The sequence below is a fragment of the Micromonospora sp. NPDC049257 genome (assembly GCF_040678915.1).
In the GTDB taxonomy this organism is placed as follows: domain Bacteria; phylum Actinomycetota; class Actinomycetes; order Mycobacteriales; family Micromonosporaceae; genus Micromonospora; species Micromonospora antibiotica.
The window spans coordinates 237,291-294,961 of record NZ_JBFAQU010000002.1 but is presented as its reverse complement, the minus strand read 5'-3'; the positions used below and the strand labels follow the sequence as shown (position 1 = coordinate 294,961).

At 74.5% G+C, this 57,671-nt stretch carries 50 protein-coding genes (2 of these 50 cut by a window edge); 26 read left to right on the top strand and 24 right to left on the bottom strand.

All coding sequences use genetic code 11. The features are described from left to right. Both AB0K25_RS05255 and AB0K25_RS05250 read left to right on the top strand, forming a co-directional pair. Positions 1-1,196: the 3' portion of an NAD(P)-binding domain-containing protein gene (locus AB0K25_RS05255; RefSeq protein ID WP_208568695.1), read on the top strand. Its footprint begins 211 nt before the window's first position; the window shows 1,196 of its 1,407 coding nt (coding positions 212-1,407); its start codon lies off the left edge, out of view; its stop codon occupies positions 1,194-1,196. Further along, positions 1,193-2,020, top strand: coding sequence for an alpha/beta fold hydrolase (locus AB0K25_RS05250; RefSeq protein ID WP_357535344.1), 828 nt, complete (start codon positions 1,193-1,195; stop codon positions 2,018-2,020). The genes AB0K25_RS05255 and AB0K25_RS05250 overlap by 4 nt, the downstream gene beginning before the upstream one ends. Before the next feature lie 70 nt (positions 2,021-2,090). Here AB0K25_RS05250 and AB0K25_RS05245 read toward each other — a convergent pair whose 3' ends face one another. The 4 genes from AB0K25_RS05245 to AB0K25_RS05230 form a co-directional block, all read right to left on the bottom strand. Beyond that, positions 2,091-3,509 carry a trehalose-6-phosphate synthase gene (locus tag AB0K25_RS05245; protein WP_219464005.1) on the bottom strand — a complete coding sequence of 473 codons (1,419 nt, stop codon included), beginning with the start codon at positions 3,507-3,509 and terminating at the stop codon, positions 2,091-2,093. A 195-nt stretch (positions 3,510-3,704) separates the two neighbouring features. Then, positions 3,705-4,547 (bottom strand): DUF308 domain-containing protein, encoded by an 843-nt coding sequence (locus AB0K25_RS05240; protein ID WP_219464004.1) that lies wholly within the window; start codon positions 4,545-4,547, stop codon positions 3,705-3,707. A gap of 542 nt (positions 4,548-5,089) precedes the next feature. Further along, on the bottom strand, positions 5,090-8,755 hold the full coding sequence (locus AB0K25_RS05235; protein WP_357535744.1) for an adenylate/guanylate cyclase domain-containing protein: 3,666 nt from the start codon (positions 8,753-8,755) through the stop codon (positions 5,090-5,092). 533 nt (positions 8,756-9,288) lie between these two features. Continuing rightward, on the bottom strand, positions 9,289-9,981 hold the full coding sequence (locus tag AB0K25_RS05230; protein ID WP_208568691.1) for a Crp/Fnr family transcriptional regulator: 693 nt from the start codon (positions 9,979-9,981) through the stop codon (positions 9,289-9,291). A 319-nt stretch (positions 9,982-10,300) separates the two neighbouring features. Between AB0K25_RS05230 and AB0K25_RS05225 the strand changes: the two genes are divergently transcribed. From AB0K25_RS05225 to AB0K25_RS05205, 5 genes are all read left to right on the top strand, one after another. After that, positions 10,301-10,804 carry a polyadenylate-specific 3'-exoribonuclease AS gene (locus tag AB0K25_RS05225; RefSeq protein WP_208568690.1) on the top strand — a complete coding sequence of 168 codons (504 nt, stop codon included), beginning with the start codon at positions 10,301-10,303 and terminating at the stop codon, positions 10,802-10,804. 147 nt (positions 10,805-10,951) lie between these two features. Next, on the top strand, positions 10,952-11,455 hold the full coding sequence (locus tag AB0K25_RS05220) for a pyridoxamine 5'-phosphate oxidase family protein (RefSeq protein WP_363818554.1): 504 nt from the start codon (positions 10,952-10,954) through the stop codon (positions 11,453-11,455). Positions 11,456-11,633: 178 nt separating this feature from the next. Continuing rightward, on the top strand, positions 11,634-12,662 hold the full coding sequence (locus AB0K25_RS05215) for a 6-phosphofructokinase (RefSeq protein WP_219464001.1): 1,029 nt from the start codon (positions 11,634-11,636) through the stop codon (positions 12,660-12,662). 78 nt (positions 12,663-12,740) lie between these two features. After that, positions 12,741-13,559 (top strand): pyrroline-5-carboxylate reductase, encoded by an 819-nt coding sequence (gene proC / locus AB0K25_RS05210; protein WP_219464000.1) that lies wholly within the window; start codon positions 12,741-12,743, stop codon positions 13,557-13,559. A 12-nt stretch (positions 13,560-13,571) separates the two neighbouring features. Then, positions 13,572-14,222, top strand: a complete 651-nt coding sequence (locus AB0K25_RS05205; protein WP_308290860.1) for a DUF2203 family protein — start codon at positions 13,572-13,574, stop codon at positions 14,220-14,222. A 170-nt stretch (positions 14,223-14,392) separates the two neighbouring features. On the opposite strand, the gene AB0K25_RS05200 is transcribed toward AB0K25_RS05205, so the two are convergent. Together AB0K25_RS05200 and AB0K25_RS05195 are read right to left on the bottom strand one after the other, a co-directional pair. Then, on the bottom strand, positions 14,393-15,094 hold the full coding sequence (locus AB0K25_RS05200; RefSeq protein WP_363818549.1) for a class F sortase: 702 nt from the start codon (positions 15,092-15,094) through the stop codon (positions 14,393-14,395). Continuing rightward, positions 15,091-15,954, bottom strand: coding sequence for a DUF4397 domain-containing protein (locus tag AB0K25_RS05195; RefSeq protein ID WP_357535338.1), 864 nt, complete (start codon positions 15,952-15,954; stop codon positions 15,091-15,093). Before AB0K25_RS05195 ends, AB0K25_RS05200 begins: the two co-directional genes overlap by 4 nt. A gap of 197 nt (positions 15,955-16,151) precedes the next feature. On the opposite strand from AB0K25_RS05195, the gene AB0K25_RS05190 reads away from it, so the two are divergent. Together AB0K25_RS05190 and AB0K25_RS05185 are read left to right on the top strand one after the other, a co-directional pair. Next, positions 16,152-16,646 (top strand): GNAT family N-acetyltransferase, encoded by a 495-nt coding sequence (locus AB0K25_RS05190; RefSeq protein ID WP_308290859.1) that lies wholly within the window; start codon positions 16,152-16,154, stop codon positions 16,644-16,646. Positions 16,647-16,649: 3 nt separating this feature from the next. Continuing rightward, a complete protein-coding gene (locus AB0K25_RS05185) occupies positions 16,650-17,198 on the top strand; it encodes a GNAT family protein (RefSeq protein WP_219463997.1) in 549 nt (182 codons plus the stop codon). 80 nt (positions 17,199-17,278) lie between these two features. On the opposite strand, the gene AB0K25_RS05180 is transcribed toward AB0K25_RS05185, so the two are convergent. Then, the gene (locus tag AB0K25_RS05180) at positions 17,279-17,971 is read right to left on the bottom strand and encodes an NADPH-dependent F420 reductase (protein WP_219463996.1); all 693 of its coding nucleotides are present in this window, start codon (positions 17,969-17,971) and stop codon (positions 17,279-17,281) included. Positions 17,972-18,198: 227 nt separating this feature from the next. On the opposite strand from AB0K25_RS05180, the gene AB0K25_RS05175 reads away from it, so the two are divergent. Then, positions 18,199-19,002 carry an SGNH/GDSL hydrolase family protein gene (locus AB0K25_RS05175; RefSeq protein WP_219463995.1) on the top strand — a complete coding sequence of 268 codons (804 nt, stop codon included), beginning with the start codon at positions 18,199-18,201 and terminating at the stop codon, positions 19,000-19,002. Between the two features lie 762 nt (positions 19,003-19,764). Here AB0K25_RS05175 and AB0K25_RS05170 read toward each other — a convergent pair. Further along, positions 19,765-20,253: a glutathione peroxidase gene (locus AB0K25_RS05170; RefSeq protein WP_219463994.1), complete on the bottom strand. Its 489-nt coding sequence runs from the start codon at positions 20,251-20,253 to the stop codon at positions 19,765-19,767. Between the two features lie 210 nt (positions 20,254-20,463). Between AB0K25_RS05170 and AB0K25_RS05165 the strand changes: the two genes are divergently transcribed. The 4 genes from AB0K25_RS05165 (at position 20,464) to AB0K25_RS05150 (ending at position 25,433) form a co-directional block, all read left to right on the top strand. After that, positions 20,464-22,098: a glycosyl hydrolase family 18 protein gene (locus AB0K25_RS05165; protein ID WP_357535332.1), complete on the top strand. Its 1,635-nt coding sequence runs from the start codon at positions 20,464-20,466 to the stop codon at positions 22,096-22,098. Positions 22,099-22,383: 285 nt separating this feature from the next. Continuing rightward, positions 22,384-22,860 carry a hypothetical protein gene (locus AB0K25_RS05160; RefSeq protein WP_219463993.1) on the top strand — a complete coding sequence of 159 codons (477 nt, stop codon included), beginning with the start codon at positions 22,384-22,386 and terminating at the stop codon, positions 22,858-22,860. A 67-nt stretch (positions 22,861-22,927) separates the two neighbouring features. After that, complete coding sequence (locus AB0K25_RS05155; protein ID WP_208568678.1) at positions 22,928-24,334, top strand: class II 3-deoxy-7-phosphoheptulonate synthase; 1,407 nt, start codon at positions 22,928-22,930, stop codon at positions 24,332-24,334. A gap of 79 nt (positions 24,335-24,413) precedes the next feature. Then, positions 24,414-25,433, top strand: a complete 1,020-nt coding sequence (locus tag AB0K25_RS05150; protein ID WP_219470231.1) for a GntG family PLP-dependent aldolase — start codon at positions 24,414-24,416, stop codon at positions 25,431-25,433. Positions 25,434-25,606: 173 nt separating this feature from the next. Here AB0K25_RS05150 and AB0K25_RS05145 read toward each other — a convergent pair whose 3' ends face one another. Beyond that, entirely contained in the window at positions 25,607-26,470 is an 864-nt protein-coding gene (locus tag AB0K25_RS05145; protein ID WP_219463991.1) for a deoxyribonuclease IV, read from the bottom strand. After that, positions 26,467-28,455 (bottom strand): PASTA domain-containing protein, encoded by a 1,989-nt coding sequence (locus AB0K25_RS05140; RefSeq protein WP_357535329.1) that lies wholly within the window; start codon positions 28,453-28,455, stop codon positions 26,467-26,469. Before AB0K25_RS05140 ends, AB0K25_RS05145 begins: the two co-directional genes overlap by 4 nt. Positions 28,456-28,598: 143 nt before the next feature. Between AB0K25_RS05140 and AB0K25_RS05135 the strand changes: the two genes are divergently transcribed. Continuing rightward, a complete protein-coding gene (locus tag AB0K25_RS05135) occupies positions 28,599-28,988 on the top strand; it encodes an Rv2175c family DNA-binding protein (RefSeq protein ID WP_208568675.1) in 390 nt (129 codons plus the stop codon). A 224-nt stretch (positions 28,989-29,212) separates the two neighbouring features. Here AB0K25_RS05135 and AB0K25_RS05130 read toward each other — a convergent pair whose 3' ends face one another. Both AB0K25_RS05130 and AB0K25_RS05125 read right to left on the bottom strand, forming a co-directional pair. Beyond that, a complete protein-coding gene (locus AB0K25_RS05130; protein WP_363818540.1) occupies positions 29,213-30,295 on the bottom strand; it encodes a polyprenyl synthetase family protein in 1,083 nt (360 codons plus the stop codon). Between the two features lie 34 nt (positions 30,296-30,329). After that, positions 30,330-30,974: a hypothetical protein gene (locus AB0K25_RS05125; RefSeq protein ID WP_357535327.1), complete on the bottom strand. Its 645-nt coding sequence runs from the start codon at positions 30,972-30,974 to the stop codon at positions 30,330-30,332. A 284-nt stretch (positions 30,975-31,258) separates the two neighbouring features. On the opposite strand from AB0K25_RS05125, the gene metF reads away from it, so the two are divergent. Together metF and AB0K25_RS05115 are read left to right on the top strand one after the other, a co-directional pair. Next, the gene (gene metF, locus AB0K25_RS05120; RefSeq protein ID WP_219463984.1) at positions 31,259-32,176 is read left to right on the top strand and encodes a methylenetetrahydrofolate reductase [NAD(P)H]; all 918 of its coding nucleotides are present in this window, start codon (positions 31,259-31,261) and stop codon (positions 32,174-32,176) included. A gap of 44 nt (positions 32,177-32,220) precedes the next feature. After that, positions 32,221-32,910 (top strand): CDP-alcohol phosphatidyltransferase family protein, encoded by a 690-nt coding sequence (locus AB0K25_RS05115; RefSeq protein ID WP_208569760.1) that lies wholly within the window; start codon positions 32,221-32,223, stop codon positions 32,908-32,910. 35 nt (positions 32,911-32,945) lie between these two features. Here the strand turns inward: AB0K25_RS05115 and crtI are convergent, their stop codons facing one another. The 9 genes from crtI to AB0K25_RS05070 form a co-directional block, all read right to left on the bottom strand. Then, on the bottom strand, positions 32,946-34,433 hold the full coding sequence (gene crtI / locus AB0K25_RS05110; protein WP_219463981.1) for a phytoene desaturase family protein: 1,488 nt from the start codon (positions 34,431-34,433) through the stop codon (positions 32,946-32,948). A gap of 10 nt (positions 34,434-34,443) precedes the next feature. Continuing rightward, entirely contained in the window at positions 34,444-35,568 is a 1,125-nt protein-coding gene (locus AB0K25_RS05105) for a glycosyltransferase family A protein (RefSeq protein ID WP_357535742.1), read from the bottom strand. 100 nt (positions 35,569-35,668) lie between these two features. Further along, the gene (locus AB0K25_RS05100) at positions 35,669-36,565 is read right to left on the bottom strand and encodes a carotenoid biosynthesis protein (RefSeq protein ID WP_363818535.1); all 897 of its coding nucleotides are present in this window, start codon (positions 36,563-36,565) and stop codon (positions 35,669-35,671) included. Next, positions 36,562-37,131, bottom strand: a complete 570-nt coding sequence (locus AB0K25_RS05095; RefSeq protein WP_219463979.1) for a GNAT family N-acetyltransferase — start codon at positions 37,129-37,131, stop codon at positions 36,562-36,564. Before AB0K25_RS05095 ends, AB0K25_RS05100 begins: the two co-directional genes overlap by 4 nt. Positions 37,132-37,141: 10 nt before the next feature. After that, a complete protein-coding gene (locus tag AB0K25_RS05090) occupies positions 37,142-37,861 on the bottom strand; it encodes a monooxygenase (protein ID WP_219463978.1) in 720 nt (239 codons plus the stop codon). Next, the gene (locus AB0K25_RS05085; RefSeq protein WP_363818531.1) at positions 37,858-38,346 is read right to left on the bottom strand and encodes a YbaK/EbsC family protein; all 489 of its coding nucleotides are present in this window, start codon (positions 38,344-38,346) and stop codon (positions 37,858-37,860) included. Before AB0K25_RS05085 ends, AB0K25_RS05090 begins: the two co-directional genes overlap by 4 nt. Positions 38,347-38,405: 59 nt before the next feature. Beyond that, positions 38,406-39,230, bottom strand: a complete 825-nt coding sequence (locus AB0K25_RS05080) for an FAD:protein FMN transferase (RefSeq protein ID WP_363818528.1) — start codon at positions 39,228-39,230, stop codon at positions 38,406-38,408. Continuing rightward, entirely contained in the window at positions 39,227-39,727 is a 501-nt protein-coding gene (locus AB0K25_RS05075) for an FMN-binding protein (protein WP_363818525.1), read from the bottom strand. The genes AB0K25_RS05080 and AB0K25_RS05075 overlap by 4 nt, the downstream gene beginning before the upstream one ends. A 19-nt stretch (positions 39,728-39,746) precedes the next feature. Continuing rightward, entirely contained in the window at positions 39,747-41,144 is a 1,398-nt protein-coding gene (locus AB0K25_RS05070) for a ferredoxin reductase family protein (protein WP_219463973.1), read from the bottom strand. A 501-nt stretch (positions 41,145-41,645) separates the two neighbouring features. Between AB0K25_RS05070 and AB0K25_RS05065 the strand changes: the two genes are divergently transcribed. The 9 genes from AB0K25_RS05065 (at position 41,646) to AB0K25_RS05025 (ending at position 52,817) form a co-directional block, all read left to right on the top strand. Beyond that, positions 41,646-42,095: an SAV_6107 family HEPN domain-containing protein gene (locus AB0K25_RS05065; RefSeq protein ID WP_219463972.1), complete on the top strand. Its 450-nt coding sequence runs from the start codon at positions 41,646-41,648 to the stop codon at positions 42,093-42,095. 146 nt (positions 42,096-42,241) lie between these two features. Then, entirely contained in the window at positions 42,242-42,979 is a 738-nt protein-coding gene (locus AB0K25_RS05060) for a hypothetical protein (protein ID WP_363818521.1), read from the top strand. Next, positions 42,976-44,763 (top strand): DNA polymerase Y family protein, encoded by a 1,788-nt coding sequence (locus AB0K25_RS05055; protein WP_363818518.1) that lies wholly within the window; start codon positions 42,976-42,978, stop codon positions 44,761-44,763. The genes AB0K25_RS05060 and AB0K25_RS05055 overlap by 4 nt, the downstream gene beginning before the upstream one ends. A gap of 445 nt (positions 44,764-45,208) precedes the next feature. After that, complete coding sequence (locus tag AB0K25_RS05050) at positions 45,209-48,691, top strand: error-prone DNA polymerase (protein WP_363818841.1); 3,483 nt, start codon at positions 45,209-45,211, stop codon at positions 48,689-48,691. A gap of 92 nt (positions 48,692-48,783) precedes the next feature. Then, entirely contained in the window at positions 48,784-48,963 is a 180-nt protein-coding gene (locus AB0K25_RS05045) for a hypothetical protein (RefSeq protein ID WP_067301863.1), read from the top strand. A gap of 42 nt (positions 48,964-49,005) precedes the next feature. After that, entirely contained in the window at positions 49,006-49,776 is a 771-nt protein-coding gene (locus AB0K25_RS05040) for a methyltransferase domain-containing protein (protein ID WP_208569749.1), read from the top strand. Beyond that, complete coding sequence (locus tag AB0K25_RS05035; RefSeq protein WP_363818514.1) at positions 49,773-51,002, top strand: nucleotide pyrophosphatase/phosphodiesterase family protein; 1,230 nt, start codon at positions 49,773-49,775, stop codon at positions 51,000-51,002. The genes AB0K25_RS05040 and AB0K25_RS05035 overlap by 4 nt, the downstream gene beginning before the upstream one ends. A gap of 41 nt (positions 51,003-51,043) precedes the next feature. Then, on the top strand, positions 51,044-52,306 hold the full coding sequence (locus AB0K25_RS05030; RefSeq protein ID WP_219463963.1) for a DNA polymerase IV: 1,263 nt from the start codon (positions 51,044-51,046) through the stop codon (positions 52,304-52,306). A gap of 115 nt (positions 52,307-52,421) precedes the next feature. Next, complete coding sequence (locus tag AB0K25_RS05025; protein WP_067301847.1) at positions 52,422-52,817, top strand: DUF3040 domain-containing protein; 396 nt, start codon at positions 52,422-52,424, stop codon at positions 52,815-52,817. 249 nt (positions 52,818-53,066) lie between these two features. Here the strand turns inward: AB0K25_RS05025 and AB0K25_RS05020 are convergent, their stop codons facing one another. The 3 genes in view from AB0K25_RS05020 to AB0K25_RS05010 are tightly spaced (at most 28 nt apart) and all read right to left on the bottom strand, a layout consistent with a single transcriptional unit that may run on beyond the window. Further along, a complete protein-coding gene (locus AB0K25_RS05020; protein ID WP_363818510.1) occupies positions 53,067-55,541 on the bottom strand; it encodes a DUF3488 and transglutaminase-like domain-containing protein in 2,475 nt (824 codons plus the stop codon). Between the two features lie 28 nt (positions 55,542-55,569). Next, on the bottom strand, positions 55,570-56,868 hold the full coding sequence (locus AB0K25_RS05015; RefSeq protein ID WP_357535305.1) for a DUF58 domain-containing protein: 1,299 nt from the start codon (positions 56,866-56,868) through the stop codon (positions 55,570-55,572). Position 56,869: 1 nt separating this feature from the next. Continuing rightward, positions 56,870-57,671 carry the 3' portion of a MoxR family ATPase gene (locus AB0K25_RS05010; protein ID WP_091237553.1) on the bottom strand. It continues 257 nt past the right edge of the window, so only the last 802 of its 1,059 coding nucleotides appear in the window; its start codon lies off the right edge, out of view — the gene reads right to left on this strand; the stop codon is at positions 56,870-56,872.

Genomic DNA, 57,671 nt, shown 5'->3' with positions numbered 1-57,671 from the left:
GGCGGCACGACCGCAGCCCGGTGTACGCCAGCACCCACCTCATCTCGTCGCGGCCGTTCACCCAGTTCCCCGACTTCCCCATGCCGGACTCCTGGCCGGACTACCCGCACCACGGTCAGGTGCTGTCCTACTTCGAGCGGTACGCTGACCACTTCGACCTGCGCCGGCACATCTGGTTCGGCACCGAGGTGGTCCGGGTGGAGCCGGTCGACGGTGACCGGTGGGACGTCACCACCCGCAGCACCGGCGGGTACGGCCCCGAACGCACCTCCCGGTACGCCGCCGTGCTGGTCGCCAACGGGCACAACTGGTCACCGAAGCTGCCCCGCTACGAGGGGCTGGAGGAGTTCCGGGGCGAGGTCATGCACGCCTCGTCCTACAAGGACCCCGCCCAGCTGCGCGGCAAGCGGGTGCTGGTGGTCGGGGCCGGAAACACCGGCTGTGACCTGGCCGTCGAGGCCGCCCAGCAGGCGTCCCGCTGCTGGCACTCCACCCGCCGCGGCTACTGGTACGCCCCCAAGTACGTCCTCGGCCGCCCCGCCGACCAGGTCAACGACGCGCTGCTGTCGTGGCGGGTGCCGCTGCGGCTGCGGCAGTGGCTCTACCACCGGACCCTGCGGCTGACCGTCGGCGACCTGACCCGGTTCGGGCTGCCGAAGCCCGACCACCGGGTCTACGAGACGCACCCGATCGCCAACAGCCAACTGGTCTACTACGTCGGCCACGGCGAGATCACCCCGGTCCCGGAGGTGGCCCGGTTCCATCCCGGCGGGGTGAGCCTCACCGACGGCCGGGAGATCGACCCCGAGCTGGTCGTCTTCGCCACCGGTTACCTGCCCCGCTTCGAGTTCCTCGACCCGCAGATCCTCGGCGACGCCGACGGCTCCGGCCGGCCCCGGCTCTGGCTGCACGCCTTCCCGCCGGGCCACCCGACCCTGGCGGTGGCCGGGCTGTTGCAGCCCGACTCGGGCCTGTTCACCCTGGCGCACTGGCAGACGGTGCTCTTCGCCCGATCGCTGCGGTTGCGTCGGGACCGGCCGCAGCGGGCCGCCGCGTTCGCGTCCCGGGTGGCGGCCGGCGCGGGGGAGCGGTACGCCGGGAGGGTCAAGGACAGCAGCCGGCACTGGTTCGAGGTGGGCCACGTCGACTACCTGCGCGCGGTGCAGCGCGCCCTCGACGACTTGGAGGGCAAGTGAGCGGGACGACCGAGGAGCGGGTACGGATCCTGCGGGGCCGGGAGTGGGCGCACCCGGTCCGTCCGGCCCGCCGGGAGGTGCTCAGCGCCGTGCCCGAGCTGGACGAGGGACGCCCGCCGCTGCTGTTCGTCCCGGGGTTCGGGCACGGGGCCTGGGCGTTCGCCGAGCACTGGCTGGAGCACGCCGCGTCGCGCGGTTTTCCCGCGTACGCGGTGAGCCTGCGCGGGCACGGCGGCAGCGAACCTGCGCCGGGGGCGACGCTGCGGGCGTACACCCATGATGTGGTCCAGGCGGCGGCGGAGCTGCCACGGCAGGCGGTGCTGGTGGGGCACGGCGCCGGGGCGTTGGTGGTGTCGCACGCGTTGGCGCGGTATCCGGCCCGGGCCGCGGTGCTGGTCGCGCCGGTGCTCGGCGGCCCGGCCACGGCCCTCGCGGCGCTGCGGGCCAACCCGGTCGGCACGCTGCCCGCCCTGTTCGGCGGGGCGCTGCGGCTGCACCGCCGGCAGCTGTTCGGCCGGGAACTGCCCGACGCGGACGCCCGGCGGCACCTGGCCCGGCTGGGGCGGGCCGACCGGCGGGCCCAGTGGCAGCTGCTCGCCGGCCGACCGGCCGAGCCGGCGGTGGGCCACCCACCCGTGCTGGTGCTGGGCAGCCCGGACGACCGGGTCGTCCCGCCGGCCGCCCTGACCCGGGCGGCCGGCAGGTACGGCGCGGCCCCGCTGCTCTTCCCCGGCATGGGCCACGACCTGATGCTGGACACCCGGTGGCAGGAGCCGCTGGACGCCCTCCTGGACTGGCTGGTCAAGGAGCCGGGCCGCCGCTGACCGTCGCCCCGTCGCCGGCTCGGCGGACACCGGCCACCCCGCCGGGCGGGGTAGCCGGGCCGGCGGCGGGTCAGCCGGTGCTGCTGAGCCGGGTGAGCAGGGAGCCGGTGTCGTCCAGGGCGCTGAGGTAGGAGCGGGCCCAGGCCCGGATGTCGTGCCGGTGCAGGTGGTCGCGCATCGCCCGCATCCGGTCGCCGACGTCGTCCGGCCCGGCCCGCAACGCCGACAACAGCCCCTGCTTGAGCCCCTCCAGGTCGTGCGGATTGACCAGGTACGCCTGGTCCAGCTCGGCCGCCGCTCCGGCGAACTCGCTGAGCAGCAACGCACCCGTGTCGTCGACCCGGGCGGCCACGTACTCCTTGGCGACGAGGTTCATCCCGTCGCGCAGCGGGGTGACCGCCATGACGTCGGCGACCCGGTAGAGCGCCGCCAGCTCGGCCCGGTCGAAGGGCTGGGTGAGGTAGTGGATGGCCGGCTCGCCGACCCGGCCGAACTCGCCGTTGATCCGGCCGACCTCGCGTTCGATCCGTTCGCGCAGGATCTGGTACTGGCCGACACGTTCCCGGCTCGGCATGGCGACCTGCACCAGCACCGTGTCGCGGACCTTGACGTCACCGCTGGCGAGCAGCTCGCTGTAGGCCTTCAGCCGCTGCTCGATGCCCTTGGTGTAGTCCATCCGGTCGAGGCTGAGGATGACCCGCTCCGGGTCGCCCAGGTCGTGCCGCAGGCGGCGGGCCCGCGCGGTGACGTCCGGTCGGCCGGCCAGCGCCGCCATCTCGGCGGTGTCGATCGAGACCGGGTACGCCCCGATCCGCACCACCCGGTCCTGCACGCCGATCCGCCGGTCGGTGGCGGGCAGCCCGAGGACCTTGCTGGCCAGCTGGGCGAAGTTGTGTGCCGCCTGGGCCCGCTGGAAACCGATCAGGTCGGCACCGAGCATCCCACGTAGCAGCTCCGCCCGGCGGGGCAGCTGCATGAACAGCTCCGGCGGTGGGAACGGCACGTGTAGGAAGAAGCCGATCCGCAGGTCGGGCCGTAGCTCGCGGAGCAGGCCGGGGACCAGTTGCAGGTGGTAGTCCTGCACCCAGACCACCGCGCCCGGGTCGGCCACCTCGGCGGTCGCCTCGGCGAACCGCTGGTTGACCCGCTGGTACGCCTCCCACCAGCGGCGGTGGTATTCGGGTTGCTCGACGGCGTCGTGGTAGAGCGGCCAGAGGGTCGCGTTGGCGAAGCCCTCGTAGTGGTCGCGCAGGTCGTCGGCGCTGAGCGGGACGGTCTGCATGTGCACGCCGTCCACGTCGGGCAGCACGGGCGCCGGCCCGGTGCCGCCGGCCCAGCCCACCCAGGTGGCCGGGGTCTGTCGGAGCAGTGGGTGCAGCGCGCTCACCAGCCCACCGGGGCTGCGGCGCCACTCGCAGGCGCCGTCGGGCGCCACGCTGTCGTCGATGGGGAGCCGGTTGGCGACCACCACCAGGGAACTCTGTCGCATCTCGGGCATTCCGATCGGCAGGGGACCGACCACGCGAGCAAGGAACAACCGGGCAGTCGGTGGGCGAAGTGACCTACAGCGGTATTCCTACTGACCGTAAGTTACACCACTGTTACGCCCGGCGTGGGGGCGGCGGTGTCCCGGGATGCGGGCGAAGGTCGACGGCGGGGGCGGTGATGTGCAGGGGGTGGGGACTCAGACGACCGCGCCGTCGTCGGGGTCGTGGTCGTCCTCGTCACCGGGGCGCAGTCGCCAGATCAACGTGACGAACCCGGCGAGGATGCCGGTGAAACCGAGCAGGGTCACCACCGAGGCGTCCACCGGCAGCAACGACGGATTGAGGAACAGGACGAAACCGAGCACGATCCCCAGCACGCCGACCACCGCGTACTTCGAGATCCGGGGCAGCGGCGGGGGTGGCGGCGGGGTGTACCCCTCCTCCGGATCGTCCGGCAGGTCCGCCCCGAAGGTGTCCAGGCCGTCCAGCAGCGACGGCTCGTCCTGGCGGCCCCGGGGGGTCACCGAGATGCCGGAGATGTCAGCCGCGTACGGCAGCCGCCGCACGTCGGTGGCGGTCGGGCCGGTCGGCTCGTCGGCCCGGGTCGTCGATCCACCGGCCCGGGTGGTCGGGTCGGTCGGCTCGTCGTCGACGTCCTCGGCGGCCGGCCAGGGATGACTGCCGGCGGCCGGGGCGGTGTGGAAGGCGGCGACCAGGCGTTCCCACTCGGCGTCGACGTCCGGCTCGGCCCGGGCCGGCTCCGGCGTCGCCTCGTCGGCGAGCTGGGTGAGGTAGTCCCGGGCGGTGGTCAGGTGCGAGCGGTCCACGTAGAGCCGGTCGACCGGCCGGGACGGCACGGTGGTGGTCCGGGTGATCGGGTTCAGGTCGGCGGAGGGCTGGAGGTAGGCGGCGATCCCGCCCGCGGCGAGCACGTCGAGCAGGTGCTCGCCGACGCGCGGATCGACGTCGCCCGCGACGGCGTACTCGCTCGCGTCGAGCCCGTTGTCCCGCCGTCCCCGGCGGGCACCACCCGCTGACACCGGACATCCTCCTCCGCGCACCTCCCGGTGCGGTCGTGTCGGCGCCCCGCACGCCGTGCTCTGAATCGTGACACGTCGGCACCCCGTTCCGGGAGTGCGTTGTGGCGTGCCGCTCGTGGTTCGTCGGCTCCGGGCCGGCCGCCTCCCCGTCGGTCACCGTCGTGGACGATCGTCCGGCCGCCCTGGCCGAGCTGCCCGGACTCTCTGGACCCGGAGTCCGGGCCCGGGTGGAGGCCGCGAACCGTGGCCGTACCGGCTGGTAGTGCAACTGGGCGCCGTTGCGCCGCGCGGGGCGGGACCATCCGCTGCCGGGGGAGGCGCCGTCGACCTGCCCGTCGGCGGTCCGGTGCCCCGCGTCGGCGGCGGATCCGACCACTCTCCACCGGCCCGTTCCGGGGCAGTGTCTGCAAGAACTCACATCCGGCGCGAAACGGAATACTTCACCGGGTATCCCCGTACCGCGAGCGGTCCGAGCAAGTTGATCAAGGTGCCTGGCCCGTCCTGGCCCGGGTCGGCCTGGCCCGGGCGGGTGGTGGGCGGGGTCAGGTCGCGGGGGCCGCAGTGGCGAGCCGGAGCAGACCGGGCACGTCGTTGCGATCGGCGAAGTCGCGTACCCGGTCGATGGTGGCCGCCGCCTGGGCGGGGTCGGCGACGGCCAGCGCCCGCACCGACAGCGCGGTGGTCAGCACGTGGTCCGTGGCGTCGGTCATCCGGGCGTAGCTCTGCGCCGCCGTGCGGAACAGCCGGGCGGACCGCTCGGCGTCCCCGTCGGCCAGCGCCAGGGTGGCGTCGGCGACCTGCCCGGCGGCCTCCGCCCAGGGGGTCATCCGGGGGGACCGGTCGAGCATGTCGTGCACCAGCCGGGCGGCCTGCGGGCCGAGCACCGCGGCGACGTGACCGACCGCCGGCACCCACTCGGCGAACGGGATCATCCGGGTCCGGCCCCAGTCCTCGTCCAACTCCACCAGCAGCCGCATCGCCTCGTCCCGGCGGCCCCGGACCGCCCGGCAGAGCGCGGCGTGCGCCAGCGTCGACTGCAACACCCGGTGGAAACCGCTGCGCCGCGCCGCGACCAGGGCCCGGGACACCAGATCGTGATCGTCCGCCCCGGCGTCGCCCGACCCCGGGCCGGCCGCCTCGGCGTCGGGTGCCTCCGGGTCGGGCGTCCCGGGACCGCTCGGCGTGTGGCGGGTCGGGGCCGACGCCCGGGGCCCCTCGTCGGCCGGGCCGGGCTGGATCGGCACCAGCGGATGAGCCGGCTGGCCGGCCGGCGGACGAGCCGGTGGTTGGGTCGTCGGGTGGGCGGGTGGGTCGTCGGCGCGCAGGGCGCGCATCCACCCCGAGATCGCGACGATGTGCAGGTCCCACTCGGCGGTCGGCAGCCGGGTCGACTCGGTGCCCAGCTCCAGCGCCGCCACCCAGTCGCCGGCGTAGTACGCCCGGGCCCACTTGTCGGCGAAACTGGTCGCGAGGCTGTGCCCGCCACCCGGGTCCAGCGTGCGCTGCTCGTCGACCAGTTCGGCCGACCGGGCCAGGTCACCCTCCTCCTGCGCCGCCCAGGCCAGGTTGTGCACCGCCCGGCGTCGGCTGGCCAACCGGTCCACCCGGCACTGCTCGGCGACCTCGGCCAGCTCCGCGTACGCCTGCTGCTCGCCGGCCATGTACCGGGCCACCGCCAGGGTGATCCGCGCGTTGGCGCGTACCTCGGGCAGCAGCAGCCGCTCGGCCAGCTCGACCGCCGCGCGGGCCGCCACGCAGGCCTGATCGGTCTCGGCGTTGAGCATCCGGACCCGGGCCAGCTCCAGCAGGGCCTCCGCCTTCTCCTCGGACTCCGGCAACTCCGCGTAGATCGCGTTGGCCCGGTCCAGGCAACGCAGCGTCTCGGACCGGTCGGCCCGGCTCCAGGCGGCGGTGGCGAGCCGGGTCCAGGCGCGGGCCGCGCCGGCACGGTCCCCGACGGCGGCCAACCGCTCGGTGAGCCCGGCCAGCACCTCGGTCCCCCCGTCGACGAGGAAGGCGTCCCCGTCCCGGAAGAAGGCCAGCTCGGCGGCGAACAGCTCCAGCCCCGGGTCGGGGTCCCCGCCGACGGCCAGGGCCCGCCCGACCAACGTCGCGGCGTTCTCCAACGCGTGCAGCTCGTACGCCCGGCGGGCGGCCTGGTGCAGCGCCGTCCGGGCCGCCACCGCGTACGGGGTCGGGTCCAGTCCGACCGTCCGGGCGATCTCGTGGGCGGTCCAGCGGTGGTTGGCCAGCACCTCGGCCAGGTCCTGCTGCCCGGCGTCGGTGAGCTGGGCGAGCCAGTCGGCGGTGCGCTGGTGGCGCAGCACCCGTTCCGCCCGGGGCAGCCGCTGGTAGCACACGTCGCGGACCAGGATGTGCCGGAACCGGTACTCCGGCTGACCGGCCATGGTGGAGGCGGGCAGTTCGAAGACCATGTCCCGGCGCTGCAACCGGTCCAGCGCCCGCTCCACCCACTCCACCGTCCGCCCCAGCGCGGTCGCCACCGGCACCGGCCAGAACTGCACCCCCACCACGGCGGCGGCCTGGAGCACCGCCCGGTCCGCCGGGTCGAGCAGGTCGAGCCGGTTGGCGATGACGGCCTGGACGGTGCGTGGCATGTCGCTGGTGCCGGCCGGGGCGAACCGGGCGGCCGGCTCCAGCAGCCCGCCGTCCATCAGCATCCGGGCGTACTCCTGGGCGTAGAGCGGATTGCCGTCGGCGAACTCGATCAGCGGCTCACGGGCCGCCGCCGGCAGCGCGGCCTGCCCGAGCAGCAGCGAGTAGAGGGTGTCGATGTCCGCGTCGTGCATGGGCGGCACCGAGATCGACATCGCCCCGCTGATCGTGCCCGTCCAGGCCGGCTGCCGCTCCCGCAGCTCCGGCCGCGCGGTCGCCACCACCAGCAGCGGTACGCCCCGGGCCGCCGCGCCGAGCTGCTCGACGAAGGTGAGCATCGCCTGGTCGGCCCAGTGCATGTCCTCGAACACCAGCACCGTCGGCCCCTGCCCGGCCAGGGTGAGCAGGAACCGCCGCCAGGCCGCCTCGGTCTCCCCCGAGTTGAGCCGGGTGCCGGCGGCGACCCCGAGCAGCGGCCCCAGGGCGTTGGCCAACCGGGTGGCGTGCGGATCGCCGAGCTGGCCCAGCCGTTGGCGCAGCCGGTCGCGCAGCGGCTCCGGGTCGTCGCCCTCCGGCACCCCCAGCCACCCCTTGACGATGTCCGCCAGGGCAGCGTAGGTGACGTTCTCGCCGAACGGCGGGCACTGCCCGACCAGCCAGGTGACCCGGTGGCCGGGCAGGTTGGCGGCGTGCCGGGACAACTCGCGCAGCAACCGGCTCTTGCCCACCCCGGCCGGCCCGAAGACGGTCACCAGTTGGGAGGTGCGCTCGTTGACGGTGCGGTGCAGGGCACTGACCAGCAGCCCGCGCTCGTGCTCCCGGTCGACCATCGGGGTCAGCTCGGCGGCCTGCGGCCCGCTGCGCGGCCGGGCCCGTACGGCGAGCCAGATCCGGCTCACCGCCGAGCGCCCCCGCAGGGTGACGGCCGGCCGGTCGACGTACTCCAACTCGTGTCGGGTCGCCGCCCAGGTGCTCTCGTCGACGACCACCCCGCCGGTGGGCGCCAGCGCCTGCAACCGGGAGGCGGTGTTCACCACGTCGCCGGTGACGAACGCCTGGCCGCCGTCACGGGTGGCGGACAGGTCCACCAGCGCCTCACCGGTGGCGACACCCACCCGGAAACCCAGCGGCGGGTGCGGGCCGGCGGCCTGCCGGGCCAGGTTGCGTTGCAGCTCCAGACCGGCCCGTACGCAGCGCAGCGCGTCGTTGTCCGTGGCGACGGGGGCACCGAACAGCGCCATCACCGCGTCGCCGATGTACTTCTCGACCACCCCGCCGTACTGGTGGACCAGCTTGCGGACGGTGGCGAAGTACGCCTGCTGGAGGCTGCGCGCCTGCTCCGGGTCGGCCCGCTCGGCGTACGTGGTGAAGTCGACGATGTCGATGAAGAGCACGCTGACCTGGCGGCGGTCCTCCTGCACGGTGACCCCGTGGTCACGCAGCGGCTGCCCGCAGTTGGTGCAGAAGTTGGCCTCGGGGTTGTTGCCGTGCCCGCAGGAGGCACAGCCGAGCGACAGCGCCTGTCCGCAGCCGCCGCAGAAGCGGTCGTCCGGTCCCGCCGCCCGGGAGCAGTGTCCACACTTGAGGTCGATGACGAACTCCGTACGTGAGGAGGTCCCATTATCCCGCTGCGGCGGGCCAGTCGGGTACCCGACGTGCGGGCGGACCCTGCCGCTGGTCGGCCGCCACTAGTGTTCCTCACGAGGAAAACTCACTGTCAGGAGAGTGCCGTGCAGGTGCGATTGTCCGGCTACTGGACCGACCCGAACGGTACCGTCCGGTCTCCCGGGGAGACGGTCGACGTCGACGCGGTCACTCTCGCCAGAATGGAGGAACAGGGCATGGTGGAGAATCCCGACAGCAAGGCGTCCTCGGACACTGGCACGACCACGACCTCGCCGTCAAAGCCGCAGAAGATCGGGCCCGGACCAGGCACACCGCCGGACGAGATCGGACCCGGACCGGGTGCCCCGCCCGCGGACGACAGCGGCAAGTGAGTGACCGGCGTGGCCGGCGGACCAGGTCCACCGGCCACGCCGCTGTCGGTGCCACCGTCACGTACCCCGGCCCCGCCAGGAAACCCGCCGCCGTCGCCTGGATGCGGGCGTCCGCCGGGGATCGTCGGTCAGCGGTCGTTCATGCCGGCGCGTCGGCGCAGCGCCGCCACGTCGGTGACCACGATCCGGCGCCCCTCGGTACGCAGCCAGCCCCGGTTGGCGAAGGAGCCGATCGCCTGGTTGACGCTCTGTCGGGAACCACCGGCCATCTCGGCCAGCTGGCTCTGGTTCAGCTCGATGGTGATCATCGGGGCCTGGCTCTCGCCGGCCAGCCGGACCAGCGTCTTGGCCACCCGACCGGGCAGGTCGAGGAAGACATGGTCGGCGTTCTGCTCGGTGAGCCGCCGGATCAGCGCGCCCAGCGACCGCATCACCGCGTCCAGGATGCGCGGGTTGGAGTGCACCAGTTCCATGAAGGCCGGACGGGACAGGGCGAGCGCCGCACAGTCCTCGATCGCCTCGGCCGAGGCGGACCGGGTGGAGGCGTCCAGCAGGGAGACCTCACCCAGCACGTCCGGTGGTCGGATGACCGACAACACGGCACGCTCTCCGGTCGGCGCGGTGCGGAACACCGCCACCGCCCCCCGACGCAGGACGATCAGCGACTCACCGGGATCGTTCTCGACGAAGAGCAGCTGACCCTTACGGTAGGTGCGCGGCACGGCTGCGGCGATCACCCGCTGGCGCACCTCGGGCTCCAACCCGGCGAACATCTCCACCCCCGTGAGGGCGTCACCCGGCTCCGGTAGGCGCATCTCCACCGCCCCACCCCTCCCCGGTCAAGGACCACAAATTTCGCTCACCGGGTGAACCCTGACGGCCCCTGCAGAGGTGAACTGACACCGGTTCGGCGTCCGGTAGCGGTACACATCAGATCATGACGGCCCAGTCGCTTGCTGTACACCCCTGTAAACCTTTCCGTGACACTCCGGAGCTGCGGCGGACGGCGAGGGTGCGGCCCTGGAGCCCCACCCGGCCGCTCCGGCACCGCCCACCCGCCGCTCCGGCACCGCCCACCCGGCCGCTCCGGTGCCGCCCCGCCCGTCGGCGGTCACCGGCGGTGGGCGAGGATGGACGGCGATGGTCTACCGCTATTTCTACGACTGCGAATTCATCGAGGACGGCCGCAGCGTCGACCTCGTGTCGATCGGTGTCGTCGACGAGTACGGCCGCGAGTTCTACGCGGTCTCCACCGAGTTCGACGACTCCCGCGCCGTGCCCTGGGTCCGCCGTAACGTGCTGGACAAGCTCCCGTCGCCGGCCGACCGGGCCTGGCGCTCCCGGGCCCGCATCCGCGACGACCTGCACGAGTTCCTGCTGGAGCCGGTCCGCGACCGGCCGAACGAGCAGCTGGAGCTGTGGGCCTGGTACGCCGCGTACGACCATGTGGTGCTGGCCCAGCTCTGGGGGGCGATGCCGGCGCTGCCCCGGGAGATCCCCCGGTTCACCAAGGAGCTGCGGCAGCTCTGGGACGACGTCGGTCGTCCCCGGTTGCCGGACGCGGCGGCCGACCGGCACGACGCGCTGGTCGACGCCCGGCACAACCTGGCCCGCTGGCGGGCGATGACGGCCCGTCCGGTCTGAGCCCCGGCCCGGCCCGTCGGGTCCGGCCGGCGGCCCGGCCGCTCCCTGGCTGGCCGGGTGGCTGATGACAGCCCGTGACGATCAGCAGGTTTGGCTGGTCCCGTCGGGGGCACCGGGTCCGGGCGAGCCGATCCGAGGGAGTGCGCCATGGCCGACGACGCGACCACCATCACCGACGCCCGGCGGCGGGTGACCGAGCTGATCCGGGACGCCCGGATCTGCATGTTGACCACGATCGGCGTGGACGGTCGGATGCTCAGCCGGCCGATGGCGCTCCAGGCGGCCGAGTTCGACGGCGACCTGTGGTTCTTCGCCTACACCGACTCCGCCAAGGTGCGTCAGATCCGGGTCAACCCGGAGGTCAACGTCGCCTTCTCCGACCAGCGCCACCACGCCTGGGTGTCGATCGCCGGCACCGCCCAGGAGGCGTACGACCGGGCGCGGGCCGAGCAGCTGTGGAACCCGCTGTTCAAGGCCTGGTTCCCCGACGGGCTGGACACCCCCGGGCTGACCCTGCTCAAGGTGCACGCCAGCTCGGCCGAGTACTGGGACTCCCCGGGTGGCACGGTGGTCAACCTGCTCGGGTTCGCCAGGGCGGCGGTCACCGGGAGGCCGCCGGAGGCGGGGGAGAACCACGAGGTCAGCTACTGACCGGTAGCCGCCGGGGTGGGCGGGACCGGCCGGGGCGCGGTGTCGGCGTGCAGCTGAGCCGACTACAGTGCGCACTGACGGCCCGCCCCGGGCCGGCAACGACGCCGATGGTCTGAGCGGACACATATCCTGGGGCTTATCCGGGCTTCACCTGACGTTCCAGGAGGATGAGCAGATCATGCGTATCGGCGTGCTCACCGGCGGCGGCGACTGCCCAGGTCTCAACGCGGTCATTCGAGCGGTGGTCCGTAAGGGCGTCGCTACTTACGGTCACGAGTTCGTGGGTTTCCGGGACGGGTGGAAGGGTCCGCTGGAGGGCCTGTCCAAGCCGCTCGGCATTCCTGAGGTGCGGGGCATCCTCCCGCGCGGCGGCACCATCCTCGGCTCGTCCCGCACCAACCCGTTCAAGATCGAGAACGGCGTGGAGCGGATCAAGGAGAACCTCGCCGGGCAGGGCGTGGACGCGCTGATCGCGATCGGCGGCGAGGACACCCTGGGCGTCGCCACCAAGCTGCACGAGCTGGGCGTCAACGTGGTCGGCGTACCGAAGACGATCGACAACGACCTGGGTGCCACCGACTACACCTTCGGCTTCGACACCGCCGTCAACATCGCCATGGAGGCGATCGACCGGCTGCACACCACCGCGGAGAGCCACCACCGCACCCTCGTCGTCGAGGTGATGGGCCGGCACGCCGGCTGGATCGCCCTGCACGCCGGCCTCGCCGGCGGCGCCAACGTGATCCTGCTGCCGGAGCGCAAGTTCGACGTCGACCAGGTCGCCGGCTACGTCGAGAAGCGCTTCCAGCACCAGTACGCCCCGATCGTCGTGGTCGCCGAGGGCGCCCAGCCGCTGGACGGCCAGATGGTCCTGCACAACCAGGAGCTGGACGCCTTCGGGCACGTCCGGCTGGGTGGCATCGGCCAGTGGCTGGCCGAGCAGCTGGAGGCCAAGACCGGCAAGGAGGCCCGCACCGTCGTGCTCGGGCACATCCAGCGCGGCGGCACCCCGACCGCGTTCGACCGGGTGCTCGCCACCCGGCTCGGCCTCCAGGCCATCGACGCCGCGCACGAGGGTGACTGGGGCAAGATGGTCGCGATGCAGAGCACGGACATCGTCCGGGTGCCGCTGGCCGAGGCCACCCGCGAGCTGAAGACCGTCCCGGTCGAGCGCTACGACGAGGCCGAGGTCTTCTTCGGCAGCTGATCGCAGCCCATCCCCTTCCCCTCCGCAGCGCCGGAGGGGAAGGGGCACGGGACCGGACGAGCGGGACGGAAGGGTGACATGGGGTCGGCGAGACACACCGTCGCGGTGATCGGGGCGGGAAAGATCGGCGAGCTGGTGCTCTCCGGGCTGTTGCGGTCCGGCTGGCCGGCGCAGCGCCTGCTGGCGACCGCCCGCCGACCCGTCCGGGCCGAGGAACTGGCCACCCGGTACGGCGTACGGGTGGTCGACAACCTGACCGCCGTGACCGAGGCGGCGGTGCTGGCGATCGCGGTGAAACCCCAGGACGCAGGGGTCCTGCTGGACGAGATCGGCCCCAAGGTGCCGGCCGACAAGCTGGTCGTCTCGCTCTGCGCCGGGCTGCCCACCAGCTTCTTCAGCCGCCGGCTGCCCGAGGGCACCCCGGTGGTCCGGGTGATGACCAACACCCCGGCCCTGGTCGACCAGGCGATGAGCGCCATCTCGGCCGGCGCCCACGCCACCGGCGAACACCTGGCCCTGGCCGAGGAGATGTTCGCCCCGCTCGGGGCGACCCTGCGGGTGCCCGAGTCGCAGCAGGACGCGGTCACCGCCCTCTCCGGCTCCGGCCCGGCCTACTTCTACCTGCTGGTCGAAGCCATGATCGACGCCGGCATCCTGCTCGGCCTGCCCCGGCAGGTGGCGCACGAGCTGATCGTGCAGACCGCGATCGGTTCGGCCGTGATGCTGCGCGACTCCGGCGAACACCCGGTCAAGCTCCGCGAGGCGGTCACCTCGCCGGCCGGCACCACCATCTCCGCCGTCCGCGAGCTGGAGAAACACGGGGTACGCGCGGCGCTGCTGGCGGCGCTGGAAGCCGCCCGCGACCGCGCCCGCGAACTCGCCGCCCAGGCCGACTGACCCGGGCTCGCCGTGTCAGGGGCGGGGGCCGACGGCATTCCGGATCTCGGTCCGCCACCCGAACGGGTCGTCGTCGACGTGGCGCAGGTGCGCCGCCTCGTCGCCACCCAGTTTCCGCACTGGGCCGAACTGCCGGTCGAACCGGTCGCCAACGGCGGCTGGGACAACTGGACCTTCCACCTCGGCTCCGGCATGTCGGCACGCCTGCCGAGCGCTTCGGACGTCGACGGGTCGGTTCGGACGCCTCCGGGCCGACTGAAGCCGGCGGACGGGTCGGTGCGGATCACCCGGGTGCCCCATACTGGCCCCGTGTTCACTCTCGCCCAGGCGCGGTACCTGGTCGCCACCCTGCATCCCCGCATCGACGAGCTGATCGGCATCCGGGCCGACCTGGCCGAGCTGCGGGCCGACCTGGCCGGCCCGGGGATGTCGGCGCTGGGCGGCCGGGCCGAGGTCAAGGCCCTGGAGGCCCGGCTGCACGGCGTGCTGGAGGAGCTGAACTCGCACGACATCCAGGTCAAGGGGATCGCCCCGGTGCTGCTCGACTTCCCCGGCGAACACGAGGGCCGGGCGGTGCTCTGGTGCTGGCTGGAGGGTGACCCCGACGTCCGCTGGTTCCACCGCGTCGAGTGCGGCTTCGCCGGCCGCCGCCCCATCCGCTAACCCCCCACCCCCACCCTCCGCCCCTCCCCACCCCCGCGCCCCACCCCTCCGCGTCGATCATGGAGTTGTGGTGGGTTGCAAAAGGGGTGTATCACCGCGAAATCGGCACCAGAACTCCAAGATCGCGCGCGACGCCCGGGGCAGGTCAGCTCGGCGGGTGGCCGGGTGGGTCAGTCGGCGGCGGAGCGGGGGAGGGGATCGGCCGGTGCGTCGGCGACGGCGAAGACCACCACGTTGTCCCGGTAGTGGCCGACCCGTCTGTCGAAGTCGCCGCCGCAGGTGATCAGGCGTAGCTCGGGGCCGGGCGTCGGGCCGTACACGGTGGCGGTGGGGAAGGCGTCCTTCGGGGTGCGCAGCGCGCCGGTGACCCGGAACGGCACCCGTCGTCCGCCCCGCCACACCTCGATCCGGTCGCCGGGGCGCAGTTCGCCGAGGCGGGCGAAGACGGCCGGGCCGCGCCGCGAGTCGAGGTGCCCGGCGATCACCGCCGGTCCCGGGTCGCCCGGCGCGGGGCCGCCGCCGTACCAGCCGGCCCGGGTGAAGTCCGCCGGGGGGACCAGGATGCCGGCCCGGTCCAGCCCGAGGGCGGTGAGTGGGGAGTCGACGCCGATCCGCGCCACGCGTACCCGGGTGGGCGGTGTCGGGGTGGCGCGGGGGGTGCCGGCGCTGGTGGCGCAACCGGCCGCGCAGCCGGGCTGCCAGGCGCCGGCCGGGTCGGCCGGGCGGGCGGAGTCGCCGGTCAGGCGCGTGTCGGTGGCCAGGCCGACGCCGGTGCCGGCGGCCAAACAGAGCACCGCCCCGGCCGCGACCAGGGCGGCGGCCGGCGTCCGGCGGGCGCGGTGCCGGCGGATCGCGAAGCCGGGCCCGGTCACCAGACCGGTCGCCGCCGTCGCCGCGCCAGCACCGTCGCCCCCACCACCACGGCCCCCGCGAGCACCCCGCCGGCCACCATCGGGTACGCCCCGGGCCCGTCCCCGGCCAGCCCTCCCGCTCCCGCCGGCACGCCACCGGCCGGGGCGACCCCGCCGCCCCGGGCGTCCTCGCGCAGCTCGGTGGTGAGTCCGCCCCGCTTGCCGTCGAGCACCAGCAGCGAGTAGACCCGCCCACCGGTGAGGGTCACCTCGGCGTCGGTGCTCGGGCCGCTGCCGCCGCCGAGGCGCAGCCGCCAACGACCCGGCTCGACCTGCCGGTAGTTGGTGGTGGTGGCGAACCGGACGGCGTCGGCGATGGTCGGCCCGTCGTCGGCCGTCACGTCGACCACCGGGGCGCGCACGGAGGCGTGGACGACCCGTACCTTCGCCTGGCCGGGGGCCGGGGCGGTGAGGTCGTCGGCGAGCACCCGCAGGCCCAGGTCGGCGTAACGGCCCACCCCGGCCACCGTGTACGCCTCGCCCGCGCCGAGGTCCACCTCGGTGGTGAGCACCGGGGGTTCGCTGGCCGGGGTGCCGGCCTGCCGCATCGCCACCGCGTAGCGGCCGACGGCCAGGGGCAGGTAGCGGGAGACGACGCCGTAGCCGACGGCGGGGAAGACCTGCGGTGCGGCGCTGCCGGGGGCGGAGAGATAGACGTCCACGGCCGGGGTGTCGGGGGAGAGGTGGGCGAGCCGGACGTAGCCGACGTCGCCGGCCGCCGCCCCGGCGGGCGTGATGCCGATGGTGGCCAGCGCGGTGCCGAGCAGGAGCGTGCCGGCGGCGGCGAGCAGCCGACGCGGAACGGTGGGGAGCTGGGGCATCTCGCCTCCGAGGTGGTGTCGGTCCCGACCCCCAGCGTCCCGTGAGTGGGACCCGATGGCAAGTTGGCCGGACGTCGTGTTCCGGCACTTTCCGGTCGGCGCGGTTCCGGGCCGGTTCCGTCGTTTCCGGTCGGGCGGTCCCGGGTCGGCGCGGTTCGGGTCGGCGGTCCGCCCGGGGCATCCGGTACCGTCCGTTCGTGATCAACGTTCGACGGGCCGTGGTCGCCGACGCTGGTGAGATCGTTCGCCTGCGTGGGGTGATGCTGGCCGACATCGACCAGTTGGACCCGGCGCCGGGGCCCTGGCAGCAGGCGTCCCGGGAGGTGCTGCACCGACGGCTGGCCGAGCCGGCCGACCTGATGGCGGTCTTCGTCGTCGACGACCCGGCCCGGCCCGGCGTCCTGGCGGCCTGCGCGACCGGGACCATCGAGCAGCGTCTCGGCGGCCCCGGCAACCCCGACGGCCTGACCGGGTACGTCTTCAACGTGGCCACCGAGCCGGTGCACCGTCGGCGCGGCTACGCCCGGGCCTGCCTGGAGGCATTGCTGGACTGGTACCGGCAGCGCGGGGTCGGCAAGGTCGACCTGCGGGCTTCGACCGACGGCGAGCCGCTCTACCGGTCGCTGGGCTTCGTCCCCACTCCCGGGCCCACGCTGCGGCTGAGCCTGCCGGTCGCACACCGGAGGAACTGACGGATGTTCGCACTACCGCTGACCGGGGACGCCGAGCTGCGTCCGCTCGCACCGTGGCAGGCCGAGGAGTTCCTGGCCCACCTGGACCGGGCCCGGGCACACATCGCCCCGTGGGTGGGTACGTCCTTCGTGGCCACCGACCTGGAGGCGGCCCGCCGGGTGCTGCGTCGGTCGGCCGACAAGTGGGCCGACGACGCCGGGGGCATCTGGGGGATCTGGCTCGACGGCGTCCTGGTCGGCGGGGTGCTGTTCGTGTCGTTCAGCACGGCGACGGGGGTGGCGGAGGCGGGCTGCTGGCTGGAGCCGGCCGCCGAGGGTCGGGGCCTGGTGACCCGGGCGGCGACCCGGATCGTGGACTGGGCGATCCGGGAACGCGGCATCCACCGGGTCGAGTGGCGGACCAGCGTCGGCAACGTCCGCAGCATCGCGGTGGCCCGGCGGCTCGGCATGCGGCACGAGGGCACCCTGCGTCAGGTCGCTCGGGGGCCGGCGGGCCGGGTGGACATGGAGGTGTGGGCGGTGCTGGCCGACGAGTGGCAGGCTCCTCGCTGACACGGGGGGCCGCCCGCCGGCCGCACCGGCCGGGACGGGCCTCGCGGCTGCCGTCCCGGCCGGCGCGGTGGTGGTACCGGTCAGACGTCGGCGTAGCGGCGGGCGGCGGCCAGGGCGTCGCGCAGCCGCTGCGCGTCGGTCGGCAGGCCCGGCTGTTCGTAGCCGGCCGCCGGGTCGGCGGTGTAGAAGACGCCGTACGCGGCGGTGTCCCGCTGGAACCGCCAGCCCTCGGCGAGCGGCCCCACGTCGACGGTGTCGTACCCGACGGAGTCGATGAACGCGGTGACCTCGGCCTTGGCCGCGGCGTCGTCCCCGGCGACCGGCAGCGAGGTGCGGTCGGTGGCCCCCGCCGGGCGGGCCAGCGCGAGCAGGTGCTTGAAGTAGATGTTGTTGAAGGCCTTGACCACCTGCGACTCCGGCAGGTGCCGCTGGAGCAGCTCGCTGGTGGTGGTCGACTCGTCGTCCAGCTCCGGGAAGCTGTCGTCGCGCTCCGGGTAGTAGTTGTTGGTGTCGATGACGGTCTTGCCGGCGAGCGGCGCGGCCGGCACCTCCCGGTAGGCGCGCAGCGGGATGGTGACCACCACCAGGTCGCCCGCTGCCGCCGCCTCGGCCGGGGTGGCCGCCCGGGCCCGTATGCCCAACTCGTCGACCAGGTCCTTGAGCGTCTCCGGGCCGCGTGAGTTGCTGAGCACCACGTCATGTCCGGCGGTGACCGCCAGCCGGGCCAGGGTGCTGCCGATGTTGCCGCTGCCGATGAGTCCCACAGTTGTCATGCCGGTGACCAACCGGCCGGCGTGGGTGGGTATTCCCGACCTGACCGATGGGTTGTGCGCCGGATGTCGACCGTCCACGTCGGCCCGGCCGGGTCGTCTGTCCGACGGCGACGTCACGTGCGGATGAACCCCTAGTAACCCCTGTTGCCCATCGATAATCTTCCGTAAACACATGATTGAGTGATATCTATCTCCCACCACCACTTCCTAACCCCCAGGAGTGCGACGTGCGGAGATCCCGACTCGTGACCCTCGCCGTGAGTCTCGCGGCGTCCATCGGCGTGACCCTCGGCGCGGCGGTGCCCGTCCAGGCCGCCCCCACCGACCGGTACGTGGCCCTCGGCGACTCGTACGCCTCCGGTGTCGGCGCCGGCAGCTACACCTCCGAGAGCGGCTCCTGTCAGCGCAGCACCAACGCGTACCCGGCGCTGTACAACACCAACATCAAGCCGGCCTCGTACAAGTCGGTGGCCTGCTCCGGCGCGACCACCACCGACGTGGTCAACAACCAGCTCTCCGCGCTGACCTCGACCACCACCCTGGTCAGCGTCACCATCGGTGGCAACGACGTCGGGTTCACCACGATCATGTCGACCTGCGTGCTCCAGGGGGAGACCCAGTGTGTCGCGGCCGTGCAGGCCGCCGAGAACAAGGCCCGCGCGGAACTGCCCGCCAAGCTCGCCACCGTCTACAACGGGATCAGGTCGCGTGCGCCGTCGGCCCGGGTGGTGGTCGTCGGCTACCCGGTCTTCTACCAGCTCGGCACCGTCTGCGTGGGGCTCAGCGCGAACTCCCGCGCGAAGATCAACGAAGGCATCAACCTGATCGACGACATCACCCGCACCGCCGCCACCTCGGCCGGCTTCACGTTCGCCGACGTACGGTCCATCTTCGTCGGTCACCAGCTGTGCAGCTACGGCGAGAAGTGGCTGCACGCGTTGAACTTCGCCAACCTCGGCGTCTCGTACCACCCGACGGCGGCCGGGCAGTCCGGCGGCTACTACCCGGTCTTCCGCTCCGCCGCCGGTTGACCTGAACCGCGTCCCGCCGGCTCCACCGTGACCGCGTCGCCCCGCCCGGGTCGGCGCGGTCACGGCCGTCGGGTGGGTCTGCGGCATCCTGTCCGGCCGGGTCGGGTCCGCAGGTGTCCCTGTTCCGGCTGGCTTCCGGGGTGCGGGTCGGCCGGCTTGCGGGCGTGGGTGGGTTGGCTTGCGGGCGTGGTCGGGCCGTCCGGTCGAGTGCCGGGCGTCTGCCCTCCTGCCGATGCCGTCGCGGACGCTTTCGAGCTGATGACGTTGACGACTCGCTGTCCGGCCCGGCTCCGGCGGCCCCCGTCCGGCCGCTCGGCGTCTGGACGGGGGCTGGACGGGTGTCGTCGACGCAGACCGCGCCCGCAGCGCGTGCTGGTCCACCCCGGCCGGGCCGGGACTCCCGGCCGGGGTGGGTCGTCGGGACCGGTGGAAATCACGTGGCGTGTCCCCACCGGGGTCCGGACGGCGCTGCTCGGCGTAGGTCGGGGTTCGCGGTCGACTCGGCCCGGCTTCCTACGCGGGGGAGTGGGGTGTCGTCCTGTCCGGGCGGGGTGACTCGTTGGTGTCGTCAGCTCGAAAGGGCGCGAGGAGACCCTTGTGGGGGCGGGGCGGTCCGCGTCGTGGGCGGCACCCGGCGGGTAGGGGTGAGCCGGCCGACGGGGGCTCGGCCGGCGGTCGGCCCGAACCGTCCGGGTCGGACCGGTGGGCGGCCCCGGAACGGGACCGACCCGGACGGTGCGACCCGGAAGCAGGGGCGAGCCTTTAGGCGGGGAGAACCTTCTCGATGGCGGCGCGTAGGTCGGCCGAGTCCGGCGTGACGGTCGGCGCGAACCGGGCGGCGACGGTGCCGTCCGGGGCGACCAGGAACTTCTCGAAGTTCCACCGGACGTCGCCGGTGTGCCCCTCGGCGTCGGGAGTGTCGACCAGCGCCGCGTAGAGGGGGTGCCGGGCCGGGCCGTTGACGTCGACCTTCTCGGTCAGCGGAAAGGTGACGCGATAGTTGACCTGGCAGAATTCGCCGATCTCGGCGGCCGTGCCGGGTTCCTGCCCGGCGAACTGGTTGCACGGTACGCCGAGCACCACCAGGCCCCGGTCGGCGTACTCGGTGGCCAGCGCCTGGAGGGCGGCGTACTGCGGGGTGAGGCCGCAGCGGGAGGCCACGTTCACCACCAGCAGTGCCCGGCCCCGGTAGCCGGCCAGGGCGGCCGGGCCACCGGCCAGGGCGTCGATCTCGATGTCGAAGACGGTCATGTGGCGAGGTTAGCGCCCGGGCCGCCGCCCGCTTCGCTGCTCGTCCCGCCGCCCGCTTCGCTGCTCGTCCCGCCGGCGGGTCCGCTGCTCGTCCCGTCGCCCCGGGCCGGTGACGAATCGACGGATGCGCATCTTGACGAAGTGATGACGGTGTGAGTAGCGTCTCCCCATCGATTTGGAAAGTTTCCTAACTGTTTGAGGAGGCGCCTCATGAAGAGATCGCTCCGCCGCGCCCTCTGGGCCGGCGCCGTCATGGCGCTGACCGTGGCGGCGGTACCGGTGACCTCGGCGTTCGGCGCCGGAAGCGTCACCGCGACATTCGCCTCGGCCCAGGACTGGGGGACCGGCCACGAAGGGCGGGTCACCGTGGCCAACGGCTCCAGCGCCAGCGTCAGCACCTGGCGCATCGAGTTCGACCTGCCGTCCGGCACCACCATCAGCAGCTTCTGGGACGCCGACGTCACCAGCAGCGGCAACCACTACGTGGCGGTGAAGAAGAGCTGGGCCGGGCCGCTCGCCCCGGGGGCCAGCTTCAGCTGGGGCTACAACGGCACCGGGCCGTACAAGGCGCCGCTGAACTGCACGATCAACGGCGCGTCGTGCGGCGGCGGCACCCCGCCCACCACGAAGCCGCCGACGACCCCGCCGCCCACCACGGCCCCGCCCACCACCGCCCCGCCGACGACCCCGCCCCCGACGACCCCGCCACCCACGACCACCCCGCCCAGCGGGGACAAGAAGGTCGTCGGCTACTTCGCCGAGTGGGGCGTCTACGGCCGCAACTACCACGTCAAGAACATCGCCACCAGCGGCTCCGCCGCCAAACTCACCCACATCCTGTACGCCTTCGGCAACACCACCGGCGGCCGGTGCACGATCGGGGACAGCTACGCCGACTACGACAAGGCGTACACCGCGGCCGACAGCGTGGACGGCGTCGCCGACACCTGGGACCAGCCGCTGCGCGGCAGCTTCAACCAGCTGCGCAAGCTCAAGAAGATGTACCCGCACCTCAAGGTGATCTGGTCCTTCGGCGGCTGGACCTGGTCGGGTGGCTTCACCCAGGCCGCGCAGAACCCGGCCGCGTTCGCCGACAGCTGCTACAACCTGGTCGAGGACCCGCGCTGGGCGGACGTCTTCGACGGCATCGACGTCGACTGGGAGTACCCCAACGCCTGCGGTCTGAGCTGTGACAGCAGCGGCCCGAACGCGTTCAAGAACGTGATCTCCGCGCTGCGGGCCAAGTTCGGCTCGTCGGCCCTGGTCACGGCCGCGATCACGGCCGACGGCAGCAACGGCGGCAAGATCGACGCCACCGACTACGCCGGTGCGGTGGGCAACCTCAACTGGCTGATGCCGATGACGTACGACTACTTCGGCGCGTTCAACGCCCAGGGGCCCACCGCCCCGCACTCGCCGCTCACCTCGTACACCGGGATCCCGCAGCAGGGCTTCAACTCCGACGCGGCGATCCAGAAGCTCAAGTCCAAGGGCGTACCGGCCAACAAGCTGCTGCTCGGCGTCGGCTTCTACGGTCGGGGCTGGACCGGGGTGACCCAGGCCGCCCCGGGCGGCACCGCCACCGGCGCGGCCCCCGGCACCTACGAGGCGGGCATCGAGGACTACAAGGTGCTGAAGAACACCTGCCCGGCCACCGGCACCATCGCCGGCACCGCGTACGCCAAGTGCGGCAGCAACTGGTGGAGCTACGACACCCCGGCCACCATCGGCGGCAAGATGACCTACGCGAAGAACCAGGGCCTCGGCGGCGCGTTCTTCTGGGAGCTCTCCGGCGACACGAGCAACGGTGAGCTGATCGGCGCCATCAAGGGCGGCCTCGGCTGAGCCGAGCGCCCGACGCGCCACCCGCGCGGGGAGGGACCGGCCACCGGTCCCTCCCCGCCCGGCTGCGGCCGGGGCCCGTCCGACGCCCGTCCGGGTCGGCCCGTGCCGGGTAGGGTGGTCAGCTTCCGACGTCGGGCGGTCCCGTCGGACGAAACGCCGGCCGGCTCGGGCGGCGCGGCCGTGACGGGTTGCCACCGCACGGGTGCGGTGTGGCAGACTCGCCGCTCGGCATCCGGTCGACAACCGCCCCAGGGGCCGGTCGACATCCGCACCCGGGGAGGACGCATGGGCCGCAGGTTCCGCACCGTCGGCGTCGTACCGCTGGCCCTGCTGCCGTTCGCCCTGCTCGGCTGCGGTCTCGGGGGGGACGACGAGGCCGACGGCGGGCCCACCAGGGTGCCCGTCCAGGAGGCGTCCGCCAAGGCCCGCGAGCGGGTGCAGGCGTACCTCGACGCGATGGCGGCCAAGGACCCGGCCGCCGGCCGCAACCAGCTCTGCGCGACGATGCAGGCGGGCTTCGACGCCGCCGCGACCGGGCCGAACGGTGACTTCGCCGACCACTTCACGGTGCCCGCCGCGAGGATCACCGACATCCGGGCCGGCTCCCGGGGCCAGGAGGTCAGCACCACCGTGACCGTGTCGGTGGGGTCGAAGAAGACCACCCGGCCGCTGCTGTTCACCGTCACCCGCGACGGCGCGGACTGGTGCATCGCGGGCGAGGAGCCCGGCGGGCACACCCCGGCACCGTCGGTCACCCCCTGACTCCCACCTTCCGGAACCCCGCCCCTCGGGGGCGCGGCGTCCGGACCGTCGCCGTACGCTTTCTCCCATGCGCCATGAGTGGCATCAGCTGAGCTACCCCGCCGTGAGCAGCCCCGGGCTGCAGACCAGCCGCCCCACCGTCGACTCGGCCGAGGACGCCGCGCTCGGCCTCGACCGGTGGCGCGAACTGCCCCGTCAGCAGACCCCGCCGTGGTCCGACCCGGCCCAGGTCGCCGAGGTGTGCAAGGTGCTCGACACCGTGCCGTCGGTGGTCGCCCCCTACGAGGTCGACCAGCTGCGGCGCAAGCTCGCCCTGGTCTGCGAGGGCAAGGCGTTCCTGCTCCAGGGCGGTGACTGCGCCGAGACCTTCGCCGACAACACCGAGAGCCACCTGCTGGCCAACGCCCGCACCCTGCTCCAGATGGCGATCGTGCTCACCTACGGCGCGTCCCTGCCGGTGGTGAAGGTGGCCCGGGTCGCCGGCCAGTACACCAAGCCCCGGTCGCTGCCGACCGACGCCCGGGGCCTGCCCGCCTACCGCGGCGACATGATCAACGCGCTGGAGGCCGATCCGGCCGCCCGGGTCGCCGACCCGCAGCGCATGATCCGGGCGTACGCGAACTCGGCCGCCGCGATGAACATGCTGCGCGCCTACCTGGCCGGCGGACTGGCCGACCTGCACGCGGTGCACGACTGGAACAAGGGCTTCGTGAAGAACTCCCCGGCGGGGGAGCGCTACGAGGCGATCGCCCGGGAGATCGACCGGGCCATCGCGTTCATCCGGGCCTGCGGGATGACCGAGGACGACGCGCTGCGTACCGTCACCCTCTACTGCTCCCACGAGGCGCTGGCCCTGGAGTACGACCGGGCGCTCACCCGGGTCTCCGACCGCCGGGCGTACGGGCTGTCCGGGCACTTCCTGTGGGTCGGCGAGCGGACCCGGCAGCTCGACGGCGCGCACATCGACTACATCTCCCGCATCGCCAACCCGATCGGGGTGAAGCTCGGCCCGACGACCACCCCGGACGAGGCGATCGAGCTGTGCGAGAAGCTCAACCCGGAGAACATCCCGGGCCGGCTCACCCTGATCAGCCGGATGGGCAACCACAAGGTCCGCGACGCGCTGCCGCCGATCGTCGCCAAGGTCACCGCCGCCGGGGCGAAGGTGGTGTGGCAGTGCGACCCGATGCACGGCAACACCCACGAGTCGTCGAACGGCTACAAGACCCGGCACTTCGACCGGATCGTCGACGAGGTGCTCGGCTACTTCGAGGTGCACCGGGGGCTGGACACCCACCCCGGCGGCATCCACGTCGAGCTGACCGGTGAGGACGTCACCGAGTGCCTCGGCGGCGCCCAGGGCATCGAGGACCTCGACCTGCCCGGCCGGTACGAGACCGCCTGCGACCCCCGGCTTAACACCCAGCAGTCGCTGGAGCTGGCCTTCCTGGTCGCGGAGATGCTCCGTGGCTGACCATCCGGCCGACCTCGCCGGTGACCCGACGGGCGGGCCGGGCCCGGCGCGTTCCGGCCGCCCCGGCGACCCGGGCCCGCTGGTGGACCTGCGCTCCGACACGGTGACCCGGCCCACCGCCGGAATGCGCGAAGCGATGGCCGCCGCCGAGGTCGGCGACGACGTCTACGCCGAGGACCCGACGGTCAACGCGTTGGAGGCCGAGGTCGCCGCGCTCTTCGGGCACGAGGCGGCGCTCTACGCCCCGACCGGCTCGATGGCCAACCAGATCGCCCTGCAACTGGTCGTCGCACCGGGTGACGAACTGCTCTGCGACGCCGACGCGCACGTGGTCACGTACGAGGTCGGCGCGGCGGCGGCGTACGGTGCGATCTCCACCCGGACCTGGCCGGCCGTCGGCGCGGACCTCGACCCGGGCGTGGTGGCGGCGATGATCCGGCCGGACGGCTACTTCGCGGTGCCGACCCGGGCGATCGCCGTGGAGCAGACCCACAACCGGGGTGGTGGTGGGGTGATCCCGCTGGCGATCCTGCGGGAGCTGCGCCGGGTCGCCGACACCGCCGGTCTCGCCCTGCACTGCGACGGCGCCCGGATCTGGCACGCGCACGTCGCCGACGGGGTGCCGCTGCACGAGTACGGCGCACTCTTCGACACCCTGTCGGTCTGCCTGTCCAAGGGCCTCGGCGCACCGGTCGGCTCGCTGGTCGTGGGCAGCGCCGAGCGGATCGACCGGGCCCGGTTCCTGCGCAAGCGGATGGGGGGCGGGATGCGGCAGGTCGGGGTGCTCGCCGCCGCCGGCCGGTACGCCCTGGCCCACCATCTCGACCGGCTCGCCGACGACCACGCCCGCGCCGCCCGGCTCGCCGAGGCGCTCGCCCCGTGCGGGGTGCTCGCCGGTCCGGTACGCACCAACATCGTCCCGTTGGACCTGACCGGGCACCGGCTCGACGCGCGGGCCCTGGCCGCCGCCGCCCGCGCCGAGGGGGTGCTGCTGTCGGTGCTCGGCCCCCGTACCGCCCGCCTGGTCACCCACCTCGACCTCGACGACGCCGCCATCGACCACGCCACCAAGATCCTCCCCCACCTCCTAACCCCCTGACCTCCCACCGGCGCTGCCCGCACCCTCCGCGCCCTCCGCGCCGTCGGGCGTTGATCAAGAGGTTTGCGTCAGCCTGGAGATCAAACTTGACGCGAACCTCTTGATCGCCGGGGACGGCGAGTCGGGGGCGGCGGGTGGGGGGCGGCGGGTGGGAGGGCGTGCGGGGGTGGGGGTCAGGGGGTTTGGAGGCGGGTGAGGGTGGCTATGTCGGTGGCGTGGCCCTCGTGTTTGTCCGAGGGGGTTTCCACGACGACGGGGACGCCGGCGGTCGCCGGGTGGGTCATCAGCTCGGCGAAGGCGGGCTCGCCGATGTTGCCCTTGCCGATGTTCTCGTGCCGGTCCCGGGTGGAGCCGCACAGGTCCTTGGAGTCGTTGGCGTGGATCAGCTTCAGCCGGTCCGCCCCCACCGTGGCGACCAGGGTGTCCAGGGTCGCCGTCATGCCGCCCGGCACGGCCAGGTCGTGCCCGGCCGCCCAGGCGTGGCAGGTGTCGAAGCAGACGCCCAGCCCCGGATGCCGGTCGACCGCGTCCAGATAGGGGCCGAGGTGCTCCACCCGGGAGGCCAGTGACCGGCCGCCACCGGCGCTCGGCTCCACCAGCAGCAGCGGACCGCCGCCGGCCGTGATCTCGTCGAGCAGCGGCAGCAGCGACTCGCGTACCTGCCGCAGGGCGGTCTCGGCGTAACCGGCGTCGACCGCGCTACCGGCGTGGAACACCACGCCCCGGGCGCCGATCGCCCGCCCCCGGCGCAGCGCGTGCGCCAGCGTCTGCGTCGACTTCTCCACCGTCGCCGGGGTGGGCGAGCCGAGGTTCACCAGCAGCGACGCGTGGATGTAGACGGGCACGCCCCGGGCGGCGCAACCCTCGGCGAACAGTGCGTCCTGAGCCGGGTCGCCCGGCGGCAACGCCCAGCCACGCGAGTTGGCGACGTAGACCTGCACCACCTGGGAGCCGGCCGCGTCCACGTACGGCAGGGCGGCCCTGGCCAGCCCACCCGAGGTGGGGGTGTGCGAGCCGACCGGCCGGCGGGTGCTCACAGGCAGCCCAGGGTGACCGGGGTGCCCGGCGGCACCTGCGAGTTTTCGCCCGGGTTCTGGAACCGGACGGTGCCGTTGGGGTTGAACTGGACGTTCACCGTGAACCCGGCCCCCTCCAACTGCTGCTTGGCCTGCTGGCAGGGCAGGTCGACGACCCGTGGGACGGTCACCTGCGGCGGGCCCTTGCTGACCTCCAGCTTGACCTTGGTGCCCTTCTCCACGCCCGCACCGTCGGCCGGGCTCTGCCCGAGAACCTCGTCGCGGGGCTTGTCGGACTCCTTGTAGGTCGTCTCGGCCACCACCAGCCCGAGCCGGGACAACGCGGACCGGGCGTCGTTGAGGCTCTTGCCGACCAGGTCGGGCACGGTAATCGGGGCGCGGCCCCGGCTGAGGATGACGGTCACCTTCGTGCCCGGCTTGACCTCGGTGCCCACCTTCGGGTTGGTGTCCACCACCACCCCGGCCGGCAGGTTGTCGTCATAGCGGGGGCTGCCCTTGGCGACCACCAGCTTCGCGCCGGTCAGGTCGGCCTCGGCCAGGCCGAACTCCTTGCCGACGACGTCCGGCAGCGGGAACCGCTCCGGGCCGAGGGAGAGGGTCACCGTGATGGTGCCACCCTTGAGGATCTTGGCGGCCGAACCCGGGTCCTGGGCGACCACCCCGTCGCGGGGGATCTTCTCGTCGTAGCGCGGCGCGGCGAAGTCGAGCTGGAAACCCGCCCGGTCCGCCTGCGCCTGCGCGTCGGCCCGGCTGAGGTTCACCAGCTGCGGCGCGACCGTGTACCGGCCCACCCCCACCCACCAGCCGCCCATCGCGGCGAGCAGGCCGACCACCACCACGGCCGCCGCCACCGACAGCCGGCCGCGCGGGGTGCCCATCACCCGGGTACGCAGCTCCGCCAGGCGGGACCCCAGGCCGGCGCTCTCGGCGGCCCGGCGTCGGTGCGGGCGCTGCGGGGTGGCCGGCTCGGGCAGCCGCGCCCAGGTCGGCCGGGTGACCGGGGTGACCGCCGCGACCACCATCGTCGGCTGGGCCACCGCCGGCAACTCCTCGGCCACCCGACCCAGCACGGCGGTGTGCGCGTTCGGGTTGCCCAGGTCGTCCCGGGCCACCTGCACCTCGGCCAGCAGGGCGCCCGCGTCGGCCGGACGCGCGCCCGGGTCCCGTCGGGTCGCCCGGGCGACCAACTCGTCGAGCACCCGGGGCAGGCCCGGCACCAGGACCGACGGGGCCGGGACGTCCCGGTCGACGTGCTGCCAGGCCACGTCGACCGGGCGGTCCCCGTCGTACGGCACCCGGCCGGTGAGCATCTCGAACAGCACGATGCCGGCCGAGTAGACGTCGGTACGGGGATCGGCGCGTCCGTCGGTGACCAGCTCCGGCGCCACGTACGCGACGGTCGCCATCAGTTGGTTGCCGTCGCCCTCCTCGGCGCTGGCCTCCACCGCGCGGGCCAGGCCGAAGTCGGCGACCTTGACCACGCTGTCGACCAGATTGGCGACCCCGCCGGTGGGCGCCTCGGCCACCAGCACGTTCTCCGGCTTGACATCACGATGGACCAGTCCGGCCCGGTGCGCGGCGGCGATCGCGGCGAGCATCTGCTCCATGATCGCAAGCGCCTCGTCGGGGTTCAGCCGGCGGCGTTCGGCGAGCACCTCACGCAGGGTGCGACCCCGGACGTACTCCATCACCAGGTAGGGCAGCCCCTGGTGGGTGCCCTGGTCGTAGACGGCGACCACGTTGGGGTGGGTCAGCCGGGCGATGGCCTTGGCCTCGTCGGTGAACCGGTCCGGAAAGCCCGCCAGCCGCGACCGCGCCTCGGCGGCCTGGGACGGGTGGATGATCTTCACCGCGACGGTACGCTCCAGGCGCTCGTCGGTGGCGGTGTACACGGTCGCCATGCCGCCACGGGCCACGCGGCCGCGAATGCGGTAGCGCCCGTCGAGCAGCGAGCCCAGCAACGTGTCGGCGACCTGTATGTCCATCGGCAGGGAGTCTATGTGTCCTGAGGGTGAAGGTTGAACAGGATGCTACAGCCGGGGTCCCCGCCGGTCCGTCCCGGCGCGCTCACCCAGGCCCGACGGGGTGCCGCTGCACGGGTGGCCGGGTGACGTGGCAGGGTGGTCCGGTGACCGATTCCGTACCCGCCGACCAGCCTGCCGACAGCGACCTCGGCGGCCCCCGCGACCCGGCCGAGTGGCTCACCCTCCCCGACGTCGCCGAGCGGCTCGACCTGTCGATCAGCAAGGTCCACCAGATGATCCGGGACCGCGAGCTGATCGCCGTCCGTCGCGACGGCGTCCGCCGGATCCCCGCCGATCTGGTGGCCAACAAGACGGTGCTCAAGCACCTGCCCGGCGTGCTCAACCTGCTCGCCGACGCCGGCTACGACGACGAGGCCGCCCTGCGCTGGCTCTACGAGCCCGACGACACCCTCTCCGGCGGCACGGGCGCGGTCACCCTCGGCGGCGACCACGCCCGCGAGGTGAAACGCCGCGCCCAGGCCCTCGGCTTCTAGCCCGACCCCCGCCCCACCCCTCGCCCCTTCCACCCCCACCCCCACCCCCCACCCCCCTGCCCCCGCCCGCGTTGATCAAGAGGTTTGGGTCAGTTGATCAAGAGGTTTGGGTCATCTGACGGCCCATTCGTGACCGAAACCTCTTGATCAACGTGATCGGGCGGGGCGGGGAGGGGCGGGCGGGGAGGGGCGGGCGGCGGGGGAGGCGGGGGAGGGGGTGCGGGTTAGTCGGCGCGGCGGGTGGCGGCTATGGCCAGGTCGACCAGGGCCTGGCGGGCCTCGGTGTCGAGGTCGACGCCGGCCAGGGCGGCCAGGGCGGTGTCGGTGAGGGTGACGATGCGCTGCTCGGTGCGGGTCAACGCGCCGGTGGCGCTGATCAGCTCGCGGAGCCGGGCCACCCCGTCCTCGTCCAGCTCCGGATCGCCGAGCCGGCTGAGCAGCAGGTCCCGGCCGGCCTCGTCGGCGACCTCCACCGCCGCCGCCACCAGGTAGGTGCGCTTACCCTCGCGCAGGTCGTCCCCGGCCGGCTTGCCGGTCTGTGCCGGGTCGCCGAACACCCCCAGCACGTCGTCGCGGAGCTGGAACGCCTCACCGAGCGGCAACCCGTACGCCGAGTAGGCGGTACGCACGTCGGGCGACGCGTCGGCGAGCGCAGCGCCGAGCAGCAACGGCCGCTCGACGGTGTACTTGGCCGACTTGTACCGGGCCACCTTGCCGGCCCGCTCCAGCGAGACCTCCCCGGTCGCCTGGGTGAGGACGTCGAGGTACTGCCCGACGGTGACCTCGCCGCGCATCTCGTCGAAGACCGGTCGGGCCCGGGCCACCGTGTGCGGGGCCAGTCCGGCGGAGTGCAGCAGCTCGTCGGACCAGACCAGGCAGAGGTCACCGAGCAGGATCGCCGCCGCGTCGCCGAAGCTGTCCGGATCACCGTGCCAGCCGGACGCCCGGTGTCGGGTGGCGAACCGTCGGTGCACCGCCGGCTCACCGCGCCGGGTGTCCGACCGGTCCATCAGGTCGTCGTGGATCAGCGCGCTGGCCTGGAAGAACTCCAGTGCCGCCAGGGCGGTCACCACCGGGTCGGCGTCCACCCCGCCGGCACCCCGGAACCCCCAGTACGCGAAGGCCGGACGCAGCCGCTTGCCGCCACCGAGCACGAACCCCTCGATGGACTCGGCGATCGGGGCCAGTGCCTCGTCGATGCCGGCCATCCAGCTGCGCCGGCCGGACAGGAACTCGGTCAGCGCCTTGTCGACGCGCTGCCGCAGGCCGGCACGGTCGACAGGGGAGACGGGAGCAGCGTGGGTCACGCCACGACGCTAGCCGGTCCCCACCGCCGCCGCCTCACCAGCGGCTCGGCGCGTCACCCCGGTCGCCACCCCGACCCCGCCCGACCGGGCGGCCGGGGTGTCCCGCCGGACGGGACGGACCGTTGCCCGACCCCGGTCCTTTGCCCGACACGGGACGGCCGCCCGACCCCGGTCCCTTGCCCGACACGGGACCGCCGCCCGACCCCGGTCCCTTGCCCGGCGTCGGACCGGTCCGACGCCGCTGCGGTGTCGGCCCGTCCGGACCCGGCTCGATCCATCGACCCGGGGCGGCGTTGCCGGCCCGGGTCGGCTTCGGAGTGGCTCGCCGGGTCGGGGTGGCTCGCCGGGTGGGAGTGGCTCGCCGGGTGGGGTCGGCCTGCCGGGTGGGAGTGGCTCGCCGGGTCGGGTCGGCCCGCTGGGTCGGAGCGGCCTGCCGGTCGCGGGTCGGGCCGCCGGCCAGCGACCCGATCGGAGCGTCGAGGACGACGGCGAGCTGCCGTCGCCAGCGGTCGCCCGGCACCCGTACCGCCCGTTCCCACCGGGACACCTCGTGCCGGGTCAGGGTGGGTGTGCCGGCGGTGGCGCACAGCTCGTCGGCGAGCCGCTGCTGGCTCCACCCACGGGCCAGCCGCAGTTGGGTGATCAGCGGCCCGAGCAGGCTCGGGTCGGACGGGGTCATCGGTCCTCCGGTGGGTGTCGACGCGGCCATGCCCGTCCGCCCCACAGCACGGCCGGGATGCCGCCGGTCACGGTGGCCGACCCCCGCGCGTGACCCCGGGCGTCGGCACCGACCGACGCCACCCGCGCCCGTCCGTTCTACCCCCGGCGTACGACGTTTCCACCCCGGGGGTACGACGTGCGCCGCCGCGTGGCGACGGCGTCGGTCGGCCGGGTTTCGGCGGGTGTCGATGCTCTGGTGGGAAGTGCGTGGGGTCGGGCCGCGTCGCCCGCTAGAGTCGTCACGTGGCGCTCGGTCTTCCCTCTGTCCTTCCCAATCCCCAGCCGGCGATCGGGGAGCTGATCCGCGACCGCCAGCCGACGTTCTCGTTCGAGTTCTTCCCGCCCAAGACGGCGCAGGGCGAGCGGCTGCTCTGGCAGGCCATCCGGGAGCTGGAGTCGTTGCGCCCGTCGTTCGTGTCGATCACCTACGGGGCCGGTGGTTCGACCCGGGACACCACCGTCGCGGTGACCGAACGGATCGCCACCGAGACCACGCTGCTGCCGATGGCCCACCTGACCGCCGTCAACCACTCCGTCGCCGAGCTGCGCAACGTGATCGGACGGCTGGCCGGCGTGGGGGTGCGCAACGTGCTCGCCGTCCGTGGGGACCCGCCCGGTGACCCGGGAGGGGAGTGGATCCGGCACCCGGAGGGCGTCGACTACGCCGAGGACCTGGTCCGGCTGGTCCGGGAGGCCGGCGACTTCAGCGTCGGGGTGGCCGCCTTCCCCTACAAGCATCCCCGCTCGGCCGACGTGGACAGCGACACCGCGCACTTCGTGCGTAAGTGTCGGGCCGGCGCGGAGTTCGCCATCACCCAGATGTTCTTCGACGCCGACGACTACCTGCGGCTGCGCGACCGGGTCGCGGCGGCCGGCTGCGACACCCCGATCCTGGCCGGGGTGATGCCGGTGACCCAGATCGGCACCATCGAACGCTCGGTGCAGCTGTCCGGAGCGCCCTTCCCGCCCGCGCTGGCCGAGCGGTTCGCCCGGGTCGCCGACGACCCGGAGGCGGTCCGCCGGCTCGGCATCGAACAGGCCAGCGAGATGTGCGCCCGGTTGCTCGACGAGGGGGTGCCCGGCATCCACTTCATCACCCTCAACCGTTCTCCCGCGACCCGGGAGGTGTGGCGCAGCCTGCGGGCCGACGCCCGGGTGTGAACGCGTCGACCCCGACACCTCGACCAGGCCGCGACGGTTGACCGATGGTGGGCACACAGCTGAAATGGGACGAGTACGCGACCGCGTGGGCGCGGCTGCACGGTGGCTTCGACCCCCGGGTCGCGGCGCCGGTGGTCCGGGCCTGGCTGCGTTTCGCGTACCACGTCGGCTATGTGCTGGGACGGCTGCGGGTGACCCCGACCGCGGTGACCGTCGGCGGGGTGCTGCTCTGCCTGTGCGTGCCGCTGTTCAGCGTCCGGTCGGCGCAGGGCCCGATCGTCGGCGCGCTGTTCGTGCTGTTGGCCTCGGTCGCCGACAGTGTCGACGGGGCGGTCGCGGTCGCCACCGGCCGGACCACCCGGCTCGGCTACGTCTACGACTCGGTCGCCGACCGGCTCGGTGAGATCGCCTGGCTGGCGGCTTTCTGGCTGATCGGAGCGCCCGGCGCGCTGGTCGTCGCGGCCGGCGCGTTGTCCTGGCTGCACGAGTACGTGCGGGCCCGCGCGGTCGCCGCCGGGATGCGGGAGATCGGCGCGGTCACCGTGGGGGAGCGGCCCACCCGGGTCTGCGTCGCCCTGGTCGGGCTGCTGCTGGCCGGGTTGACCGGGCTCATCGACCTCGACCTGACGGCCGGCACCATCACTATGGCCACCGCCGTCTGGGTGCTGCTGGCCGGCTTCGGCCTGGGGCAGCTGTTGTCCACCGTCCGCCGCGCCCTGCTCGACGCCGGCTGACCCGCCCGCCCCGACGGGCCGGGCAGGGGCGGGGCCTACCAGGCGGGGCCGATCTCGTCGGCGACGATCTGCGCGGACAGGGTGACCATGGGCAGGCCGCCGCCGGGGTGGGTGGAGCCGCCGACCAGCCACAACCCGTGCACCGGCCCCCGGTTGGCGGGGCGGAGCAGCCCACCGGCCGTGCCGTAGATCGACCCGCCGGGCGCGGCGGTCGCGGCGTCCAGGTCGGCGGGGGTACGGGTCTCGCGGAACACCAGCCGGTCGCGGACGTCGACCCCCCGCGCGGCGAGCACGTCGAGGATCCGGTCGGCGTACGCGTCGGCGAGCCCCGGCCGACGCCAGTTGACGGCGTCCGGGGCGGTGCCGTGGCGGGCGGCGTTGACCAGCACGAACCACGCCTCGTGCCCGGTCGGGCGGGCGGTCGGGTCGTCGGCCACGGTGACGAAGATCGTCGGGTCGGTCGCCGGTCGGGCCCGCACCCCCCGACCGGGGTCACCGAAGACGGCGTCGAACTCGGCGTCGTAGTCGGTGGGGAAGAAGACGTTGTGGTGGGCCAGCCCGGAGTCGCCGCGTACCCCGAGCAGCAGCACGAAACCGGCCAGGCTGCGGTCGGTGAGGGCGGCCAGCCGGCCCGGGTGCGGCAGCAGGTCCCGGTAGACGGTGAGCGCGTCGGCGTTGGCGACGACCACGTCGGCGGGGACGGGCGCGTGGACCCCGGCGAGGCGTACCCCGTGCACCCGGCCACCGGCGGCGTCGATGCGGGTGACGGTCTCCCCGGTGCGGACCGTCACGCCCAGGTCCAGGCAGCGGGAGAGCAGCGCGTCGGCCAGGGTGCCCAGCCCGCCGCGCAGGTACCAGCCGCCGAAGGCCAGCTCGGCGTAGGGGACGGCGACCAGCGCGGCCGGGGCCCGGCGCGGGTCCGCGCCGGTGTAGGTGGCGTACCGGTCGAGCAGCATCCGCAGCCGGGGGTCGGACAGGTGGCTGCGACCCAGCCCGCGCAGGGTACGGCCGGGCCCGATGGCGGCCAGGTCACCCAGCCGCCAGGCCAGCGCCGCCAGGTCGCGCGGCGAGTCGACCGTACGCCGCAGGATGTCCCGGTGCGACGCGGTCCACACCCGGGCGGCCCGCCGCCACAGCCGCCGCCAGTCGGCGGCGGCCCGGTCGCCGAGGGCGACGCCGATGCGGGCGGCGAACTCGTCCGGGTCGGCGCACGAGTCGAGGGCCGGCCCGCCGCCGGGGAAGACGTGCCGCACGATCGGGTCCAGCGGGGTCAGGTCGAGGTACTCGTCGAGTTTCGCGCCGGTGGCCTCGAACAGGTCGTGGAAGACCTGCGGCAGGGTGAGCAGGCTCGGCCCGGTGTCGAAGTGGAAGCTGCCCGCCGGGGTGTCGTGGACGTACCTGCCGAGTTTGCCGCCGACGGTGTCGGACCGTTCGAAGACGGTCACCTCGTGCCCGCTGACGGCGAGCCGGGCGGCGGTGGCCAGCCCGCCCACGCCGGCGCCGATGACCACGATCCGCGCCATGCCGCGCCTCCTAGCTGACCGGGCGGCCACGCCAGGACAGGCGACGCCGCTTCCGCAGATGGTACGACCGCAGGGTCAGCCAACCGAGCACCACGACCGAGCCGGGGTGGGCCAGCGCGTCGGGCCAGGCCCGGCCGCCGGTGGCGCGGGCGGCGACCACCCGCCCGGCGACTCCCGCCGCGTACCCGGTCAGGGCCAGCCCGGCGGCCGACGGCGAACCCGCCGCCAGCGCCGCCACCGCCAGCAGCGGCGGCGCGGTGTAGAGCAGCAGCAGCGCGGCGACCACGGTCGCGGCGGCCCCCGGGTGGCCGAAGGTGGCCCAGAGCGACTTGGTGTAGCCGTCGCGCAGTTGCGGCCAGGTCTCGTACATCCGGCAGGCGGCCAGCCGGGAGCCGTCGGCCAGCGCGATCCGGCCGCCCGCGCGTTTCACCGCCCGGGCCAGCTCGATGTCCTCCAGCACCCGGTCGGCGACCGCGGCGTGCCCGCCGGCCCGCTCGTAGCCGGCCCGGTCCACCAGCAGGAACTGCCCACCGGCGGCGGCCAGCGACGGCCGCGGCGAGCGTTCCATCGCGCGCAGCGGCAGGAAGGTCAGCCACAACCACTGCAACAGCGGCTGCACCAGCCGGTCACCCACCGTCCGCACCAGAATCCTCGGGTACGCCGACAGCAGCGTCGCCCGTGCCGCGCGCAGCTCGGTCACCGCCGCCGCCACCGCGTACGGGGTGAGCACCACGTCCGCGTCGACGAAGGCGTACACGGTGGCGTCCGGCCCGGCGTGCCCGGCGAGCTGGTGGCAGGCGTACGGCTTGCCCAGCCAGCCCGGTGGCGGGGTGACCCCGGTGCGCAGGGTGACCCGGGGGTCGTCGCCGACGACCGCGCGGACCACCCCGGCGGTGCCGTCGGTCGAACCGTCGTCGAGCACCACGATCCGTAGGCCGGGCACCCCCTGCTGGGCGAGCAGCGCGCGCAGGCACGGGGTGACCCGGTCGGCCTCGTCGCGCAGCGGCAGCAGCACCGCCACCGTCTCGTCGACCCCGACCGGCCCGTCGGCGGGCCGGCGCAGCCAGTACCGGGCGTTGACCCAGGTGTGCGCGGTCAGCGCGGTCACCGCGACGGCCAGCACGAGCGCAACCACGGTCACCGCCGGACCCCCACCGACCAGGCCGGGTGCGGTCGTCGTCCCGGCGTCGGGTGCCGGCGCGGTGGCGGGGCGGGTCGGCCGGGGCGGGTGCCGCTCATGCCGGGGTGTCGACGCCGCGCCGCTGCGGTGCCGGCCGGTCGGCGGGCCGTCGGCGGGCGCGCAGCAGGGTCACCGCCAGCGGCACCGCCACCACCGCCATGCCCACCGCACCCCAGAGCGCCGAGGCGGGCAGCCGGAGGAAGACCGCGTGCGCCAGCACGCTGGAGAAGTACGTCCACAGGTAGAGGGCGAACATCGGGTCGTCGCGGGAGCCGGTGACCGCGACGGCCGGCCCCGCCAGCGGGCGCAGCGCGCTCATCAGCAGCACCGCGAACAGCAACCAGCCCAGGTAGTTGCTGACCGGGATGCCGGGCAGTCCGGGCAGCGCCGGGGTGGCGTCGCGCCACACCCAGTAGCCCTCGGCAACCATCTGCGGGTCGAGGAAGAGGTCCCAGCCGGCCAGCCCGACGGTGGCCAACGCCACCCGCCCGACGTGCCCCGCCGGCGTCAGGGTGCCGGGCGTCCGACCGGTGGTCGACACGGTGCCGGGCATCCGGCCGGCGGGCGTGGTCAGTTGGCCGGCGGGCGTGGTCAGCCGCACGGCGGCCAGCCAGGCGGGCCAGGCCATCCAGGTCCAGGCCAGCGGGATGATCAACGGCACCCCGGCCAGCTTCGGCCCCAACTCCCCCGAGTAGTCGTAGCTGCCGAACGGGAAGCCCGTCGCCACCCCCAGCGCCTCGATGGCGAACCCGCCGCCGGTGGCCACCGCGACCAGCGCCGCCGCCGTACGGGCACCCCGGGTGAGCAGCGCGTGCCCCACCGACAGCAGGTAGCCCAGCACGACCGTGGCGACGGTGAGCCGGGCCCGGGTGACCCCGGTGGTGAGCGGGTAGCAGATCTGGATCAGCACCAGCAGGGCCAGCAGCAGCCACGGGACGTGCCGGCGGGTCACGACGAGGCCGGGCCGGACGTGTCGGGTCGGGGCAGCGGCAGGTCCCGGCCGAGCACCCCGAACGGCCGTTCGTCGCCGGGGAAGCGGAAGTGCCGCAGCACGTCGACGAAGCCGAACCGCCGGTAGAGCCGCCAGGCCCGCGACGTCCGCTCGTCGGCCTCCGGGGTGGACAGCAGGGTGGTGCCGCCCTCGGCGATGCTGAGCAGGGCGGTGAGCTGCCGGGCACCCAGGCCGTGCCCCTGCGCGGGCGGCCGGACGTGCAACTCGACCACCTCGAAGCAGTGGGTCAGCCAGCGCTGCCGGGCGTCCGGGTCCAGCGCCCGGTAGACCTGGTCGTGCCACCACTGTCCACCCGCGCCGAGGTAGCCGTACCCGAAGCCGGCCAGGTGGCCCTCGCTGGTGAGGCTGGCGACGGCGCGGAACCCGGGCCGGCGGGCGTGGGTGGCGATGTAGCCGCGTCGGGCCTCCAGCAGGTCGCTGCGGTAGCCCATCGCCTCCCCGTACACCGCGACCACGTCGTCGAGCCGCCGGACGAGATCCTCCGGCGTCCACCGCACCAACCTCATGCGCGTCCTCTCACGGTTGCGGATCACCGTCGGCGACCCATCCCAGCACCGACCGGTCACCGACCACTGCGCGCACCTCGAAGCGCGCGAACAACTCCTCCGCGTACCACCCTTCGGTGGGGGTGCGGGTGATCGCCGCCCGGTGCTCCGGGTGACGGTACGCGAAGGCCACGAGGTCCGTCGGGTCGCGCCACACGCTGACCGTGCCCTGCCAACCCAGCGGGGCCTCACCGACACCGAACCGGGCGAGCAGCCCCGGCGCGGCGTGCAGTGCGGCGGCGACCGGCGGGACGGCCTGCCAGAAGGTGAGCGCGCGGCGGGGGCGCAGCCGGGCCCGGGTCAGCGCCAGCACCGGCCCGTCGACCCGGCCGCCCGCCGGATCGCCGAACGGCCGCCGGCCCGACCACTCGCCCCGGCTGGTCACCGGGCGCAGCTCCAGCCGGGCCGACGCCTGGGCGATCCGGGCCCAGGAACGGCCGACCGGGGAGGCGTCGAAGCCGGCCGCCGCGGCGGGGGATTCCCACACCACCAGCGCCGCCCACCGGGTCAGGTCGGCGTCCCCCGGGCCGAAGCCGGTGCCGGTCCCGGTGCCGAGCAGCTTGCCGAACCGTACGCCGGGGGTGCGTCGCAGCTGCCACGGATGCCGGGCCATCCGGGCCAACGCCCGACCGACGGCGGCCCGGGGCACCCGCCACACGTGCAGGGTGACCAGCTCCGGGGTGGTGTTCACGCCACCTCGGCGGGGGTGCCGCCGGTGATCCGCAGCAGCTCCGGGTAGGTGGTGGGGAAGACCGCCTGCGGTACGCCACCGGCGGCCCACACCTGCGGGTGCCCGGTCAGGGCGGTGTCGACGAGGGTGCGCAGCGGCCCGGGGTGGCCGACCGGGGCGACCCCGCCGATCACCTGGCCGGTGTGCTCCCGGACGAAGTCGGGGGTGGCCCGGCGCAGGTGGGTCACCCCGAGATGGGCGGCCAGGCCGGCGGTGTCGACCCGGTGCGCGCCGGAGGTGAGCACCAGCAGCGGCGTGCCGTCGGCCTCGAAGACCAGCGAGTTGGCGATCGCGCCGACGTCGACGCCGAGCGCGTCGGCCGCCGCGGCGGCGGTGTGCGCCGCCTCGGGTAGCAGACGGACCCGGCTGGCCGCACCGGAACCGTCCCGCGCGCCCGCCTCGTCGAGCGCCCGCTGCACCGCCTGCACGTTCGGGTGTGACTGCATGCGGCCCATTCTCCCCGGTACGCCCCGACACCCCGCAGCCGGCCGCCCACCGTGGCGGGTCAGCGGGCGGGCGGCGACCCGGGACGGGTGCCGGGCCAGTGCCCGGTGGCCCGGATCCGGCCGTCGGCGGTCACCAGCAGCGCCTCGTGGTCGGCCAGGCCGGTCAGCCAGGTCAGTGCGTCGTCGGCGTCGCGGGTCATCGCCGCGGTGGCGTACACGTCGGCCCAGAGCAGCTCCGGTCCGACCACGGTGACCGACCGCAGCGCGGTCGCCGGTCGGCCGGTGCGGGGGTCCACGATGTGCGCGCCGCGCCGGGCGGTGCCCGAGGTGGCGACCGCGCCGTCGCGCCGGTCCAGCACGTCCAGCAGGTGGCCGGGGCGGTCCGGGTCCTCGATGCCGACCCGCCAGGCCGGCCGGTCCGCCTCGGCGCGCAGCAGCACGTCCCCACCGGCGTTGAGACAGAGGTCGTGCCCGGCCAGGTCGGCCAGCCACCCGGCCGCCCGCTGCACCGCCCACCCCTTGACCAGCCCGGACGGGTCGTAGCCGGCACCGCCGGTGGGCAGCGGCAGCCGCCGGGCGTCGAACCGGCCGCCGGTGCGCGTCCGGGCCAGTTCGCACAGCTCCGCCACCTCCCGCACCAGTGGGCTCGCGGTGGCCGGATCGGGTTCCCGCCCGGCCAGCCGTCCGATCTCGCTCTCCGACCGGTAGACGCTGAACGTCGCGTCGATCGCGCCCAGCCAGGTGAAGAACCGCTCCACCCGGGCGGCGACCGCGTCGTCGTGCACGTCCGGGCCGCGCAGGTGCACGCTCACCGGCAGCCCCATCACCTGCACCACCCAGGCCCGCCGGTCCAGCTCCGCCGTCCGGCCCGTCGGCGTGCTCATTTCAGGTGCGCCGCGTCGATGGCGGCCTGGAGGGACTCGCGGTAACCGTCGCTGGTGACGGTCGCCCCGGACACGGTGTCGATCCGGGCGCTCTGCGCGGTGAGCGCCGCCTGCCGCAGGATCGGTACCGCGTAGTCGTTGATCTGCTGGTCCCGGAAGTTGCCGTCGGGCACCTGGAGTGCCGTGACGTCGGTGATCCGCCCGCCCGCCACGGTGATCCGGACCTGCACCGGCCCCCACCGGGTCTGCGCCACCGACCCGTCGTAGCTTCCGCCGCCGCTGTCGCCGGTGTTTCCACCCTCGCCGGTGTCTCCGCCCGGCACGCCCGAGCCCGGGTCGGTGCCGGTGGGCGTGTCCCCGGAGCCGGGGGTGGTGCCGCCACGGTCGACGGCGACGGCGCTGGTCCCCCCGCCGACGCCCATGGTGCTGGTCCGGTAGCTGAACAGCAGCACCAGGGCGGTCACCGTGGAGAGCAGCCAGATGGTGATCCGTCGCACGGTTCCCCCTTCCCGCCCGTCACCAGGCGAAGCGTTCGTGATGGACGTGCCGCTCGGGCACCCCGGCGGCCCGGGTCGCGGCCTGCACCGCGTCGACCCAGCCGTCCGGGCCGCACAGGTAGACGTCGTGGTCGGCGATGCCGGGGGAGAGCCGGCGCAGCGCCTCGGCGTCCGGGAGCCCGGCCGCGTAACCGGGCAGCCAGGAGGGTTGCCGGCCGCGCGGACCGACCAGGTAGTGGACCGACACCCCGCGTTCGACCGCGAGCCGCTCCAGCTCCGCCCGGAAGGCCAGCTCCTGCTGGGTACGCACGCGGTAGAGCAGCACCGCCTGCCCGGGTGCGTACGGCAGCTCCCGGAGCAGGGCCAGCAGCGGGGTGACGCCGATCCCGCAGGCGAGCAGGGTGATCCCGCCGCCGCGCCAGTGCTGCCCGGTCAGCCGCCCGTACGGGCCCTCCAACAGCACCCGGGTGCCCGGTCGCAGGGTGGCCACCCGGGAGCTGTCGTCGCCGAGGTCCTTGACGGTGATCCGCATCAGGTCGCCCGTCGGCGGGGCGGACAGCGAGTACGGGTGCGCCCGGGACCAGCCGGGGCCGGTCAGGAAGCGCCAGCCGAAGAACTGCCCGGCCCGGACCGGCAGCCGGTCCAGGTCCCGCCCGCGCAACCAGACCGAGGTGACGCCGGGCGCCTCGGGGACCACCGCGGCCACCTCGACCCGGTGCCGCAGCGAGCGGTACGCCGGCAGCCCGAGCCGGAACACCAGCACGCTGCCCAGCGCCCCCAGGTACACCGTCCACCAGTACGCCCGCGCGGCGGCCGAGGAGACGAAGTCCGCGCCGGTCCACAACTGGTGCGGCAGCGCCAACCCGATCCCCAGGTACGCGTACAGGTGCAGCAGGTGCCAGGACTCGTAGCGCAGCCGACGGCGGGCCGCCCGGACGGAGGTGACCACCACCAGCACCAGCAGTGCCAGCGCGGCGGTGGCCAGCAGCATCCCCGGGTACCCGGTGACCAGCAGCCAGAGCTGCGTCACGGGGTTCTCCCGGGCGGTGCCGGCGTACCCCAGGGTGGTCAGCAGCACGTGGGCCAGCAGCAGGTGGAACGAGGTGAAGCCGGCCAGCCGGTGCCAGCGGGCGATCCGGTCCTGGCCGAAGCGCCGTTCGACGAGCGGCACCCGGGCCATCAGCACCACCTGGACGAGCATCAGGTCGGCGCTGAGCAGGCCGGTGAGCCGACCGGCGGAGGTGAGGCCGGTGGCCACCCCGGAGAGCAGTTCCTGCACCCCTCGGTCGGCGGTCCAGAGCGCGACGACGACCAGCAGGCTGAGCACCGCCGCGCTGCCGGCCAGGTCGGCCCACCAGCCGGGGGCGGTGGGCAACGGCCGGCGCGGGGTACCCCGGTCCAGGACGGTGGCGCTCATCCGCGGGTCGTTCCGGCGGGTCCTTCACTCATGCGTTCCACCCTGCGGCGGTGACCTCGGGTCAGGCTTTGCCGTCGCTGTGCGCCGGCTGGGAATCGTCGCTGGCACGCCGTACGCCAGACGTTGCGTTTTCGTCGGGGGCAGGGTGTACTGTCAGAGCAGTTAGAACGAGTGTTCGATTCAGTCGCACACCCGTTCCAACGCCCCCGGGCGGTGTTTCGCGGCGTCGACCCGGGCAGGTGCGGTTTCGCGGACCGCACCGGGTTCCGGGCAGTCGCGAGCCCGGTCCCGTCAAGGCAGGTCGTCGCCCGCCGCCCACGACCCCCGGGCGGCGGGCGACGAACCCGCCGGTTCGCCGGCCGGGTGTGGTGTGGGGAAGCATCCGCACCCGGCCGGCCCCCAGCGGTGCGTCTTCCTCCGCACCACCCGCCCCGGGCATCGCGCCGGTGGACCTCCTCCACCGGGCGTCCCGCCCGATCCGGTCACGCGGAGGAGACAGTCATGCCGACCAACCCGGCCCAGGCGCCGACGGTGCCCGCGCACGTGCTGCCGCACCGCACCCCGACCCAACTCCTCACGGTGGCCCGACACGGGCTGGCCGAGGCCGCCCAGACCCGCCCCGACGGGCTGCGCTACGCCGCCGCCCACCTGGCCGCGCTCCGCGCCGCCGCCGCCCTGCTGGCCGCCCGGGCCCGGCCCGCGCCCGCCCGCCGCCGCCGGATCACCAGCGTCTGGGTGCTGCTCGCCGGGGTCGCCCCCGAACTGGACGAGTGGTCCCGCTACTTCGCCGCCGCCGCCGGCAAGCGGGCCGCCGCCGAGGCTGGCATACCCCGGGTGGTGAACGCCCGGGAGGCCGACGACCTGCTCCGGGCCGCCGAACAGTTCGTGACGGTGGTGGAGCAGGCGCTCGGCGTGACCCACCAGCCCGCCCTCGACGGCCTCGCCGCCTGACCCGGGGGCGGGCCCGGGTCCCCGCCGGGCACCTGATCCGGCCGGCACCGGGCCCGCCGCAGCACCTCGACGCAGCGTCCCACCGCGTCCGGGGCGAGCACGCAGTGCACCTGATCCACGCAACGACACGACGGGGGGTTGGTCCGATGGCGGGCCGCATGGTGGGCGGTTCCGCCGCACTGGCCGCTCTGGTACGCCCGGCGAGCGCTCCGGACCCGGCGGTCGGTCACCGGCTGCTCCCGGTGGCACCCGAGCTGACCGGCCTGCTGCCACACCGGGGGCTGCGCCGGGGCAGCACCGTCGCCGTGACCGTCGGCCAGCCCCGGCGCAGTGGCGGCACCTCCCTGGTGCTGGCGTTGCTCGCCGAGGCGTCCCGGGCCGGGTCGTGGTGCGCGGTGGTCGGGGTGCCCACGTTCGGGGCCGGCGCCGCCGCCGAGGCCGGCATCGCCCTGGACCGGCTGGCCCTGGTGCCCCATCCCGGCCCGGAGTGGCCCACCGTGGTCGCCGCCCTGATCGACGGGGTCGACGTGGTGGTGACCGCCGTGCCGCACACCGTCTCCGCCCCGGTCGCCGACCGGCTGGCCGCCCGGGCCCGGCAGCGCGGCTGCGTGCTCGTCCCGTACGGCCGGTGGACCGGTGCGGACGTGACGCTCCAGGTGGTCCGGGGGGTCTGGGAGGGGCTCGGGGCGGGGCGGGGCCGGCTGCGCCGACGCGAGGTCACCGTGTCGGCACGCGGACGCGGAGCGGCGGCCCGTCCCAAGGAGATCACGATGTGGCTGCCCGGCGACGGGCTCACCCGGGTCGTGCCCGCCGCCGCGTCGGCCGTCCCCGCCGCAACCGCCGGGCCCCGGCCGGGCGGATTCACCGTGGTCGGGTCCGGGTGACCGGCACGCCCGTGCGCACCCTGCTGCTCTGGTGCCCGGACTGGCCGGTGCTCGCCGCCGAGATCGTCGACGGGGTGCCCGCCACCGGCCCGGTGGCCGTGCTGCACGCCAATCGGGTGGTGTCCTGCTCCGCACCGGCCCGCGCCGCCGGGGTACGCCGGGGCCTGCGCCGCCGGGAGGCGCAGGGGCGCTGCCCCACGCTGACCGTCGTCGACCACGACCCCGGTCGGGACGCCCGCGCCTTCGAACCGGTCGTCGCCGCCGTGGAGGAGGTCGCCGCCGGGGTCGAGGTGGTCCGCCCCGGCGTCTGCGCGCTCGCCGCCCGGGGGCCCGCCCGCTACCTCGGTGGTGAGGAGGCCGCCGCCGAGCGGATCGTCGAGCAGGTCGCCGAGTCCTGCGCGGTGGAGAGCCAGATCGGCATCGCCGACGGGGTCTTCGCCGCCGGCCTCGCCGCGCGTACCGGTCAGGTGGTGCCGCCGGGCGGGACGCCGGGGTTCCTGGCGGGGCTGCCCGTCGAGGCGATCGGCCGCCCGGCCCTGGCCGACCTGCTGCGCCGGCTCGGCGTACGCACGCTGGGCGACTTCGCGGCGCTGCCCGCCGGTGACGTGCTGGCCCGGTTCGGCTTCGACGGGGCCCTCGCCCACCGGCTCGCCGCCGGGCACGACCACCGGCCGCTCGCCGTCCGGCAGCCCCCCGTCGACCTGACCGTCACCGCCCACCACGACGAACCCCTCGACCGGGTCGACGCGGCGGCCTTCGCCGCCCGGATGCTCGCCGAACGGCTGCACGACCGGCTGGCCGGGCACGGGCTGGCCTGCACCCGGCTCGGCATCGAGGCGGTCACCGCGCACGGCCAGGAACTGCACCGGGTGTGGCGGCACGACGGGCTGCTCACCGCCGCCGCCATCGCCGACCGGGTGCGTTGGCAGCTCGACGGTTGGCTCTCCGGCGGCACCGGTCGGGCCGGTGCCCGACCGGCCCGACCGACCGCCGGGATCATCCGGCTGCGGCTGGTGCCCGACGGGCTGCTGTCCCGGGGTGGGCTGCAACCCGGCCTGTGGGGGGAGGTCGGCGAGGAACGCGACCGGGCACACCGGGCGTTGAGCCGGGTGCAGGGCATCCTCGGTCCGGAGGCGGTGGTCACCGCCGTGCTGGGCGGTGGTCGGTCCCCGGCCGACCAGACCCGCCTGGTCCCCTGGGGCGACGAACGCCTCCCCGCCCGCCCCGGCCCGCCCCCACTGCCGGGCGTCACCGAGGCGGAGCCTGGTGCCGCCGGGCGGGCGGTGGCACAGTCCGGTGGCGTCGGGCGGGCGGTGGCGCAGTCTGCTGGTGCCGGGCGGGCGGTGACGGGGGCCGGGGGCGTTGGGCGGGCGGTGACGGGGGCCGGGGGTGCCGGGCAGGCGGTGACGGGGGCCGGGGGTGCCAGGCGGGGCGGGCCACGGCGGCCGGGTCCCGTACCGCCCTGGCCGGGGCGACTGCCGCCACCCGCGCCGGCCGTGGTGCTGCCCGTTCCGCTCACCGCGACCGTGCACGACGCCACCGGCGAACCGGTGCTGGTCAGCGCCAGGCTGGTGGTCAGCGCGGCGCCCGCCCGGCTGGCCGTCGGCGGCACCGCGCCGACGGAGATCGTCGGCTGGACGGGCCCGTGGCCGGTGGACGAGCGGTGGTGGGCCCCCGCCGAGGCCCGTCGCCGGGCCCGGTTCCAGGTCTGCCTGGCCGACGGTGCCGCCCTGCTGCTGGCCGTCGAGGCCGGCCGGTGGCTGGTGGAGGCGATCTATGACTGACCGGTGCTCCGGGCTGGTCCGGTCCGGGCTGGTCTTGCCTGGGCTGGCCTCGTTCGCGCTGGCCTCGTGTGCGCCGGTGGGACCTTTCCGGGCTGGACCCGGATCGGCCGGCTGCGTGCAGGTCGGCCGTGTGTCGGCCGGTGGTATGCCGGTCGGTCGGGTGCGCGCTGGTTCCGGGTCTGCCGGAGTGCTGCCGGTTCGGGCATTGCCGGCTGACCGCGTGTCGGCTGACCGCATGCCGGTCGGCTGTATGCCGATCGGTGCGGTGTTCCGTCCGGGGTCACCCCGCGTCCCGACGATGTTTCCGGGTGAGTGGTATGCCTCAGCGGCATAAATATGCCTCAGTGGCATATCACTCATCGGGAGGACCATGGCTGTCCGTAGTGGCCACGCCCGGTCCCACCGCCGCACGCAGAAGGCCGACCCGCGCTACCGGGGCGGCCGGATGAGCTTCCACAATCCGAAGCTGCCCTGGTCGGAGCTGGAGCGGGTGCTGTCCGGACGGTCCACCACCGACGGCGGCGCGGACCACCGCTCCCGTGACGACCGCTCCCGTGACGACCGCCTCCGTGACGACCGCCTCCGTGACGACCGCCTCCGTGCCGGCGGGGCCCAGGACGGCGGGGGGCGGGGCGGGCGGCGGCGCGGGGAACGGCACCTGCACGTGGTGGACCCGCTCGCCGAGGCCGACGGCGGCGACTCGCCGGCCTGGACCCGGCACCGTGAGCGGTACGCGCCCCCCGAGCTGGCCCGCCCGGACGACCCGGTGCCCTACGCCGAGCTGCACGCGCACACCAACTTCAGTTTCCTCGACGGGGCGAGCCACCCGGAGGAACTGGCCGAGGAGGCCGCCCGGTTGGGGCTGACCGCGCTCGCCGTGACCGACCACGACGGGTTCTACGGGGTGGTCCGGTTCGCCGAGGCGGCCCGTACGCTGCGCCTGCCCACGGTCTTCGGGGCGGAGCTGTCGCTGGGGCTGCCCGGCCCGCAGCAGGGCGAGCCCGACCCGCTGGGCCGGCACCTGCTGGTGCTCGCCCACGGCCACGAGGGGTACGCCCGGCTCGCGTCGGTCATCTCCCGGGCCCAGCTACGCGGCGGGGAGAAGGGCCGGCCGGTCTACGGCGAGCTGGAGGAGGTCGCCGCCGAGCTGCGCGACCACGTGTTGGTGCTGACCGGTTGCTGCAAGGGGCACGTGCCGGCGGCGCTGCTCACCACGGGGGTCGACGCGGCGGCCCGGGAGCTGGACCGGCTCACCGCGCTGTTCGGCGCGGAGACGGTGGCGGTGGAGCTTACCGACCACGGGCACCCGGTCGACGCCGACCGCAACGACGCGCTCGCCGAGCTGGCCGCCACCGCCGGGCTGCCCACCGTGGCCAGCAACAACGTGCACTACGCCAGCCCGGGGCGACGACGGTTGGCGACCACCCTGGCCGCTGTCCGGGCCCGCCGTAGCCTGGACGAGATCGACGGTTGGCTGCCGGCTGCCGCCACCGCCCACCTGCGCAGCGGTGCGGAGATGACGGCCCGCTTCGCCGCGTACCCGGGTGCGGTGTCCCGGGCCGCCGAGTTCGGCGCGGAACTCGCCTTCGACCTGCACCTGGTCGCGCCCCGGCTGCCGGCGTACCCGGTGCCGGCGGGGCACACCGAGATGAGCTGGCTGCGCCACCTGACGCTGGCCGGGGCGCACGAGCGCTACGGGCCGCCCGGGGCGCACCCGGAGGCGTACGCGCAGCTGGAACACGAGCTGCGGATGATCGACGAGCTGGGCTTCCCCGGCTACTTCCTGGTGGTCTACGACATCGTGGCGTTCTGCCGCGCGCAGGACATCTACTGCCAGGGCCGGGGTTCGGCGGCCAACTCGGCGGTCTGCTACGCGCTGCGGATCACCAACGTGGACGCGGTACGGCACCGGCTGCTGTTCGAACGGTTCCTCGCCCCGGAACGCGACGGGCCACCCGACATCGACGTGGACATCGAGTCCGACCGGCGGGAGGAGGTGATCCAGCACGTCTACGCCCGCTACGGCCGGGAGCACACCGCCCAGGTCGCCAACGTCATCTCCTACCGGCCCCGGTCGGCGGTGCGGGACGTGGCGAAGGCGTTCGGCTACTCGCCCGGCCAGCAGGACGCCTGGAGCAAGCAGATCGACCGCTGGGGTTCCGTCGCGGCGGTCGACGTCGAAGGCATCCCCGAGCAGGTGGTGGCGTACGCCAACGAGTTGCAGACGTTCCCCCGGCACCTCGGCATCCACTCCGGCGGGATGGTGATCTGCGACCGGCCGGTGATCGAGGTGTGCCCGGTGGAGTGGGGGCGGATGCCCGGCCGCAGCGTGCTCCAGTGGGACAAGGACGACTGCGCGGCCGTCGGGCTGGTCAAGTTCGACCTGCTCGGGCTGGGCATGCTGTCGGCCCTGCACTACGGCTACGACCTGATCGGGTCCAGGCTGGACCTGGGCGACATGACGTTGGACGACCCCGAGGTCTACGACATGCTCTGCCGGGCCGACTCGGTCGGGGTGTTCCAGGTGGAGAGCCGCGCCCAGATGGCCACCCTGCCCCGGCTGAAACCCCGCGAGTTCTACGACCTGGTGGTGGAGGTGGCGCTGATCCGGCCCGGCCCGATCCAGGGCGGCTCGGTGCACCCGTACATCAGGCGCAAGAACGGCCAGGAGCCGGTGACGTACCCGCATCCGCTGATGCGCAACGCGCTGGAGAAGACCCTCGGCGTGCCGCTGTTCCAGGAGCAGCTGATGCAACTCGCCATCGACCTGGCCGGCTTCGACGCCGCCGGGGCCGACCAGTTGCGCCGGGCGATGGGGGCGAAACGGTCGGTGCAGCGGATGGCGCAGCTCGCCGACCGGCTCTACGCCGGGATGGCCGAGCGGGGCATCACCGGCGAGTTGGCCGACGACGTCTACCGCAAGCTCACCGCGTTCGCCAGCTACGGCTTCCCGGAGAGCCACGCGATGAGTTTCGCCTACCTGGTGTACGCCAGCTCGTGGCTCAAGCGGCACCATCCGGCGGCGTTCCTGGCCGCCCTGCTCAACGCCCAGCCGATGGGGTTCTACGCGCCGCAGACCCTGGTCGACGACGCCCGGCGGCACGGCGTCGAGGTCCGCCGGCCGGACGTCAACGCCAGTGGGGCCGGGGCGGTGCTGGAGTCCACCCCGCAGACCCGGTGGGGGAGCGTGCCGGGGGAACCGCCGCACGCCTGGGGGCTGGGCGGTCCGGCGGTCCGGCTCGGGCTGGGCGGTGTGCGTACCCTCGGCGACGACCTGGCCGGGCGGATCGTGGCGGAGCGGACGGCGCACGGGGCGTACCGGGACATGCCTGATCTGGCCCGGCGGGTCGGTCTCACCGCGGGTCAGCTGGAGGCGCTGGCCACCGCGGACGCCTTCGCCTGTTTCGGGCTGACCCGGCGGGAGGCGCTCTGGGCGGCCGGGGCGGCGGCCCAGGACCGGCCGGGCCGGCTGCCCGGCACGGTGACCGGCGCGGCGGCCCCGACCCTGCCGGGGATGGAGGCGGTGGACCGGCTCGTCGCCGACGTCTGGGCCACCGGGCTGTCCCCGGAGACCCACCCGGCCCGGTTCGTCCGGGACGGGCTCGACGCGCTGGGTGCGGTGCCGATCGCCCGGTTGGGGCGGGTGGAGTCGGGTCGGCGGGTCCGGGTCGGCGGGATCGTCACCCACCGGCAACGGCCGGCGACCGCCGGTGGGGTCACCTTCCTCAACCTGGAGGACGAGACGGGGATGCTGAATGTCACTTGCTCCCCGGGGCTGTGGCAGCGCTATCGTCGAATCGCCCGCACCAGCAGCGCCCTCGTGGTCCGTGGTCGGTTGCAGCGGCACGAGGGGGTCACCAACCTCACCGCCGACCGGCTGGACCCGATCACGCCGCCGGTGGAATCCGCCTCCCGCGACTTCCGGTGAAGTGATCCACATTACGGTTTTCCGGGCCGGGAGACGGGAGAATTCCGGCACGCGCGGGCAGAGCGGCCCGCTCGCGGCAAGGGGGATGACCAGTGACGATGGACAGCACGTACACCGGTGGACTGGCGAACGCCCGGCGTACCCGGCTGGGCGCCGGTTGGACGCCCGCCCAGGACGCCGAGCCGCGGGAGTACCAGGTGACCGAGGGCCCGGTGGCGAACGACCGCCGGTCCCGCGCCGAGGAGGACCCGGCCGGCGGCGGCGAGATCTGAGCCGTCGGCGTCGGCACCGCCAGCGGGGGTCGGGTGAGGCGGGTGACTAGGCTCCACCGGGTGGAGCAGAGCACCCGAGGTCGGTTCGTCGAGCCGCCGTTGACCCCCCGTACCGCCGTCATCTGGTCGGTGCTCGCCGCCGAGCTGGACCGGCGGGCCGACGACACGCTGACCGTGCTCGACGTGGGCGGCGGCACCGGCGGCTTCGCCGTGCCGCTCGCCCAGGCCGGCCACCGGGTGACCGTGGTCGACGCCAGCCCCGACGCCCTCGCCGCCCTCACCCGCCGGGCCGCCGAGGCCGGGGTGGCCGACCGGGTCCGCGCCGTGCAGGGCGACGGCGACGCGTTGACCGGCCTGGTCGAACCGGCCTCCGTCGACCTGGTGCTGTGCCATGCGGTGCTGGAGGTGGTCGACGACCCGCTGCCGGTGACGACCGCGCTGGCCGCCGCGCTGCGCCCCGGTGGGGCGGCGAGTGTGCTGGTCGCCGGGCGGGCCGCCGCCGTGCTGGGTCGGGCGATGAACGGTCACCTGGACGTCGCCGCCGCGCTGGCCGCCGCCACCGACGGCGCCGCCGGCCCCCGGGACACGCTGCGCCGCCGCTTCGACGCCGAGCAGGCCACCGCCCTGTTGCGCGCCGCCGGCCTCACCGTCGAGGAGATCCACGGGGTACGCGTCCTCGCCGACCTGCTGCCCGCCGCCGTCGCCGACGGTCAGCCGGGTGCCCTGGTCGAGTTGGAGAAGGCGCTGGCCGGGCGTCCGCCCTACCGGGATCTCGCCGCCCAACTGCACCTGTTCGCCCGCCGCCCGGCATGACCGACCTGCCCCCGGCCGGGACGACCCTGCCCCCGGCTGCTGTGCCGGTGGACCGAGCGGCGGGGCCGGTGCCTGCGGCGGACCCGCTCGCGGTGGTGTCGCCGCGCTACGGCGGGGGCAGCCTGGCCGACGTGCTGCCCAGCGCGCTGGCCGTGCTCGGTGTGCCGGGCGCGGTCGACCTGCTCGGGCTCGCCCCCGGCCTGGCCGGGGTACGCCGGGTCGCCGTGCTGCTCGTCGACGGTCTCGGCTGGTACCAGCTCCCCACCGCCGCCCGGTACGCCCCGACCCTGACCGGGCTGGCCGCGACGGTGGGCCGCCCGCTCACCTGCGGCTTCCCCTCCACCACCCCGACCAGCCTGGTGACCCTGGGCGCGGGCGCGGCCCCCGGCACGCACGGCGTGCTCGGCTTCACCGTCCGGGTGCCCGGCACCGACCGGGTGCTCAACCACATCGACTGGCACGGCGACCCGGACCCGCTGCACTGGCAGCCGGTACGCACCCAGTGGCAGCGGGCCCGTGCCGCCGGGGTCGCGGTGAGCGTGGTGAGTCGTCCCGAGTACGCCGGCAGCGGGCTCACCCTGGCCGCCAACCGGGGTGGCGACTACCGGGGCGCCGCCGGGGTGGACGCCCTGGGCCGGACGATGCTGGCGGCGCTGTCCGCCGGGGCCGGCCCCACCCTGGTCTCCGGCTACCACCCCGACCTGGACCGGCACGGGCACCTCAGCGGGGTCGACTCCGCGCCCTGGCGGATCGCCGCCGCCGAGGTGGACGGCCTGCTCGCCCGGCTCGTCGACGGGTTGCCGGCCGACGCCGCGCTGCTGGTCACCGCCGACCACGGCCAGCTCGACGTGCCGGCGGCCCACCGTTTCGACCTGGACACCGATCTGCGGCTGCGGGCCGGCATCCGGGTGGTCGCCGGTGAGCCCCGGGTGCGGTACCTGCACGTCGAGCCGGGGGCGGTGGACGACGTGGTGGCCACCTGGTCGGCGGTGCTCGGGCCGGCCGCCCGGGTGTGCACCCGGGAGGAGCTGGTGGCCGAGGGCTGGTTCGGCCCGGTCGCCGAGGAACACCTGTCCCGGGTCGGTGACGTGGTGGTGACCTGCCGCGACACGTACGCGGTGCTGGCCACCCGGTCGGAGCCGCCGGCGGCGTCCCGGCTGGTGGCGTACCACGGGGCGGACAGCGCGGCGGAGATGACCGTGCCGCTGCTGGTGGTCCGGGGCTGACCGCCGGGCCGGTTGTCGTACCGGGCGGCTAGCCTGCGGTGATGGGCCGGAGCCAGTCGTTGCCGCGTGGTGCTGGTGACCCGCGTTTCGGGCCCGACGCCGACGACTCGGCCAGCCCGATCCTGCACGTCGACATGGATGCCTTCTTCGCCTCCGTCGAGGTGCGTCACCGGCCCGAGTTGGCCGGCCGTCCGGTGGTGGTCGGCGGGGTCGGGCCGCGGGGTGTGGTCAGTTCCGCCAGCTACGAGGCCCGCCGCTTCGGCGTGCGCAGCGCCATGCCCACCGCGCGGGCCCGCGCGCTCTGCCCCGGCGCGGTCTACCTGCCCCCCGACTTCGCCCGCTACCGGGCGGCCTCCGACGCGGTGATGCGGATCTTCCGGGACGTCACCCCGCTGGTCGAGCCGCTCTCCCTCGACGAGGCGTTCCTCGACGTGACGGGTGCCCGCCGGCTGTTCGGCCCGCCCGCCGCCATCGCCCGGCGGATCCGGGCCCGGGTCGCCGCCGAGCAGGCGTTGACCTGCTCGGTCGGGGTGGGGCCGAGTAAGTTCGTGGCCAAGCTCGGCTCCACCCGGGCCAAGCCGGACGGCCTGCTGGTGGTGCCGGCCGATCGGGTGTTGGAGTTCCTCCACCCACTGCCGGTCGACGCGTTGTGGGGGGTGGGGGAGCGGTCCGCCGAGACGCTGCGGCGGCTCGGCCTACGCACCGTCGGCGACCTGGCCGAGGCACCCGCCGGGATGCTCCGCAAGGCGCTCGGTGTGGCGTCCGCGACCCACCTGCACGAGTTGGCCCGGGGGCGCGACGCGCGCCCGGTCAGCCCGGACCAGGTGGAGAAGTCGATCGGGGCCGAGGTGACCTTCGACGTCGACGTCGTCGACGCGCAGGAGATCCGGCGCGCGCTGCTCGCCCTCAGCGAAAAGGTGGGCAGTCGGCTCCGGGCGGCCGGCCAGGTCGGCCGGACCATCTCGATCAAGGTCCGAATGTCCGATTTCCGCACCGTCAGCCGGTCCCGCACCCTCGACGGGGCGACCGACGTGGCCCGGGAGATATTCGACACGTCCTGGGGCCTCTGGACGGTTCTCGACCCGGGTGAGCCGGTCCGGCTGGTCGGCGTCCGGGTGGAGGGCCTGGCGGGAGCGGTCGACACACCGCGACAACTCACGCTGGGCGCACCGGAGCGGGGATGGCGGGAAGCGGAGACCGCCGCCGACGCGGCGGCTGCCCGTTTCGGGCGGTCCGTCATAGGTCCGGCCAGTCTGCTCGGTAAACGTGATCCCCGGCGCGGGGAAAATAGCAGTCGGCCATAGGTCGTCCCGCTTTCCGACGCGCGACCCCCCTCGTAGACTTGGCGGCAAGCAGCCGGATGGCTGCCACGGTCTGTCGGCCCGACCGGGCCGACCAACGTGACCGGGGAGGAGTGCCGTGCCGCTCTCGGAGCACGAGCAGCGGCTGTTCGAGCAGATCGAGCGGTCGCTTGCCGAGGACCCCAAATTCGCCTCGGCCGTGCGCGCCAGCGACCCGCGTTTCCATACGCGGCGTCGCCTGCTCGTCGCTGCCGGCGTGGTGGTCGTCGGCCTGGCCCTGTTGGTCTACGGCGCGGTGATCAAGACGCCGCCACTGGCAGTGGCGGGCTTCGTCGTCATGCTGGCCGCGTTGGGCTATGCGGTGCAGTCGCACCGGCGGGCGCAGTCACCGGACCTGCACGTGGTGGGCGGCACGACGAGTCGTCGTCGTCCGCGTGGCCGGGGCGGCCGTCGGCCGTCGCTGCTGGACCGCATGGAGGATCGGTGGCGGCAACGTCCGGAGGGACATCGCTGAACCCGGCCCACCCCTGAGGGTGGACGGGCGTCGCCGACGACGGTAGGTGCCGGACCTGTGGTCCGGCCACCTCCGTCATATCGCTATGCCCGCGCTCTGCTGCCAGCCAGGTTGCCCACCCGGGCCCGTCGGTGCCCCCACGCCGCCCGTCACCATCCCTGGCCCACTCCCGTGCGGCGACGTGGCGGTGTCCAGGACGGCTGACACGGCTGTATCGCCCCACGAGCGGCCCGCCCCGCCGGGGCGGGGTCAGGCGCGGCGGGTGGCGAGCAGGCGGCGCGGGTTCCAGCGCAGCAGCAGGCGACGGAGCCGGCCGGAAGCCGTCACCAGACGCGCCGACGTGTCGCCGAGCGAGGTACGCCAGCGCAGCAGCACCGAGGGGGGCAGCACGGCGGCGAGGAACCGGGTACGCCGGTCCGCCCGCGCGGCGAGACTGTCGCGTACCGTCCGCAACGCCGGGTGCAGCGGTTCGCCGGTGAGCGGGTCCCGGGCGTACCGGGCACGTTCCTCGGCGCGACCGAGCAGCCGTACCGCCGTGGCGGAGCCGGCGTCCTCACCGACCGCCTCCCGGGCCAGCCGCTCGGCGGTCGCCCGGGGCGTCTCCGTCCGGTCGATCCGCACCCGGTAGTCGACCAGGGTGTCGAGCAACTCGTCCCAGGCCGCGTGGGCGTCCGCCCGGGCCCGTTCGGCGTCCACGCCCAGCACCGTCATCGGGATGCTCCCGCCCGCCCCGTCGTCGGGGGCGGGCCCGGCCGCCACCGGGGTCGGCAGGTGGTGCCGTTGCCGGCGCAGCGCCCGCCGCCGCAGCGCCGGGACGGCCAACAGCGCCGCCACCGCGAGCAGCGCGCCCACCGTCCACCAGGGCCAGGTCGGGGCACGTTCGACGGGAGCGCCGGTGGTCGGGTCGAAACCAGCGTCGGTGTCCTTGTCGGCGGCCTCGTCCCGCTGCGGTCCCGTGGTGGCCCCCGGGTCCTGCGGGGCGGCCGGCGCGGCGGTGTCCGACGGCTCCGGGTCCGGGGCGTCGGAGTCCGGCGCCCACGCCGACCGGTTCGCCCCCTGGACGCCGTACGCCGGGGTGGCGTCGAACGGGACCCAACCGAACTGGTCGAAGTAGACCTCCGTCCAGGCGTGCAGGTTCCGGTTGGTCAACGTGTAGGTGTCCCCGTTGGCGCTGCTGCCGTTGGTGAAGCCGAACGCCACCCGGGCCGGGATGCCGGCCTCGCGTACCAGCCAGGCCAGCGCCGCCGCGTACTGCTGGCAGTAGCCGACCTTGTTGGTGAGGAAGTCGACGATCTCCTGGCCGCTGGTGCCGCCCTTGGTGCTCAGCGAGTAGCTGAAGCCGTTCTCCCGGGAGAAGTAGTCGTAGATCGCCCGGACCCGGTCGTAGTCGGTGGACTTCCCCTCCACCAGCCGGCTGACCAGCAGGCTGACCTCACGGACCTCCGGGGTGCGGGTCTGTTGCAGCCGGATCGGGTGCTCGGCCGGCAACGGGCGGGCCCGACGCAGCGCCGCCGGGGTGAACGTCGAGCGCACGTACTCGAACGAGTAGCGCTTGCTCCGGGAGTTGTCCCGGTTGGAGAAGACCACCCCGAGGTTCTGGTCGTACGACCAGTTGCCGTTGAGCCCGTCGAAGCTGACCGGGTCGGTGTAGAGCGGCACGAAGGGCATGCTCAGCGTGCGGTTGATCTCCACCGTCGCCCGGTAGGTCCGCTGCTCCACCCCCGGCCCGGTGCGACCCGACGGGTCGGGCAGCTCCCGGTTCACCGGGCGGCCGTTGGGCGGGCGTACCCGGAAACCGTCCGGGCGCAGCTCGTCGGCGACCCCGAAGCGCAGGTAGAACGGGTTCTGCTCGGTGGTGGTGACCTTGACCATGTCGGCCACCTCGGACTGGTTGAGCTGCCCGCTGAGCGACGCGAAGAGGTCGATCCGGCCTGGCCCGCCACCCTGCCCGGGGCGGCCGGTGCCGTTGCCGGTGCCGTTGCCGGCGGTGTTGAACTGGTCCAGCAGCCCACCGGTCATCCCCGGCACGGCCAACGGCAGCACCACGGCCAGCGCCACCCCGACCACCGCCAGCCGGCGACCGGCGGCGGCCAGCGGGGAGGACTCCCAGACGTCCACGTCGCGGCCCTCACCGGTGAACCGGCGGCCGAACCGGCGGACCCGGTCGACGTTGTCGGTCACCAGCAGCCAGAGGTAGCCGGCGGCGCCGACCACGAACGGCAGCGCGGGGACGCTGTCGACGTAGACCGCGACCGGCACCGAGTAGATGGCCAGCATCGGCAGTCCGGCCAGGGCCGGTCGCCGCAGCCCGACGGCGAGGACGTCGACCACCACCGCGACCGAGCCCACCCCGAGCACGCTGATGAACAGCAGCGGGGTGGTGTCGGGCACCTTCACCCCGTAGGAGCGCATGTCCTGCAAGGAGCCCTGCGCCAGCTCGCCGAAGTGGGCCAGCGTCGCCGGCGTGGGCAGGAAGGCGATCAGCTCGCCACCACCGGGGAAGAGCCAGGTCAGGGCGAGCAGCAGACCGGCGAGCATGCCCAGCACCTGACCCCACAGGGGGGCCCGGACCAGTCGGGTGAGTGCCGCCGCGCCGGCCACCACGGCGACCGCGATGGCGGACTGGATCAGCCAGGTCCACTGTTGGAAGATCGACGACAGTGGTGCCGCGGCGAGCAGGGTCGCCACCGCTGCCACGAAGCCGATGTTCCGGGACGCGATCACGACGTCACCCTTCCTGTCGTCGGACGGCTCACCGGACGGCCCCGGCGACCGTCTCGGCGAGGGCGGCACGCAGCGCGAAGCCCTGCGAACCGCGCCCGGCCTGCGGCCAGAGCACCGGCAGTTGGCCGTCGTGGTTGACCCCGATGACCCGCCAGCCGCCCTGCAACAGGGCCAACGCGGCGGCGGCGTGGGTCTGCTCGGCCTCGAACCGGGCCCGTTCCGGCAGGCTGAGCCAGGTGGAGCTGTTGAGCACGAAGCCGACGCACGTCGCGCCGCTGCCGCGCAGCCCGCTCAGCAGCTCCGCCTCACTGGTGGTCAGTGAGCCGAACAAGGCGATGATCAGGCCCCCGTCGGCGCGTTGCCGGACCCGCTGCACCAGGGTCGCCACGTCACCACGCTGGTCGAGCCGGACGTCGGCGAGCTGGTCGAGGAGCAGGCCGTCCCCGGTGGCCTCGGTGGCGTCCACGTCCACCCCGTCCCCGGTGACCAGGCGCAGCTTGTAACCGGCCTGCCGCAGGTGCGAGGCGATGCTGGCGGCGGCGGAGACCGACCACTCGAAACTGGCCGTGGGACCGTCGCCCCGGTGACCGTGCGCCCGGGTGTCCAACAGCACCGTGGCCCGGCTCTCCCAGGGCTGTTCCTCCCGGCGCACCATCAGCTCACCGGTGCGGGCCGTCGACTTCCAGTGCACCCGGCGCAGATCGTCGCCCCTGCGGTACTCCCGGGTGGCGGCGTCGTCCTCGCCGTGCACCGCCACCGACCGGGCCCGGCTGTCGCCGCTGCCGGCGTACTCGCCGGGTAGGCGTACCGAGGGCAGCGGGGTGACCTGCGGGATCACGGTCAGCTGCTCGGTGCTGGGGAAGGCCCGGCTCAGCTCGCACAGCCCGAACGGGTCGGTCATCCGGACCACCAGCGGGCCCACCTCGTAGCGGCCGCGTACGTCGGCGCGGACCGTGTACGCCACCGAGCTGGCCTGGTGCGCGCCGAGCCGTTCCAGCACCACCCGGGGCCGGCTGCCCAGCGCGTAGGGCAGCCGGTCCTCCAGCAGCAGGGTGCCGGTGGGTAGCCGGGACATGTTCTGCAACCGCAGCACCACCCGGGAGCTGGCCCCGACCGGCACCCGGTGCGGGTCCAGCGAGCGGTTGCAGGCCAGTTTGTAGCGGGTCCGGCCGACGTACAGCGCGGCGAGCAGCGGCAGGACGCCGAGCAGCACCGCCACCCGGAGCAGGTCCCGTTCGCCGAGGATGCCGGCGGAGATCGCCGCGGCGATCGCCGCCGCCAGGAACGACCGGCCCCGGGTGGTCAGGCCACGCAGCCCGGCACGCACGTCACGGCCTCCGCGGCTCGAATGGCGGGCGGCCGTTGCCGGCGGCGGGGCGGGGGGTGTCGTACCCGGTGGGACGCTTGCGGTCCGCCGGCAGGGCCAGCCGGTGCACCAGCTCGGCGACGATCGCGTCGGTGGTGCGGCGGGCCAGCTGGGCGTCGGCGGTGGGGATGATCCGGTGGGCCAGCACCGGCACCGCGAGCGCCTGGAGGTCGTCGGGCAGCACGTAGTCGCGGCCCTCCAGGGCGGCCACCGCGCGGGCGGTGCGCAACAGTTGCAGGGTGGCCCGGGGGGACGCGCCCAGCCGCAGGTCGGGGGCCTCCCGGGTGGCGGTGACCAGGTCGACGGCGTACTGCTTGACGGCGTCGGCGACGTGCACGTTGCGGACGGTGGCGATCAGGCGGCGGACCGTGTCGGCGTCGGAGACGGGCCGCAGCTCCTGGAGCGGGTCGGCCGCGCCGTGCCCGTCCAGCATGGCCAGTTCGGCCTCCGGGCCCGGGTAGCCCATCGCGATGCGGGCGGTGAACCGGTCCCGCTGCGCCTCGGGGAGGGGGTACGTCCCCTCCATCTCGATCGGGTTCTGGGTGGCGATCACCATGAACGGGGTCTGCAGCTGGTAGGTCACCCCGTCGACGGTGACCTGACGCTCCTCCATGCACTCCAGCAGGGCGGACTGCGTCTTGGGGGAGGCCCGGTTGATCTCGTCGCCGACCACCAGGTTGGCGAAGACCGCGCCGGGGCGGAACTCGAAGTCGTGCGTCTCCTGGTTGTAGACGCTGACCCCGGTGACGTCGCTGGGCAGCAGG

Bases quoted from the DNA above. Each gene is read 5' to 3' on its own strand.
- AB0K25_RS05160 (WP_219463993.1), top strand. From the start codon at position 22,384: ATGGGCCGCAGGTTCCGCACCGTCGGCGTCGTACCGCTGGCCCTGCTG.
- AB0K25_RS05085 (WP_363818531.1), bottom strand. From the start codon at position 38,346: ATGCAGTCACACCCGAACGTGCAGGCGGTGCAGCGGGCGCTCGACGAG.
- crtI (WP_219463981.1), bottom strand. From the start codon at position 34,433: ATGGCGCGGATCGTGGTCATCGGCGCCGGCGTGGGCGGGCTGGCCACC.
- AB0K25_RS05060 (WP_363818521.1), top strand. From the start codon at position 42,242: ATGGCGGGCCGCATGGTGGGCGGTTCCGCCGCACTGGCCGCTCTGGTA.
- AB0K25_RS05070 (WP_219463973.1), bottom strand. From the start codon at position 41,144: ATGAGCGCCACCGTCCTGGACCGGGGTACCCCGCGCCGGCCGTTGCCC.
- AB0K25_RS05195 (WP_357535338.1), bottom strand. From the start codon at position 15,954: ATGCCCCAGCTCCCCACCGTTCCGCGTCGGCTGCTCGCCGCCGCCGGC.
- AB0K25_RS05185 (WP_219463997.1), top strand. From the start codon at position 16,650: ATGTTCGCACTACCGCTGACCGGGGACGCCGAGCTGCGTCCGCTCGCA.
- AB0K25_RS05180 (WP_219463996.1), bottom strand. From the start codon at position 17,971: ATGACAACTGTGGGACTCATCGGCAGCGGCAACATCGGCAGCACCCTG.
- AB0K25_RS05165 (WP_357535332.1), top strand. From the start codon at position 20,464: ATGAAGAGATCGCTCCGCCGCGCCCTCTGGGCCGGCGCCGTCATGGCG.
- AB0K25_RS05155 (WP_208568678.1), top strand. From the start codon at position 22,928: ATGCGCCATGAGTGGCATCAGCTGAGCTACCCCGCCGTGAGCAGCCCC.
- AB0K25_RS05215 (WP_219464001.1), top strand. From the start codon at position 11,634: ATGCGTATCGGCGTGCTCACCGGCGGCGGCGACTGCCCAGGTCTCAAC.
- AB0K25_RS05220 (WP_363818554.1), top strand. From the start codon at position 10,952: ATGGCCGACGACGCGACCACCATCACCGACGCCCGGCGGCGGGTGACC.
- AB0K25_RS05140 (WP_357535329.1), bottom strand. From the start codon at position 28,455: ATGGACATACAGGTCGCCGACACGTTGCTGGGCTCGCTGCTCGACGGG.
- AB0K25_RS05125 (WP_357535327.1), bottom strand. From the start codon at position 30,974: ATGACCCCGTCCGACCCGAGCCTGCTCGGGCCGCTGATCACCCAACTG.
- AB0K25_RS05225 (WP_208568690.1), top strand. From the start codon at position 10,301: ATGGTCTACCGCTATTTCTACGACTGCGAATTCATCGAGGACGGCCGC.
- proC (WP_219464000.1), top strand. From the start codon at position 12,741: ATGGGGTCGGCGAGACACACCGTCGCGGTGATCGGGGCGGGAAAGATC.
- AB0K25_RS05080 (WP_363818528.1), bottom strand. From the start codon at position 39,230: ATGAGCACGCCGACGGGCCGGACGGCGGAGCTGGACCGGCGGGCCTGG.
- AB0K25_RS05245 (WP_219464005.1), bottom strand. From the start codon at position 3,509: ATGCGACAGAGTTCCCTGGTGGTGGTCGCCAACCGGCTCCCCATCGAC.
- AB0K25_RS05065 (WP_219463972.1), top strand. From the start codon at position 41,646: ATGCCGACCAACCCGGCCCAGGCGCCGACGGTGCCCGCGCACGTGCTG.
- AB0K25_RS05170 (WP_219463994.1), bottom strand. From the start codon at position 20,253: ATGACCGTCTTCGACATCGAGATCGACGCCCTGGCCGGTGGCCCGGCC.
- AB0K25_RS05095 (WP_219463979.1), bottom strand. From the start codon at position 37,131: ATGAGGTTGGTGCGGTGGACGCCGGAGGATCTCGTCCGGCGGCTCGAC.
- AB0K25_RS05030 (WP_219463963.1), top strand. From the start codon at position 51,044: ATGGGCCGGAGCCAGTCGTTGCCGCGTGGTGCTGGTGACCCGCGTTTC.
- AB0K25_RS05050 (WP_363818841.1), top strand. From the start codon at position 45,209: ATGAGCTTCCACAATCCGAAGCTGCCCTGGTCGGAGCTGGAGCGGGTG.
- AB0K25_RS05035 (WP_363818514.1), top strand. From the start codon at position 49,773: ATGACCGACCTGCCCCCGGCCGGGACGACCCTGCCCCCGGCTGCTGTG.
- AB0K25_RS05115 (WP_208569760.1), top strand. From the start codon at position 32,221: ATGGTGGGCACACAGCTGAAATGGGACGAGTACGCGACCGCGTGGGCG.